General features: G+C 58.9%; 53 protein-coding genes, 1 tRNA gene and 1 other RNA gene (2 of these 55 only partly in view). 13 read left to right on the top strand and 42 right to left on the bottom strand.

Features of this window, described 5'->3' with window-relative positions; all coding sequences use genetic code 11:
- Window positions 1-275: the final stretch of a pirin family protein gene (locus HG264_RS01690; RefSeq protein ID WP_169406034.1), read on the top strand. 580 nt of this gene lie to the left of the window's left edge; the window shows 275 of its 855 coding nt (coding positions 581-855); its start codon lies beyond the left edge, outside the window; its stop codon occupies window positions 273-275.
- A 13-nt stretch (window positions 276-288) separates the two neighbouring features.
- Here HG264_RS01690 and recR read toward each other — a convergent pair whose 3' ends face one another.
- From recR to ffs, 5 genes are all read right to left on the bottom strand, one after another.
- The gene (gene recR, locus HG264_RS01685; protein ID WP_169406033.1) at window positions 289-888 is read right to left on the bottom strand and encodes a recombination mediator RecR; all 600 of its coding nucleotides are present in this window, start codon (window positions 886-888) and stop codon (window positions 289-291) included.
- Window positions 889-908: 20 nt separating this feature from the next.
- A complete protein-coding gene (locus HG264_RS01680) occupies window positions 909-1,235 on the bottom strand; it encodes a YbaB/EbfC family nucleoid-associated protein (protein WP_169406032.1) in 327 nt (108 codons plus the stop codon).
- Window positions 1,236-1,256: 21 nt separating this feature from the next.
- Window positions 1,257-3,275 carry a DNA polymerase III subunit gamma/tau gene (gene dnaX, locus HG264_RS01675; protein ID WP_169406031.1) on the bottom strand — a complete coding sequence of 673 codons (2,019 nt, stop codon included), beginning with the start codon at window positions 3,273-3,275 and terminating at the stop codon, window positions 1,257-1,259.
- A 128-nt stretch (window positions 3,276-3,403) separates the two neighbouring features.
- Window positions 3,404-5,365, bottom strand: a complete 1,962-nt coding sequence (locus HG264_RS01670; RefSeq protein ID WP_169406030.1) for an acyltransferase family protein — start codon at window positions 5,363-5,365, stop codon at window positions 3,404-3,406.
- 346 nt (window positions 5,366-5,711) lie between these two features.
- Window positions 5,712-5,808: signal recognition particle sRNA small type (gene ffs, locus HG264_RS01665), an RNA gene on the bottom strand.
- A 256-nt stretch (window positions 5,809-6,064) separates the two neighbouring features.
- Here ffs and HG264_RS01660 point away from each other — a divergent pair.
- Together HG264_RS01660 and HG264_RS01655 are read left to right on the top strand one after the other, a co-directional pair.
- On the top strand, window positions 6,065-7,120 hold the full coding sequence (locus HG264_RS01660) for a lysylphosphatidylglycerol synthase transmembrane domain-containing protein (RefSeq protein WP_169406029.1): 1,056 nt from the start codon (window positions 6,065-6,067) through the stop codon (window positions 7,118-7,120).
- Window positions 7,117-9,324, top strand: coding sequence for a glycosyltransferase (locus HG264_RS01655; RefSeq protein WP_169406028.1), 2,208 nt, complete (start codon window positions 7,117-7,119; stop codon window positions 9,322-9,324). The genes HG264_RS01660 and HG264_RS01655 overlap by 4 nt, the downstream gene beginning before the upstream one ends.
- 10 nt (window positions 9,325-9,334) lie before the next feature.
- On the opposite strand, the gene HG264_RS01650 is transcribed toward HG264_RS01655, so the two are convergent.
- Both HG264_RS01650 and HG264_RS01645 read right to left on the bottom strand, forming a co-directional pair.
- A complete protein-coding gene (locus HG264_RS01650) occupies window positions 9,335-9,502 on the bottom strand; it encodes a DUF1328 domain-containing protein (protein ID WP_169406027.1) in 168 nt (55 codons plus the stop codon).
- Window positions 9,503-9,567: 65 nt separating this feature from the next.
- Window positions 9,568-9,774 carry a hypothetical protein gene (locus HG264_RS01645; RefSeq protein WP_169406026.1) on the bottom strand — a complete coding sequence of 69 codons (207 nt, stop codon included), beginning with the start codon at window positions 9,772-9,774 and terminating at the stop codon, window positions 9,568-9,570.
- 438 nt (window positions 9,775-10,212) lie between these two features.
- Between HG264_RS01645 and algB the strand changes: the two genes are divergently transcribed.
- Both algB and HG264_RS01635 read left to right on the top strand, forming a co-directional pair.
- Entirely contained in the window at window positions 10,213-11,559 is a 1,347-nt protein-coding gene (gene algB, locus HG264_RS01640; RefSeq protein WP_169406025.1) for a sigma-54-dependent response regulator transcription factor AlgB, read from the top strand.
- On the top strand, window positions 11,556-13,328 hold the full coding sequence (locus tag HG264_RS01635; RefSeq protein ID WP_169406024.1) for an ATP-binding protein: 1,773 nt from the start codon (window positions 11,556-11,558) through the stop codon (window positions 13,326-13,328). Before algB ends, HG264_RS01635 begins: the two co-directional genes overlap by 4 nt.
- A 114-nt stretch (window positions 13,329-13,442) precedes the next feature.
- On the opposite strand, the gene HG264_RS01630 is transcribed toward HG264_RS01635, so the two are convergent.
- The gene (locus HG264_RS01630) at window positions 13,443-14,360 is read right to left on the bottom strand and encodes an AEC family transporter (RefSeq protein ID WP_169408974.1); all 918 of its coding nucleotides are present in this window, start codon (window positions 14,358-14,360) and stop codon (window positions 13,443-13,445) included.
- 8 nt (window positions 14,361-14,368) lie between these two features.
- The gene (locus HG264_RS01625; RefSeq protein WP_169406023.1) at window positions 14,369-15,022 is read right to left on the bottom strand and encodes a thiopurine S-methyltransferase; all 654 of its coding nucleotides are present in this window, start codon (window positions 15,020-15,022) and stop codon (window positions 14,369-14,371) included.
- 181 nt (window positions 15,023-15,203) lie between these two features.
- Here HG264_RS01625 and HG264_RS01620 point away from each other — a divergent pair, with 181 nt between their 5' ends.
- Window positions 15,204-16,949, top strand: a complete 1,746-nt coding sequence (locus HG264_RS01620; protein ID WP_169406022.1) for a potassium/proton antiporter — start codon at window positions 15,204-15,206, stop codon at window positions 16,947-16,949.
- A 1-nt stretch (window position 16,950) separates the two neighbouring features.
- Here HG264_RS01620 and HG264_RS01615 read toward each other — a convergent pair whose 3' ends face one another.
- From HG264_RS01615 to HG264_RS01595, 5 genes are all read right to left on the bottom strand, one after another.
- On the bottom strand, window positions 16,951-19,149 hold the full coding sequence (locus HG264_RS01615; RefSeq protein WP_169406021.1) for a xanthine dehydrogenase family protein molybdopterin-binding subunit: 2,199 nt from the start codon (window positions 19,147-19,149) through the stop codon (window positions 16,951-16,953).
- A complete protein-coding gene (locus HG264_RS01610) occupies window positions 19,146-20,132 on the bottom strand; it encodes a xanthine dehydrogenase family protein subunit M (protein ID WP_169406020.1) in 987 nt (328 codons plus the stop codon). Before HG264_RS01610 ends, HG264_RS01615 begins: the two co-directional genes overlap by 4 nt.
- The gene (locus HG264_RS01605) at window positions 20,129-20,653 is read right to left on the bottom strand and encodes a (2Fe-2S)-binding protein (protein ID WP_256663873.1); all 525 of its coding nucleotides are present in this window, start codon (window positions 20,651-20,653) and stop codon (window positions 20,129-20,131) included. Before HG264_RS01605 ends, HG264_RS01610 begins: the two co-directional genes overlap by 4 nt.
- Before the next feature lie 128 nt (window positions 20,654-20,781).
- The gene (locus tag HG264_RS01600; RefSeq protein WP_169406018.1) at window positions 20,782-21,447 is read right to left on the bottom strand and encodes a nucleotidyltransferase family protein; all 666 of its coding nucleotides are present in this window, start codon (window positions 21,445-21,447) and stop codon (window positions 20,782-20,784) included.
- On the bottom strand, window positions 21,440-22,396 hold the full coding sequence (locus tag HG264_RS01595) for an XdhC family protein (RefSeq protein ID WP_169406017.1): 957 nt from the start codon (window positions 22,394-22,396) through the stop codon (window positions 21,440-21,442). The genes HG264_RS01600 and HG264_RS01595 overlap by 8 nt, the downstream gene beginning before the upstream one ends.
- A gap of 268 nt (window positions 22,397-22,664) precedes the next feature.
- Between HG264_RS01595 and HG264_RS01590 the strand changes: the two genes are divergently transcribed.
- Together HG264_RS01590 and cueR are read left to right on the top strand one after the other, a co-directional pair.
- Window positions 22,665-25,049, top strand: coding sequence for a heavy metal translocating P-type ATPase (locus HG264_RS01590; RefSeq protein ID WP_169406016.1), 2,385 nt, complete (start codon window positions 22,665-22,667; stop codon window positions 25,047-25,049).
- Window positions 25,046-25,453 carry a Cu(I)-responsive transcriptional regulator gene (gene cueR / locus HG264_RS01585; protein ID WP_169406015.1) on the top strand — a complete coding sequence of 136 codons (408 nt, stop codon included), beginning with the start codon at window positions 25,046-25,048 and terminating at the stop codon, window positions 25,451-25,453. Before HG264_RS01590 ends, cueR begins: the two co-directional genes overlap by 4 nt.
- A gap of 280 nt (window positions 25,454-25,733) precedes the next feature.
- Here the strand turns inward: cueR and flgL are convergent, their stop codons facing one another.
- The 13 genes from flgL to HG264_RS01520 form a co-directional block, all read right to left on the bottom strand.
- Window positions 25,734-26,972, bottom strand: a complete 1,239-nt coding sequence (gene flgL / locus HG264_RS01580) for a flagellar hook-associated protein FlgL (protein WP_169406014.1) — start codon at window positions 26,970-26,972, stop codon at window positions 25,734-25,736.
- 13 nt (window positions 26,973-26,985) lie between these two features.
- Window positions 26,986-28,893: a flagellar hook-associated protein FlgK gene (gene flgK / locus HG264_RS01575; protein WP_169406013.1), complete on the bottom strand. Its 1,908-nt coding sequence runs from the start codon at window positions 28,891-28,893 to the stop codon at window positions 26,986-26,988.
- A 3-nt stretch (window positions 28,894-28,896) separates the two neighbouring features.
- Entirely contained in the window at window positions 28,897-29,991 is a 1,095-nt protein-coding gene (flgJ, locus tag HG264_RS01570; RefSeq protein WP_169406012.1) for a flagellar assembly peptidoglycan hydrolase FlgJ, read from the bottom strand.
- Between the two features lie 12 nt (window positions 29,992-30,003).
- On the bottom strand, window positions 30,004-31,107 hold the full coding sequence (locus HG264_RS01565) for a flagellar basal body P-ring protein FlgI (RefSeq protein WP_178102798.1): 1,104 nt from the start codon (window positions 31,105-31,107) through the stop codon (window positions 30,004-30,006).
- A gap of 7 nt (window positions 31,108-31,114) precedes the next feature.
- A complete protein-coding gene (gene flgH / locus HG264_RS01560; RefSeq protein WP_169406011.1) occupies window positions 31,115-31,792 on the bottom strand; it encodes a flagellar basal body L-ring protein FlgH in 678 nt (225 codons plus the stop codon).
- A 16-nt stretch (window positions 31,793-31,808) separates the two neighbouring features.
- Complete coding sequence (flgG, locus tag HG264_RS01555; protein WP_169406010.1) at window positions 31,809-32,594, bottom strand: flagellar basal-body rod protein FlgG; 786 nt, start codon at window positions 32,592-32,594, stop codon at window positions 31,809-31,811.
- A gap of 53 nt (window positions 32,595-32,647) precedes the next feature.
- Window positions 32,648-33,388: a flagellar basal-body rod protein FlgF gene (flgF, locus tag HG264_RS01550; protein ID WP_169406009.1), complete on the bottom strand. Its 741-nt coding sequence runs from the start codon at window positions 33,386-33,388 to the stop codon at window positions 32,648-32,650.
- Window positions 33,389-33,602: 214 nt separating this feature from the next.
- Entirely contained in the window at window positions 33,603-35,099 is a 1,497-nt protein-coding gene (locus tag HG264_RS01545; RefSeq protein ID WP_169406008.1) for a flagellar hook protein FlgE, read from the bottom strand.
- 32 nt (window positions 35,100-35,131) lie between these two features.
- Window positions 35,132-35,818 (bottom strand): flagellar hook assembly protein FlgD, encoded by a 687-nt coding sequence (gene flgD / locus HG264_RS01540; RefSeq protein WP_169406007.1) that lies wholly within the window; start codon window positions 35,816-35,818, stop codon window positions 35,132-35,134.
- A gap of 13 nt (window positions 35,819-35,831) precedes the next feature.
- Window positions 35,832-36,275, bottom strand: a complete 444-nt coding sequence (gene flgC / locus HG264_RS01535) for a flagellar basal body rod protein FlgC (RefSeq protein WP_169406006.1) — start codon at window positions 36,273-36,275, stop codon at window positions 35,832-35,834.
- A 2-nt stretch (window positions 36,276-36,277) separates the two neighbouring features.
- Window positions 36,278-36,682 (bottom strand): flagellar basal body rod protein FlgB, encoded by a 405-nt coding sequence (flgB, locus tag HG264_RS01530; protein WP_169406005.1) that lies wholly within the window; start codon window positions 36,680-36,682, stop codon window positions 36,278-36,280.
- 299 nt (window positions 36,683-36,981) lie between these two features.
- Window positions 36,982-37,809 carry a protein-glutamate O-methyltransferase CheR gene (locus HG264_RS01525; RefSeq protein ID WP_169406004.1) on the bottom strand — a complete coding sequence of 276 codons (828 nt, stop codon included), beginning with the start codon at window positions 37,807-37,809 and terminating at the stop codon, window positions 36,982-36,984.
- 33 nt (window positions 37,810-37,842) lie between these two features.
- A complete protein-coding gene (locus HG264_RS01520) occupies window positions 37,843-38,781 on the bottom strand; it encodes a chemotaxis protein CheV (protein ID WP_169406003.1) in 939 nt (312 codons plus the stop codon).
- 124 nt (window positions 38,782-38,905) lie between these two features.
- Between HG264_RS01520 and flgA the strand changes: the two genes are divergently transcribed.
- From flgA to HG264_RS01500, 4 genes are all read left to right on the top strand, one after another.
- A complete protein-coding gene (gene flgA / locus HG264_RS01515; RefSeq protein WP_256663737.1) occupies window positions 38,906-39,616 on the top strand; it encodes a flagellar basal body P-ring formation chaperone FlgA in 711 nt (236 codons plus the stop codon).
- Window positions 39,617-39,764: 148 nt separating this feature from the next.
- The gene (flgM, locus tag HG264_RS01510) at window positions 39,765-40,085 is read left to right on the top strand and encodes a flagellar biosynthesis anti-sigma factor FlgM (RefSeq protein WP_169406002.1); all 321 of its coding nucleotides are present in this window, start codon (window positions 39,765-39,767) and stop codon (window positions 40,083-40,085) included.
- Between the two features lie 26 nt (window positions 40,086-40,111).
- Entirely contained in the window at window positions 40,112-40,570 is a 459-nt protein-coding gene (locus HG264_RS01505) for a flagella synthesis protein FlgN (protein WP_169406001.1), read from the top strand.
- A 116-nt stretch (window positions 40,571-40,686) separates the two neighbouring features.
- Complete coding sequence (locus HG264_RS01500; protein ID WP_169406000.1) at window positions 40,687-41,433, top strand: flagellar brake protein; 747 nt, start codon at window positions 40,687-40,689, stop codon at window positions 41,431-41,433.
- Window positions 41,434-41,702: 269 nt separating this feature from the next.
- On the opposite strand, the gene HG264_RS01495 is transcribed toward HG264_RS01500, so the two are convergent.
- The 15 genes from HG264_RS01495 to HG264_RS01425 all read right to left on the bottom strand — a co-directional run bounded on the left by HG264_RS01495 (window position 41,703) and on the right by HG264_RS01425 (window position 56,203).
- A complete protein-coding gene (locus tag HG264_RS01495) occupies window positions 41,703-43,022 on the bottom strand; it encodes an MFS transporter (protein ID WP_169405999.1) in 1,320 nt (439 codons plus the stop codon).
- Between the two features lie 349 nt (window positions 43,023-43,371).
- Complete coding sequence (gene pcaD / locus HG264_RS01490; protein ID WP_169405998.1) at window positions 43,372-44,160, bottom strand: 3-oxoadipate enol-lactonase; 789 nt, start codon at window positions 44,158-44,160, stop codon at window positions 43,372-43,374.
- A 158-nt stretch (window positions 44,161-44,318) separates the two neighbouring features.
- A complete protein-coding gene (locus HG264_RS01485) occupies window positions 44,319-45,101 on the bottom strand; it encodes a CoA-transferase subunit beta (protein ID WP_169405997.1) in 783 nt (260 codons plus the stop codon).
- A complete protein-coding gene (locus HG264_RS01480) occupies window positions 45,101-45,973 on the bottom strand; it encodes a CoA transferase subunit A (protein WP_169405996.1) in 873 nt (290 codons plus the stop codon). The genes HG264_RS01485 and HG264_RS01480 overlap by 1 nt, the downstream gene beginning before the upstream one ends.
- 175 nt (window positions 45,974-46,148) lie before the next feature.
- Window positions 46,149-47,357: a benzoate/H(+) symporter BenE family transporter gene (locus HG264_RS01475; RefSeq protein ID WP_169405995.1), complete on the bottom strand. Its 1,209-nt coding sequence runs from the start codon at window positions 47,355-47,357 to the stop codon at window positions 46,149-46,151.
- 153 nt (window positions 47,358-47,510) lie between these two features.
- The gene (gene catA, locus HG264_RS01470) at window positions 47,511-48,443 is read right to left on the bottom strand and encodes a catechol 1,2-dioxygenase (RefSeq protein WP_169405994.1); all 933 of its coding nucleotides are present in this window, start codon (window positions 48,441-48,443) and stop codon (window positions 47,511-47,513) included.
- A gap of 29 nt (window positions 48,444-48,472) precedes the next feature.
- A complete protein-coding gene (gene catC / locus HG264_RS01465) occupies window positions 48,473-48,763 on the bottom strand; it encodes a muconolactone Delta-isomerase (protein ID WP_169405993.1) in 291 nt (96 codons plus the stop codon).
- 26 nt (window positions 48,764-48,789) lie between these two features.
- Entirely contained in the window at window positions 48,790-49,911 is a 1,122-nt protein-coding gene (locus tag HG264_RS01460; protein ID WP_169405992.1) for a muconate cycloisomerase family protein, read from the bottom strand.
- Between the two features lie 42 nt (window positions 49,912-49,953).
- The gene (locus HG264_RS01455) at window positions 49,954-50,733 is read right to left on the bottom strand and encodes a 1,6-dihydroxycyclohexa-2,4-diene-1-carboxylate dehydrogenase (RefSeq protein WP_169405991.1); all 780 of its coding nucleotides are present in this window, start codon (window positions 50,731-50,733) and stop codon (window positions 49,954-49,956) included.
- Between the two features lie 41 nt (window positions 50,734-50,774).
- The gene (benC, locus tag HG264_RS01450) at window positions 50,775-51,785 is read right to left on the bottom strand and encodes a benzoate 1,2-dioxygenase electron transfer component BenC (RefSeq protein WP_169405990.1); all 1,011 of its coding nucleotides are present in this window, start codon (window positions 51,783-51,785) and stop codon (window positions 50,775-50,777) included.
- A gap of 10 nt (window positions 51,786-51,795) precedes the next feature.
- Entirely contained in the window at window positions 51,796-52,284 is a 489-nt protein-coding gene (gene benB / locus HG264_RS01445) for a benzoate 1,2-dioxygenase small subunit (protein WP_169405989.1), read from the bottom strand.
- On the bottom strand, window positions 52,284-53,645 hold the full coding sequence (benA, locus tag HG264_RS01440) for a benzoate 1,2-dioxygenase large subunit (protein ID WP_169405988.1): 1,362 nt from the start codon (window positions 53,643-53,645) through the stop codon (window positions 52,284-52,286). Before benA ends, benB begins: the two co-directional genes overlap by 1 nt.
- Before the next feature lie 222 nt (window positions 53,646-53,867).
- Entirely contained in the window at window positions 53,868-54,818 is a 951-nt protein-coding gene (locus HG264_RS01435; RefSeq protein WP_169405987.1) for an AraC family transcriptional regulator, read from the bottom strand.
- A 299-nt stretch (window positions 54,819-55,117) separates the two neighbouring features.
- Window positions 55,118-55,963, bottom strand: a complete 846-nt coding sequence (locus tag HG264_RS01430) for an IclR family transcriptional regulator (protein WP_169405986.1) — start codon at window positions 55,961-55,963, stop codon at window positions 55,118-55,120.
- Between the two features lie 163 nt (window positions 55,964-56,126).
- A tRNA-Arg gene (locus tag HG264_RS01425) sits at window positions 56,127-56,203 on the bottom strand.
- A 313-nt stretch (window positions 56,204-56,516) separates the two neighbouring features.
- Here HG264_RS01425 and HG264_RS01420 point away from each other — a divergent pair.
- Window positions 56,517-56,723 carry the 5' portion of an Arc family DNA-binding protein gene (locus HG264_RS01420; protein ID WP_150300416.1) on the top strand. It continues 111 nt past the right edge of the window, so 207 of the gene's 318 nt are visible here — the first part of the coding sequence; it begins with the start codon at window positions 56,517-56,519; its stop codon lies beyond the right edge, outside the window.

Below are 56,723 nucleotides of genomic sequence, written 5' to 3'. Positions count from 1 at the left end.
GCGCGGCAATAGCCGATCATCTGAATGTGCTGCTATACGTTTACGAGGGTGACGTAGAGATTGGCGACGCATCATTGCAGGCCAGTCAACTCGGGCGATTGAGCCAGAACGGGCCCCTTTCAATCGAGTCGGGCGCAGCCGGCGCGCGATTGCTGATCCTGGCGGGCAAACCGCTTGGCGAGCCCATAGTGCAGTACGGGCCGTTCGTCATGAACAGCCGCGAGGAAATCGAACAGGCGCTGCGCGACTATCGGGACGGACGGCTCGCCGGCTGATTCGTGATATAGATCAGGCGACTGGTGTACGCCCCGCAAGCGCGTGCGCCAGCGTGCCGCCATCAATGAATTCCAGCTCGCCCCCTAACGGAATGCCGTGAGCCAGCCGTGAGACACGAATACCCCTGGGCTTCAGCATTCCCGCAATGTAATGAGCGGTCGCCTCGCCCTCTACGGTGGGGTTGGTGGCCAGTATCGCTTCGATCACTTCCCTGCCTTCCAGCGCCTCGAGCAGCGCTGGAATACCGATTTCCTCCGGCCCTTGCCCGTCTATCGGCGACAAGTGTCCCTTCAGAACGAAATAGCGGCCGTTGAAGCCGCCGGCCTGCTCGATAGCCCAGACGTCGGCCGGACTTTGCAAAATGCATAGCAGGCCGTCATCACGCCGCGGATCCGAACACAGCGAACAGATCTCCGTCTCGCTCAGCATGCGGCATCGCGAGCAATAACCCACCCCATCCATCGCTGCCTCCAGAGCATGGGCAAGATGGCGTGCGACGCTGCGGTCTCGCTCGAGCATGTTCAGCGCCATACGCTGGGCTGTTTTTGGACCGACGCCCGGCAATCCTCGCAGGGCATCGATCAACTGGCGAATCAGGGGACTGAAGCTCATCGAAATCCTTGCTGGTTACGTCAGAATGGCATTTTGAAACCGTCAGGCAAATTCATGCCCGAGGTCATGCCAGCCATCTTTTCCTTGCTCTGGGCTTCAAGCTTGCGCACGGCGTCGTTGAACGCCGCAGCAATCAGGTCCTCAAGCACTTCCTTGTCTTCAGTCAGCAGGCTGTCGTCGATGCTGACCCGACGCACATCATGGCGACCGTTCATCACCACCGAAACCAGTCCCGCCCCGGACTGACCGGTGACTTCAGCATTGGCCAGCTCTTCCTGCATCTTCTGCATTTTTTCCTGCATTTCCTGAGCCTGTTTCATCAGGCCTGCCATTCCACCTTTCATCATGATCGCGTCCTCATTAGTTTTCTAAGCATCAAGCGGGCGAATACTGTCATCGCATATCTGCGCCGCGAATTCACGTACCAGGCTCTGCACCAACGGATCGGTCTGAATGCTGGCCTCGGCCTCCTTCTGTCGCGCCACCTTACGCCGGGCTGCGGCTATTGCCGGCGTCTCCTGGCTGGGCGCCGCCACTTCTATCATTATCGCCACCGGCGTACCGACATGGTCTGATACCGCCTGCTCGATGCGGAGCCGATGATTTTCGTTGTATAGCGCGCTGTGCCCCGGGTCCAGATGCAGTGACCAAGCGTCTGGCTCGCAAGCTATCAGCTGGCAATGCGCAGCTATGCTCTGGGTCAGGCCGCTGAGTCGCAGCGATGTAAAGATGTCCAGCCATTGGGCGGCTACACCGGTTGCGGGCGGCAGATCGCTGACCTCATCAGGTTCGGCAGCGGCTTCGGTGGTTGCACCCGCCTCTTCTGCAACCTGCCAATCATTCAGATACTGACCGACGTCCAGTTGTTCCTCGTCATCGTAATCGTCCCGCTCCGCAGCATCGTCCGCTGGCGGAATATGCTGCCATTCAGCCGGCGCCTCTTCATAAGGCGGCTTGACCGGCGTACCGCTTTTCAGCGGCCGGCTGGCTACCGGCGATGCGGTCTGCTCTGTGGCAGGTGCGGGAGTGGCCGGGTGAGCGGTCGATGCCGAGACATCCGGCTGCGATGCTGCCGCAACGGCTTTTGCTTCGCGACTGGGCATAACCGGCGCGGGCGGTGTCTGCGCAGCTCCAGACGATTCAAGCGGCGCGGTGTCGATGGAAGCTGTCGGCGCATCGGTCTGAATGACAGCCTCGGTAGCGGCTGGCCTGCCCGTTTCGGGTTCAGCCCTGGCCTGGCTGAACCCCGGCAACTTTCCCGACGAGGGAGCAGCCTGTGGCGGCGCGGCCGCATCACTCAGCGTGCCGGGTTTGAAAGCCATCATGCGAAGCAAAGCCATCTCAAAGCCGCCCCGGGGATCGGGGGACAGGGGCAAATCTCTCCGGCCGTGCAATGCCAACTGATAGAACAGCTGAACATCCTCCGCGCTGATCTGTCCGGCAAGCTCAACGACCCGGTGCTGGTCGCCGAGACTGTTATCAATGGCTTCGGGTACGACCTGGGCTACAGCGAGACGCTGCAGCGTAGAAATCAGCTCGGCCAACACGCCGGCAAAATCGGCGCCCTGCTCCGCCAGCTCGGCCACCAGGGCCAGCGATGCCTTCGCATCACTTCGAGCCAGAGTTTCGAGCAGACCGAACACCTGGCTATGATCGATGGTACCCAGCATGTTGCGCACCTCGGCAACACGCAGCGCACCGTTGCCAAAGGCGATAGCCTGGTCGGTCAGGCTCAGGCCATCGCGCATCGAACCGTCAGCTGCGCGACCGAGCAGCCACAACGACTCCTCGTCAAAAGGAATATTTTCCTCCCCCAGAACGAAGCGAAGATGCTCGACGACTTTCTCGGGCAGCATATTCTTCAGGGAGAACTGCAGACAGCGCGAAAGGATGGTGACCGGCAGCTTTTGCGGATCGGTGGTAGCCAGGAGGAATTTGACGTGAGCAGGCGGCTCTTCCAGCGTTTTCAACAGGGCGTTGAAGCTGTGGCTGGACAGCATATGCACTTCGTCAATCAGATAGACCTTGTATCGACCGCGCGACGGAGCGTACTGGACATTGTCGAGCAGCTCGCGGGTGTCCTCGACCTTGGTGCGACTGGCTGCGTCCACTTCGATCAGGTCAACGAAGCGACCATCGTCGATTTCCTTACAGGCCGAGCAGACGCCACAGGGTTCTGAACTGACTCCCGATTCGCAATTAAGACACTTGGCGAGAATGCGTGCGACTGTGGTTTTACCGACACCACGGGTACCCGTAAAGAGATAGGCATGGTGCAGGCGATCATGGTCCAGAGCGTTGATCAGTGCCTGTAACACGTGGGTCTGGCCGACCATTTCGCGGAACAGGCGCGGACGCCATTTTCGGGCTAAAACCTGGTAACTCATCGGGTATCTGCAGTCCGCTCTGATCGTTGGGGCAATCCGGTACTTTAACCAAAGCCGACCGACAATGCGAGACGCGGCCGCCGCCTGGATCTCAACCAACGGCCGTCATTTGCCGATCCCGATGATGTTCATTTTCCAACGTAGCGTCTTTCCGGTATTTCGCTCGGCCTACCGCCGGTGGCCATGTCCGCGAACTCTGCGAACAGGCTGGATTGGCGGAAAGCGCGGGCGGCCATTTTCGCGCCATAGACGCTGATATGACCCGACTCATCCAGGCTGAAGGGAATATTGTCACGCGTCACATCAGACGGTACGCCGTCCACGTGGAACAAGGCGTCCCGGTCAAAGTACAGCACATTGGCAAACTGCGAAGCGAGCTCGGACAGCGCCTGATTGGCAGCCCTCGCCGACTCGTCCCGTTGCTTGTGAAAGCGTGAGATATCAAACGAAGTATCGAACAACAGGCTGCGTTGATACATGTTCTTGACGTTGACATCAAAGTTGGTCGGCGCCGGCATAAGGATCACCAGCTCGGATTTTTCCGCTGCCATGGCAATGGCATCAAATACGCCCTGCATCTGCTGCTTGGCGTGGACCGCGCCCCACTGACCGGCGAAGACCACGAAATCATAGTCCGCCAGATTATCCACCAGATATTTCCGGTTGTAGAGGCACTGCTGATAACCACGCCCGGTATAGGGGCCGGTATATTCTCCGGTCAGGCTCGGGTAACACCAGTCGGTCGAGACCGAATCGATTTTCATCGATATGTGCTGGCCAATATCATCCCAGAAAGGATCGTAATGTCCCGCAAAGGAATCACCGAACAGCAGACCGTTCACGCGGGCTGATCGATCCCCCAGTTCACAGCCCAACCCGGCTTTACCTACCTCCAATTCGGGGAAGGTTTCGACGCTGTGAAAGCACCATCCACTCTGTTTCCAGGGCATTACCAGATCTGCTGTAGTGCGCCTGAACTCCTCGCTCATCCGGTCAGGAAATCCGTTCGCGACAAAGGTAATGGAAGCCAGAGCGCAAGCAGCGGCCACCGGCGCGCCGATTATTGCACGGGGCTTCAATGCCGGGGCGTAGCGTGGTTTCTTGCCCGCCATCCCCTCGATAAAGGTGAAGGACAGCCAGCCGGCGACCACAGAGGCTCCGACCGCGAATAGCACCCAGCGCATGTCGTGCTCAAGGCCGAAATAATACAACCATACCGCTATCGGCCAGTGCCATAGATACAGAGAGTAGGAAGTCTTGCCGAGAAACTGCGCCACAGGGTTGCCGGTGATCAGTGATTCGCTCTGGGAAGATGCGATTACCAGCACCGCTCCGAACACCGGCAGTGCGGCCAACCATCCCGGCCACTGAGTGCTGCCGCTGAAGCTTATTGCGCATACAACGATGATGCCCAACCCGGCGACTTCCATCGTTTTGCCGGTACGCCTGCCCACCGTCAGGGGATACAGATAGATCAGACTGCCTGCGAGCATTTCCCACATGCGCGTGGGTAGCAGGAAGAACGCGGAGGTCGGCCATTTCCCGGAGGCGTATACCGATAATGCGAAGGAAAACAGGGCCAGCGCCCACAGAAACCATCGGGTATTGGAAGCTGAAACCACTTGGCGCAGCGCGACGATGAGTACCGGATAAATGAGATAGAACTGCCATTCAACGGAAAGCGACCAGGTGTGCAGCAACCACTGATCGTGCGAGGCCTGCTCGAAATAGCCGGCCTGCTTCCAGAACAGGATATTGGATATAAAAGCCAGGCTCCCGAGTACTTCCTTGCCCAGCGCCTCGTAATCACGAGGTAATAGCAGGAACCAGCCTACGATAAGCAAAAACAGACAGACGAAGGCTAGCGCTGGGACAATGCGACGACAACGATCGAGATAAAAGCGCGGGATGGTAAAAGTGTTCTTTTCCATCCGGGAATAAATGATGCCGGTCATCAGAAAACCGGAAATGACGAAAAATACGTCGACCCCGATGAACCCGCCTCCCATGCCAAGCAAGCCGAAATGAAACAGCACTACCAGTACGACTGCTACGGCCCGAAGACCGTTTATATCTCTTCTGAATTCCACAGCTATCTCCCGCCACTTAACCAAAGGCGACCATCTCAAACAGGTGATTTATTCGAGAGTGCAAGAGCAACTATGGTGGAGAGATAGTCATCTTCTTCGTCCTTTAAGGGGGTGTCCCCGCCTGGAATCAACAAAACGTTACAAAGTATTGACCCGTCCCGTAAGCCATCGGTTCAGACGATAAGGCTGAGAGGTTAGCTTGATGGTTTCTTAAGAAGCAATGTCAAAGACGCTTAGGTTCTAAGCCTGTGAAACAGGTCGGTCGCGAAGTGACAACCAGGTACCAAATGACCATCGGAGAAAAACAAAGGAGAGGAAGAAGATCGGAGAAGGCTATGGGTGGCGGCCCTGCCAGCCACACCCCGGCACACGATATAACCGCTGTGGCTGCTCCCTTCCGGGCCTGACCAGGTTCACGGCGAATCATTGCGAGGGGACCGACAGGACCACCATAGCGTGCCCGTGCTTGACGGGCCGCGCTATTGTAACGGGTTGGCCGGAACTTACAACCCGCAGTCTCCACCGATACCACGGAACCTCTGCTAATCAGGCCCCTCAAACTCGTTCTCGCTCATCGCTTCGCCAGACAGGCCGAGCTGGGAGGTCTCGCGGGAGCCTCTGCCCGCGTTATCATGGCCCAGAGAACCCAATACACCGAAGCCGGTAGAATCAAGCCCGGCGAATGACTACAGGATCTTAATGCCCGACCCACGCCAAGCGCGCGACAACCTGCCGGATACTTCAGCCAAACGTCTGGTGGGGCTAAGCCTGCTTTTTATATGCCTGAGTGGCCTGGGCATCTGGGCTATCTATCTTCAGGTCCCGGATACCAGCCTGACCTTTGATTTCAGGCTGGTCAGTTGGCAGACGTTGCTTGCGGTGGCTGGCCTGCTCGGCACTTACTATCTGTCCGATGCGCTCCGCCTGTATTACACCCTGAAGGCACTGGATCAACAAATCGCGCTGAAAGAGGTGTTCCGATTGGTTTTCGTGAATATCTTCTTCTCGAATATAACGCCAATGGCAACTGGCGGGGGCGTGGCGCAGATCTGGTATCTGCGCCGGCACGGGGTCCGCCTGGGCACCGCCACCGCAGCCACGACCATACGGACCATCCTGGCGGTGATCTTCATTTTCGGGCTGACGCCAATCTTCCTGCTGACGCTCGACCACCTGAATAATCAGACCATCATCAGCCGGGTGGGTGGCCTGTTGGCGGTGATGATCATCGCTTATCTGAGCTTCTTCGCCATTCTGTTATTGCGGACGCGGCTGCTGATTCTTCCGATCAGCGCCGTACTGCGCCGAGCACATAGCCTCGGCCTGCTCAAGGAAGCACGACATCGCCATTGGCAGTACAAGGTACGCAGGGAAATGCTGCGCTTCTCGCACTCCTTCAGCGTTTATATGCGCGGCTCCAAACGCAACGTGTTGCTTTCCATCCTCTCCACTTTCGTTTTTCTACTCAGTCTCTTCAGCTTCCCTGCCCTGCTGATCTTTGCACTGGGTTACGATGTCGACTATCTGGTTACCATCGGCCTGTTAGTGGTAACCACCTTCGTCATGTACTTTGCGCCCACTCCAGGGGCGTCCGGCATATCGGAAGGGCTCTTTGGCAGCTTTTTCAGCACTATCCTGGGGGCCAACCACCTGGTACTGGTCACTATCGGTTGGCGGGTGCTTACGATTTATCTGGGTATGGTTGTAGGGCTATTGGTCATGCAACGGGAACTCAGCCGCAAAGGGCTTTCATGAAGCGCCGCAATATTCGACTCAAGGCCCTGTTTTACGTAAACGTTCTGACACTTCTGATATTGGTCAGCTACAAAATCTATCTGGCGCTGTACAAGCCCGACGTCGAAGCGGTTCATACCGAGCAATTGCTGGACATAGACGCGCGGCTGCAGGACCGCGACCGCTTTAGCTTCGCCGTGGTCGGCAACATGAATAATTCGGTGGGAATTTTCGAGCGGACATTCATACCCGAGCTGAATCAGTCAGGACTGGACTTCATGGTGTCTGCCGGAAACGCTGTCAGCAGCGGCGGCGAAGACAAGTACCGTTCCCTGCATGGCACACTCGAGAAACTCGAGATGCCTTTTCTGCTGACCTTCGGCGCCAATGAATATTCCAACTTCGGAAGCTTCCGCTTCTACGAAGATTTCGGGCCGCACCTGTATTCCGTGCGTGCCGCCAACACCCGACTCATCTTCCTCGACAGCACGGGCAAGACCCCCTACCGCTGGCAGCTGCATTGGCTTGGTGACCTGCTCGAACAGAGCGATGCCATGCATACCCTGGTGTTTACCGGCCACCCCCTGCTGCCGATAGAACGAAACCGGTTTTTCGTGCGTGACGACGATTACCTACAACCCGATGCGTTCCGCGCGGAGTTGTTGGAGCTGTTCCGCCGATATGAGGTTGATGTCGTGTTCTCGGCCAACCTGCCCGTGTTTTCCGAGCAGGTCCGCGATGGGACGCGCTTCATAACAACCGGGGGTGCCGGCGGACTCATACTCAATGACTCCGATAGCTTCCACCACTACGTTGAAGTAACGGTAACACCCGAATCAGTCGAGACCCGGCTCGTACCGCTGGTCACCGGCCAGCACCCTTTCTGGGCCACTATCGAAAGCCTGTGGTTCTTCTTTTATTCACTGTTTTACGTCGGCTTTGTCAATTTCCTGCTGCTCGTATCGCTATTGAGCCTGATCGCCATCCGCTTGTACCTGCTGCTCTTTACGGAGCGCAATTACTACCGGGATTTCGATATCAACCCGGCGCCCTGGCTCGACAAGCCCCTGCGCGTAGCCATGTTCACCAATAACTACCTTCCGTTCATTGGTGGCGTGCCTATTTCCATCGAGCGGCTACGCCTGGGTCTTCGGGACCTCGGCAACAAGGTATTGCTGGTTGCTCCGCGCTACCGCGACCAGCCTGATGATGAGCAGGACACACTGCGATTGCCCTCGCTGCTGGCCTTTGGCAAACCGGGCGACTTCAGGCTGGCCAATATCTTCCTGCCCCGCGTGCGCCGTCACTTACAGGCATTCAGGCCGGACATCATCCATGTGCACCATCCTATATGGGTCGGCTCGCTTGGTTTGTACCTGGGCAAGCGACTGGGAGTTCCGGTGGTGTACACCTACCACACCCGCCTCGAGCACTACGCACACTTCGTCCCGTTGCCTGGCGGCCTGTTCCGCAATTTCATCTCGCATGCATTGATCAAACGTTTCGCCAACAAGTGCGATGGGATTATCGTGCCGACCTACTCGGCGGAAGAATACTTGAGGATGATAGGCGTCAAGACACCTACCTATGTCCAGCCGACCGGCATCGAGTATCAGCGTTTTCTACAAACGGCACCGGAGAATGTCCGCGAGCTGCGTAAACAATTCGGAATCACAGACGAGGTCGTACTGGTGACGGTGTCGCGCCTGTCCAACGAGAAGAATCTGGATTTCATGATGGATGCTGCCGCAGCACTCAAACGAACCAGTAAACGCGCATTCCGGCTGCTGATTATTGGCGACGGACATCAGCGCGCTCGTCTCCAGCAACGCATCGACGACCTTGACCTGAGCGGGGCCGTGACCCTGTTAGGCAGCGTAGCCCCCGCTCAGATGCCGCTTTATTACCGTCTTGGCGACCTGTTCGTTTTTACGTCCAAGTCTGAAACGCAAGGCATGGTATTGCTCGAGGCGATGGCGGCGGGATTGGCCGTGGTAGCTGTGCGCTCCAGCGGCACCGATGATGTCATCAGAGAGGGCTTCAATGGCTACAAGACCGCTGGCAGTCAGTCCGCATGGGTTGCCAGGGTGGATGAGCTGATACAGGACGAAACGCTGCGCAGTCGTCTGGGTATTAACGCCCGGGATTTTGCCCAGGACTATTCCGTAGAGCGTTTCGCCCGGGAAGTTAAAAGCATTTACGCCGAAATTCTGGCCCGCACCTGATCCGTCAGAGTCACGGCCGACGCGGACGAACGCTGGCTACAAAGGCGAGGACAAACATCGCCAGAAACACCACAAAAAGTATCTTGGCGATACCGGTTGCAGTCCCTGCTATGCCGCCAAAACCCAGCACAGCGGCAACAATGGCAATTACCATGAAGGCGACAGCCCAACTTAGCATTCTTGCTCCTTGCGTCGACGCGGCGATCCAGCGCGCCTGCTCGATTGGTGAGATGAGCCTGACAGCTAGAATACCCAACGCGGTCCGGTCGTCTGCTCCGGCATCTCGCTGGTGGCTGATGCCGGCCGCGAATAGACAATCTGTTGAGAAAGCGTCGAAGCCTGCGGCTGCTGTGTGCTCGCACTGGTTTCGGCTCCCAACATCACCAACAGAGCAGCGCTGGCAAAAAGACCTTTGCCCAGCAGTAAAATCCCCCAATCACGCTGTTTCATTCTCATTCTCCTCCTGCCTGGTCAGGTAACCAGTCCTGACCTGGGCAAATGCCTGGTATCTGCGAACCACTCGCTGGCTCCAATCGCTCTATCGCGGGCTCATCGCCCTGAAAGCGGTGCTCCTGTGGATTCTCAATCCGATACAACAAGCGGGTTCCTTCACGCCCCATCTGATGTAACATCCTTCGTCTGTCGGCGAATCGAATCCTTGTGTGCTGCGCCTGGAAACGAGCCGGACGACGTTTTTAGGATGAACTTATAGTTATATTGGCAATATGCATGCCATCTTTTGATCTGTTTTAACTACAATGAAATCAATGGCTTAGGTGGGTATATACACAAGGCCAGCATGCAGCATGCATGATCCCCATCGAGTCGCCGTGCAGATTGCATGATCGCTCTATGCTCGCCATTAGATAGCCGGCCCGAACAGGAACAATGGAGACGATGGAACAGAAAAGCGGACGTATTCTTCTTGTAGATGACGAGGCAGCAATCCTTCGCACCTTCCGGTACTGCCTGGAAGACGAGGGTTACCAGGTCATCACCGCCAGCAGCGCGGCGCAGGCTGAAGCAGTGATCCAGCAACAGGTGTTCGACCTTTGTTTCCTCGATTTGCGACTCGGTGAAGATAATGGGCTGGATGTCCTGGCTCATATGCGTATACAGGCGCCCTGGATGCGCGTGGTGATCGTTACCGCGCATTCAGCTGTCGATTCAGCTGTTAACGCAATGCATGCCGGCGCGACTGATTATCTGGTCAAACCATGCAGCCCTGATCAGCTACGTCTGGCCGCCGCCAAGCAGCTTGAAGTGCGCCAGCTGGCTGCGCGTCTGGAAGCACTCGAAGGCGAAGTGCGCAAACGTAGCGACAGCGTCACCTCACGCTGTCCCGCGATGATGGGGATCATCGAAACCGCCCGCCAGGTGGCTACCACGGACGCCAACATCCTCATCCTTGGTGAATCCGGAACCGGTAAGGGCGAGCTTGCCAGAGCGATACACGGTTGGAGCAAGCGCGCCGAGAAGGCTTTCGTCACGATCAACTGCCCGTCCCTGACCGGCGACTTGATGGAAAGCGAACTGTTCGGTCATACCCGTGGGGCATTTACCGGTGCCAACGAAAGCACGCTAGGCCGCGTCAGCCAGGCTGACGGCGGCACCCTGTTCCTCGATGAGGTGGGTGATTTCCCGCTGGCCATTCAACCGAAGTTGCTACGCTTTATCCAGGACAAGGAATATGAGCGCATCGGTGATCCGGTTACCCGGCATGCCAACGTACGGATTCTCGCTGCCACCAATCTTGACCTGTCGGAGATGGTGCAAAACGGTCAGTTCCGCGAGGACCTTTACTACCGGCTCAATGTGATCACCATCACCCTGCTGCCGCTACGCGAGCGTCCCGAGGATATTCTGGATCTGGCAGACAGATTCCTCGCGCACTTCGTTAACGAATATGCCCGCCCTGCGAAGAATTTCAGCGAGCAGGCCAGGCAGGCGCTCCTTGCCTATAAGTGGCCGGGAAATATCCGTGAACTACGTAACGTCATCGAACGGGCGACCATCATCTGCGGTGAAGACCTGGTGCAACTGAGCCACCTCGGATTAGCGGAGCCGGCTGCCAGCAGCGCACCGCGTATCGGCGCCGACATGAGCCTGGTTGAACTGGAGCGAGCGCATATCGCTGCGGTACTGGCCAACAGCTCGACGCTTGAGCAGGCCGCGAAAACACTCGGCATCGACGCCTCTACGCTCTACCGCAAGCGTAAGCAACTGGATCTATGAATCTGCGTAGCCGCCTTTTCCTGAGTACCAGTGCACTGCTGACGGTTGCTCTGCTGGGCCTGCTTCTGGGTATTTTCGGTGTTCTGCAGCTGACCAAGGCCCAGACGCAGGCAATGACCCGCAATATCGGATTCATCCATGCAACGATGAACATGCATGAGCAGGTCGGTAATCAGACCGTGCTGATGGTGTCCGACGACGCCGAGCCCGAAGCAATCAGGGCCGCAGACGAAGCTTTCCGGCAATCACTCGAGCTGGCACGTCAAAGCGCGATGGATGAAGCCGACAAGATTGAAGTCGAGGAGATCGCCCACAGCTACGAATACTTCAGCGAACTCATGGACCGCCCCGTTGGTGCCAGGCAAGCCCTGCTGAGCACTGACGAATTTAGCCAGGCGCTGGCTACGCTTCGACAACGCATCAACCGCGTACAGGCGCACTATCTATCGGATGTAGAGCGCGCTGAAACCCGCTCCAGGGACCGCGCCTGGCTGATGGCCTCGCTGCTGGGGCTAATCGGTCTTGCGGTGCTGCTGATCGGTTTCATTACCGCGCACAGCATCGCACACCGATTCGGCCGGCCGATTGAAGCGCTTGCCGAAGCGGCTGACCAGATCGGTCGTGGCGATTTCAAGGTGATCCTGCCGATCTCCCCTATTGCCGAACTTTCCGCCCTGAGCCGCCGCTTCGGCAGCATGGCCGAGGCCCTGCGCGAGTTCAAGCACAGCGATTTCGAGGCGCTGCAGTCCGAGCAGCGACGCTTGCGCGCGGTACTCGACAGTATCAACGACGGGCTGTTGATCATTGGCCGTGACGGCCGGGTGGAACATTTCAATCCGGTTGCCCAGCGTCAGCTTGACTGGGACAGCGAGCACATCGGCTTAAGCCCGGGCGCTGCGTTAAACAAGCCCGAGCTCGACGAACAACTCAATCAGGTCCTCAACGCCGGGCTGCTTGACCATGCAATTGAAGACCTGTGCATTGAAGCCAACGGTGAGACGCGCCTGCTGGCCTACAGTCTGGCTGCATTCGGCCAGCAGCACGGGCAGATTCAGGGTGCGGTAATGGTGATGCGCGACGTGACTGAACAACGCGCCTTTGAGCGGGTACGCAGTGAATTCGTCCTGCGAGCATCCCACGAACTGCGGACCCCGGTTACCGGCATGCACATGGCGTTTTCGCTGCTGCAGGAACAGCTCCGGGAGGTCGGGCCGCGCCAACAGGAGCTGGTGCAAACCGTTGACCAGGAGATGCGCCGGCTGGTCAAGCTGATCAACGATCTGCTGAATTTCTCGCGCTATCAGAATGGCGTGCAGAAGATCGAGCTACACCCCTGTGACGTTGCCGAACTGCTTGAACACACCCGCCAACGTAACGCGGCTCAGGTGGAGGAGTATAACGTGGAGCTTGAGGTGGATATCCCCGAGCCGCTGCCCCACGTACCCATGGATCGCCTGCAGATCGAACGCGTGCTGGACAACCTGATTGGCAATGCGCTCAGACACAGCAAGACCTGTGGCTGCATCACCCTGCAGGCGTGGCGACAGGGCGAGCGGGTCATCATCAGCGTCAAGGACGACGGCGAAGGCATTCCCTATAGCCAGCAGGCCCGCGTGTTCGAACCCTTCGTGCAGGTTGGCCGCAAGAAAGGCGGCGCCGGGCTGGGATTGGCATTGTGCAAGGAAATCGTGCAGCTGCACGGCGGCCACATCGGCGTGCATTCACGACCCGAACAAGGCGCCCAGTTCTACCTGGCTCTGCCGCTCTGAGCGCCACGGCGCGCGGCGGCGTCCAGCAGCCAGGCCTACCGACACGCCAGCCACGCTGGCGTGTCGGCGCGCACTCCGTCGAGCCCGGTGACTGTTCGACCGCTTCAGGAAAACTCACAGCAGCCAGGACACCATAAACGGGATATACACCAAGGCGAACAGAGTGCTCAGCAGAGCAGTGCCTGCAACCTGCTGCGGCGCGATGTCGAGAAGATTGGCAATGACTACGGTATTGGCTGCAATGGGCGTAAAGGATATGAGCAGCACTGCCTGGTACGCAGCCATATCGTAGATGTGCAGGAATTGGCTATCGACCCACCAGAAACACAGCGCCAGCGCAGGCCAGGCGATGAACTTGCCGAAGAACGCCAATGCGGTGAAACGAACATTCCCCGCCAGGCCCTGAAAACTGAGAATACTCATGCCGATAATCATCATGCCGAACACGCTGTATGCACCGCGCAGATTGTCGAACAGGGGCACGAAGGTCAGCGGAATCTCGACCTGACTCAGGTTAAGCAGCACAGCCAGGAAAAACGCGTACAGCGAGGGCAGCCTAGACACCTTGATCAGGCAGTCGCGCACGCCAAACCGTCCACGTGCTGCGAGATAAAAGCCCACCGAACTTTCGTAAAGCGTCGTACCCAGCATACAAACGATATACAGGGCCAAGCCCTGTTCGCCGAACAGCAGCAACGCCGCAGGCACGCCAAAATACCCGGTGTTGCCGGTACCGACTGAAAGCGGGATCAGGCTGGCGCTGCCATCGGTCAGTACCCGTCGCGCGATAACCAGATGACCAATGCCGATGATGGAACAGAAACCCAGCACCAGAAACGGCAGCAGCACTACCTCGAGGCTCAAAGGCGCGCTCATCACACCGGAAAACACCACTGACGGCGTAACGATATACAACATGATGCCCGCGATATGCCTGCCGCTTGCCTGGAGATAGCGGCCAGCAATCCAGCCCAAAGCGACCGTCACATACAGCGGCAGCAGCGTATAAAACAACCCCACAACCGCAGCCAGCACGATCGTCAGCCCTGGCTGATCAGATAGACACGCTCGTTCAAGCAGGTCATGCCCTGCTGCTTGAATACCTGGTGCGCTTCGAGCACGGGTTGGTCCTCCAGCAAACGGATCTCGCAACCGTCAAACAATCTGCGGACTTCATTATCGGTTACCGCAAAGGGTGGACCGGCGCGCTCATGCTGGGGGTAATCCAGCGTTACCAGCAGCATCTTCCAGCCTGCAGGCAGAATGCGCCGCATATGCTCGACGTAGTCGGCGCGCATGGGCTCTGGCAGAGCGATCAGCGCTGCCCGGTCATATACGCCTGCGACCGCTGCGACCTGTTCTTCACGCAGAGCAAAGTAATCACCACAATAGAACCGGTACGGCTGCACCTGTGCCGCGCTGAACGGACCGGACGCCTGCCATTGCAGCGTGATGCCCGCTTCTCCAGCAAAGGCCTCGAGTGCCGTGCGCGCAAGCTCGACGCCAATAACGTGGTGCCCCTGACGGGCAAGCCAGATCATGTCCAGACTCTTGCCGCACAAGGGCACCAGCACCTCGGCGCCCGAAGGCAGCTCAAGCGAAGACCACCAGCGGCTCAGCAGCGGATTGATGTCCGCCTTGTGAAATCCCGTCTCGCCCCGTTCCCAACGTTCCTGCCAGAAATCCGCGTCCATCACGCCTCCCCTCGTTCCCATAGCCGCGATTCACTTACACCGATGCGCTCGCAGCATTCTTAAATACCGATTGCAATGCCATGACTATACAGCAGATTTTTTTTGCGCTCTGACGTCGTAACGGCCCGGCAACGGGGTATAGTGGCTCGCGCAACTCACGACAGTGACGGACCTGCCCCAGATGGACTACATCAACACCCTTTTCATAGTCGGCGCGGTGTTAATCGGCGCGAGCATCCTTGCCAGTTCACTGTCTTCCCGCCTGGGAATCCCCCTGCTGCTGATCTTCCTGGTCATCGGCATGCTCGCCGGCGTCGATGGCCCAGGCGGAATCGTCTTTGACAATATAGACACTGCCTATCTGATCGGCAGCCTGGCGCTGGCAATTATCCTCCTCGATGGCGGTATGCGGACCCGGGTAGAGAATTTTCGCGTGGCGCTATGGCCTGCTGTCTCCCTGGCCAGCCTTGGCGTTCTGATCAGTGCGGTGCTGACGGGTTTACTGACAACCTGGTTACTCGAACTGCACTGGCTACAGGGCTTGTTGTTGGGGGCGATCGTTGGCTCGACAGATGCCGCTGCGGTGTTCTCACTGCTGCAGGGCAAGGGTCTCAACCTGAAACAGCGAGTCGGTGCGACGCTGGAAATCGAGTCAGGTTCCAACGACCCGATGGCGATATTCCTGACCATCACCCTGATCGAAATGCTGCGTACAGGCCAGGACAGCTTCGACTGGTCCTTCGCCCTGCTGTTGATCAAGCAATTCGGCATAGGCGGCCTGTGCGGCGTCATAGGCGGAGCCGTGCTGGCCTGGCTGGTCAACAAGGTGAATTTGGCGACGGGTCTTTATCCGCTGTTGATTACCAGTGGTGCCATTCTGGTATTTGGCGTGACCAACCATATCGGCGGCAGCGGCTTCCTGGCCATTTTTCTCGCGGGAGTGGTAATCGGCAACCGGCGAGTACGAAACCTGCAGAACATCCTGCACGTGCAGGACGGCATGGCATGGCTCAGCCAGATCGGGATGTTCTTGATGCTCGGCCTGCTGGTCACGCCGAGCGAAATGCTCCCCGTGGCCTGGCCAGCCATGTTTATCGCCATGTTCCTGATCCTGGTGGCACGGCCGATTGCCGTCCTCGTGTGTCTTATCCCCTTCGTATTTTCCTGGCGTGAGCGGCTGTTCATCAGCTGGGTGGGGCTGCGCGGCGCGGTACCGATCATCCTGGCGATATTTCCCTTGATGGCGGGGCTGGAACAGGCGCAGCTGTTATTCAATCTGGCGTTTGTGGTGGTGCTGGTGTCACTGTTGCTGCAGGGGTCCACGCTGCCGATAGCAGCGCGGCTCTGCCGGGTAGAGATCCCGCCAGAGCCCGCGCCACTGCAACGCACCAGCCTGGATATCGCGGTCAACAACAACTACGAGCTTCTGATCTATCAGTTGGACAACGCCAACTGGTGCGTCGGGATTCCACTTCGGGCGTTGAAGATGCCTGACAACACGCGCATCGCCGCGCTGTTTCGCGGCAAGCACTTGTTACACCCAACCGGCAGTACCCGCCTGGCGTTGAATGACGTCTTGTGTGTGATCGGCAGGCCGCGGGATCTGCCTACCCTGTCCAAGTTGTTCAGCCAGACCCGGACGCCCAGCTATCTGGAGAACCGGCAGTTCTTCGGGGACTTCATTCTGGAGGGCGACGCCCGACTTGACGACGTGGGCGCTTTCTATGGTTTCAGGGTTGACCCGGACATCGCCGAGATGACCCTGTCCGCGTTTTTCAGCAAACAACAGGGTGGCCACCCTGTTGTGGGCGACACCGTTGAGTGGCAGGACCACACCTGGGTGGTCGCTGCTGTAGAGCAGGACAGGGTCCTGAAGATTGGCCTCAAGCTGCGCGACGGCCCGGGCAGGCCGCCGCTGGGGTTCTAGTCTAGAGCAACTTATCGAGGGTGATGGGCAACTCCCTCACCCGCTTGCCAGTGGCGTGGAAAATGGCGTTCGCCACCGCCGCCGCCACGCCAACTATGCCGATTTCGCCGACGCCCTTGGAGCCGAGCTGATTGACCACGTCGTCATGCTCCTCGACGAACAACACGTCGATCTCGCCAATGTCAGCGTTTACCGGAATGTGGTATTCCGACAGATTGTGATTCATGAAGCGGCCCAGGTTGTGATCCATCTGTGTCTCTTCATGCAAGGCCATGCCGATACCCCAGATCACGCCGCCCACGATCTGGTTGCCGGCCGTTTTGGGATTGATCACTCGTCCCGCAGCGATGGCGCTGACGGCCCGGCTGATCTTGACGGTCCCCAGTGCCTCGTCAACCTTCACCTCGATGAAAACAGCCGAATGGGTGGCGGTGGCGTAGTTGTCGCGCTCCTCACCGGGCTCGACATTCGCTTCGGCCTCCTGCTCACCCACGGCAGAGATGATTGCCTGGAGCTCAATGCTCTGCTGCGGATCGGCCTTCAACGTCATGTTCCCGTCGACGAATTCCACATCCTCGAGCCGCGCACCGGCGAATGCCGAGGCAGGCATCTGCTGCACGGCATCCAGCAGTTTCTGTTTGAGGCCGGCGCATGCTTGCTGCACCGCACTGCCGACCGATGACACCGTGGCCGAGCCGCCTTCAAGCGGAGCGGTCGACAGGCTGGAGTCACCCAGCTGAAAATCCACCCGCTCCATGGGCAAGCCCAGTGCCGAAGCCGCGATCTGGGTCATGACCGTGTAGGTACCGGTACCGATATCGGCAGTGGCGCTGCTGACCACCAACTTGCCGTCCGCGCACAAACGCGCCTTGGCGCTGGCGGGCATCTGCAGGGCTTCCCATACACCGGTCGCCATACCCCAGCCAATCAACTGGTTGCCCTCGCGCATGCTGCGCGGTTCGGGCGAGCGCTGCGACCAGCCAAAACGCTCGGCGCCCTGCTCATAGCATTCACGCAGCGCCTTGCTCGAGTAGGGTTTGTCCTGGTTCTGGTTGCGCTCGCTGTAATTGATCAGTCGTAACTGCAGCGGATCGACGCCGGCCGCGTAGGCCAGTTCATCCATCGCGCATTCCAGCGCATAGACACCAATTGCCGCACCCGGGGCGCGCATATCCAACGGCGTGTACACATCAAGCGGCACCAGCTGATAACCCAGCTTTACGTTAGGGCAGTCATATAACATGCCTGTCCACTCGACCTCGTGTTCGGTGAAATCCTCGAAGGTAGAGGTCTGCCCGATCGCATGATGAGTCAGTGCCTGCAGCCGGCCACTGCGGTCCGCACCGACACTGAGTCGCTGAACGGTGCGTGGCCGGTAACCGAAGGTGAACATCTGCTGGCGCTTGAGCGCAACACGTACGGAACGTTTCAGTTTCAGCGCCGCCATTGCCGCCAGCACCAGTTGATATTGCGGGCGCAAGCCAGAGCCGAAGGCGCCGCCGGTGAAGGGCGACAGCACCCGGATCTTGCCCTCCATGCCGAACACGCCCTCCAGATAACGCATGCAATTCTGAACGCCCTGGGTCTTGTCGTGTATCTCCAGCTGTCCGCCGGACAGGTAGTGAACGGTGGACGCATGCGGCTCCATAGGATTGTGATGCTCCACCGGCGTGCTGTATTCCAGATCCAGCCTGATATCCGCCTCGCCTAATGCCCGAGCCGCATCGCCGCGGGCCGGCGGCAGGTCAACATCCGGCTCATGCGCGGTATCCAATCGTGATCGCAGATCGGTGTGGTGCGGTTCAGAGGCATATTCAATTTCAACGAGACTGCCGGCATACCGCGCCAGCTCGAGATTATCCGCCACCACCAGCGCCACCGGTTGGCCGCTGTACAGGATGCGGTCGTTATAGAGCGGGCGAAAGGGTGAGCCATCGCCCGCGTCATCGTCCTCATAGGGTTCGTCGTAGCTGGCTACTGGCGGGCGATTCTCATGGGTCAGTACCAGCGCCACTCCGGGCACCGCTTCGGCGGCGCTCGCATCGATGCGAATTATCCGGCCTTTGGCGATGCTGCTGTTGACCACACTGCCATACAGCAAGCCCGCCTCGGGAAACTCGGCGGCATAGCGCGCCTGGCCGGTGACCTTCTTCGGACCATCGACCCGGTCCAGCGGCTGCCCTACGGGTGAATGATTCATGCTGCTGTCCCCCTTGCTGCTTCGGCCAGGGCGCGTTTGATCGCCCGACGTGCCAGTTCGATCTTGAAACTGTTGTGTTCAAAACCGCTAGCACCCTGTAACAGCAGGTGCGCGGCCCTGTCGAAGGCGGGTGGCTCGGCCGCCTCGCCGATCAGCGACGCTTCAGCTGCCTGGTCACGCCAGGGTTTATGCGCCACGCCGCCCAGGGCGATTCGTGCCGAGCGAATTACTCCGCCGTCTATTTCCAGGGCGGCTGCGACCGACACCAGCGCGAAGGCATAGGAAGCGCGATCACGCAATTTGAGATACGCGCTGTGTTCAGCGTAACCGGCCGCTGGCAACTCAATAGCAGTGATCAACTCACCCTCCGCAAGTGTGTTGTCACGCTCTGGTTCGTCACCGGGAAGCCGGTGAAAGTCGCGGAAGTCCACACGGCGCTCACCCTGCGGGCCCGTGACATGGACCACTGCGTCAAGCGCCGCCAACGCCACGCACATGTCTGAAGGGTGCACCGCAATGCACTGTTCGCTGTGGCCAAGAATCGCGTGAATTCTGTTTAACCCGGTTCGCGCCGGACAGCCGCTACCCGGCTCGCGCTTATTGCAGGGCACTGTGCTGTCATAGAAGTAGTAACAACGGGTGCGCTGCAGCAGATTGCCGCCGGTGCTGGCCATATTGCGCAGCTGCGGCGAGGCACCTGCCAGTATCGCCTGCGACAACAGCGGGTAGCGCCGTTCAATCAGCGCATGCCAGGCCAGATCAGCATTGCTGACCAGCGCACCGATCCGCACACCGCCGTCAGCCGTTTCCTCGATGGAATTCATAGGCAGACCGGTGATATCGATCAGCTGTTTGGGTCGCTCGACGTTTTCCTTCATCAGATCCAGCAAGTTGGTCCCGCCAGCTATATAGCGGCTTTGCGGACCGAACAGACTGATGGCTTCGTCGATGCGGGTGGGGCGTGCATAGCTGAACGGATTCATGGCTTTACCTCCCGCACACCGTCGTGCCCGTCTGCTGACCCACCCGCCTCGAATACGCCGACCCGTTTGCGCGTTTCCGGCATGGCCGCCTCGATCGCCGCGAGAATATTGGGGTAGGCACCGCAGCGGCACAGGTTGCCGCTCATCTGCTCACGGATATCATCGGTGCTCTGCGCCCTGCCCTCCGCGACCATTCCGATCGCCGAGCATATCTGCCCTGGTGTGCAGTACCCGCACTGGAACGCATCGTGGGTGACAAAGGCGGACTGCATCGGATGCAAACCCTCTTCGCCAGCCAGGCCTTCGACTGTTGTCAGCTCGGCGCCGTCATGCATGATCGCCAGGGTCAGGCAGGCGTTGATGCGCTTGCCATTGAGCAGCACCGTGCAGGCGCCACACTGACCATGGTCACAGCCTTTCTTGGTACCGGTCAGGTCAAGCTGTTCGCGCAGCAAATCCAGCAGGGTGGTCCAGGGATACACATCCAGCGTCCGGCTTTCGCCGTTCAGCTTGATGGTCATGGAACAGACGGCAGTCGCATCCGTGTTCGCAGAGGGGTCAGTCATGGCAGCCTCACAGCAAGATTGTTGGAGTCCGCTATCCGTGCGTTTCGCAAAGCCCGGCAACGTGCCGGGTCGAGTTCGTTTTTTCAGGGTTTCAGTGCAGTACGACCGCGCGATGAAGCGGATCGTTCAGGTGCAGTCGTAGCGCCGCTGCATTGGAGCAGGTCTTCTGGCCGGTCGATATCCAGCAACACACCGGGGTCGTCCACCTGCAGCTCAACGACATCGCGCTGTGTGAACAGCTGCTGCGCGCCCCGATCACCCTTCAGGGCGCGCAACGCATCCCGATGAAGGCTGCCGATACCGCGTGGGTGGCCGCGCTGGCCTCGGTGCACCGGAACGACCAGGGTTTCCGGGCGAATCGCCTCGGTAACACGCTGCGCCGTATCGGGCCTGACATAGGGCATATCACCGAGCGCCACCAGCCAGCCACGGCGCGCCGGATACTGGCTCACCGCCTGCGCCAGGCTATGGCCCAACCCTTCGCTACGAACGGTAAGAATTTCTGCACTGAAGTGCATGGCGACCCGATCAAGCCATGCGAGCAATTCGAGATTGTCTTGACGCACGACGATGACAAGCTGCTCGGCAGCGGCCTGCAGTGCTACAAGGGTGGATTCGAGTACAAGCCGGGAATTCGCTGCGCGCTCACAATGCGCCAGCAGCTTGTCGGCATCCTGCTCCTGACGAAAGCGGCTCCCCTGCCCTGCGGCGAGCACCAGGGTGCATACGCCCGGACGGGAGTTAGACATGAAACCGCTCGCCTACACCGTTGCGGATGGCCACGATTTCAGCCATTAACGACAACGCGATTTCCGCTGGCGTGCGGCTGCCAATGGCCAGGCCAATAGGCCCGTGCAGGCGCGCCACCGCCGATTCGGCGAGGCCGAGCGACACCAGCCGCGTCCTGCGTTTGTCGTTATTGACCCGCGAACCGAGCGCGCCCACGTAAAAGGCGTCGGATTCCAGCGCCTTGAGCAGTGCCAGATCGTCGAGCACCGGATCGTGGGTCAAGGCAACAACGGCGGTATGCGCATCCGGCTCGATTGCCACTACCGCATCATCCGGCATACCGGCGACGAAACGGGTGCCCAGCGCAGGCCAGTCATACTGATACCCTTCACGCGGATCACAGACCAGCACCTCGAAACCCAGCCCGGCCGCAAGCTCTGCGGCGTAGCGCGATAGCTGGCCGGCTCCGATCAACAACAGCCGCCAGGCCGGCCCAAACGGCGCACGCAGCCTTTCGCCGTTGAACTGAAGCGATTCATGCTGACCCGCCGGAAACAATGTAACCGCGCCGCTCGCCAGTTCTACCTCACGCACCACACGTTGATGGCCAGCGCAGCGCTGAAGCAACGCGTCCAGCCAGCCCGCGTCGGTCAGCGGCTCACGCAGCAGGCGCAAGGTGCCGCCGCAGGGTAATCCGAAGCGCGCGGATTCTTCCTTGCTGACGCCGTAACTGATGATTCGGCAATGCTGCTGTGGGTCATGCTGTGGTGGATTGGCCAGCAGATCATCTTCGATACAGCCGCCGGACACTGAGCCCTCGACCCTGCCATCGTCACGCAGTGCCAATAGCGAACCGACCGGGCGCGGCGCACTGCCCCAGGTTTCGATCACCGTATAAAGCACCACACCGTGTCCGCCGCTGAGCCACTCTCGGGCTCGACACAGGACGCCAAGATCTACCGTATCCATCCTGCTCCAGAATTGAATGTGTCGTTGAGGCTGGGGTGTCAGTTCGCTTCAGAGCTTAATCCCCCCTCGCCCCCCTTTTTCAAAGGGGGGAACTGGACCGAGTTTTGTCTGAGAGACTGGATCTAGCGCTCATCTGTTCCCGCCATGCCGCTGCGAACACAGGCTTCTCGTTTGTGACCGGCCGGCGGCGGTGTAAGTTCGTATGCCGGCTTGACCTTGACATGATGTCAAGCGCCATGCTCTGGTGACTGGCAACGAGGAATCGCATATGAGCACTGTCACCCTTCACATAAACGGCATGAATTGCGCCAGCTGCGTGCGTCGCATCGAGCAGGTGCTGGACAAGGCCACGGGCATCAGTTCGGCCGAGGTCAACCTGGCATCGGAGACCGCGCGCCTTGAGGTTGAGGACCCGAAGCAGCTTGGGCCCGCCTGTGAGGCACTCGACAAGGCCGGCTATGGTGTGACAACCGAGCAACGCCAACTCAGCATTGCCGAGATGACCTGCGCCAGCTGCGTCAGTCGTGTAGAAAAAGCGCTACTCGGCGTTCCCGGCGTGCTGGGTGCGCAAGTCAACCTGGCCAGTGAGCAGGCGCGAGTCACACTTTTGCCCAGTACGGATGATGCGGCCGTGCTGGCCGCGCTGGACAAGGCCGGTTATCCCGGCAAGTGGCTGGATGAACAGCGCACCGGGGATTCCGAAGATCAATCAACGAAGCTGCGTCACCAGCGCTGGCATCTGATCGCCGCAGCGCTGCTCAGCGCTCCCCTTGCGCTGGGCATGGTGCCGGAGCTGTTCGGGCGGCATGACCTGATGGTGCCGCCCATGATTCAGCTTGTGCTGGCGTCCATCGTACAGTTTGGCTTTGGCGCGCGTTTCTATCGCGGCGCCTGGCACGCCCTGCGCAATTTCACCGGGAACATGGATCTGCTTGTGGCCATGGGTACGTCCGCCGGCTGGGCACTGAGTACATGGCATATCATCAGCACCCCCGCCGGGCAGATGCCTGTTCTGTATTACGAAGCATCAGCGGTGATCGTCACCTTTGTACTGCTTGGAAAATATCTTGAGAGCCGCGCCAAGGGGCAGACACTTGAAGCCATCCGCGCGCTCACCGCGCTGCGTCCGGATACCGCGCGTCTGCGCACCGCTGAAGGGGACCGCATGGTACCCCTTGATCAGATCAAACCCGCCGACCTGATCGTGGTGCAACCGGGCGAACGCATCCCGGTGGACGGAAAGGTGCGCGAAGGCGGCAGCCACGTTGATGAATCCATGCTCACCGGCGAGAGCCTGCCGGTCAGTCGCCAGCCCGGCGAGCTGGTCTCCACCGGTGCGATGAATCTTGACGGTTTGCTGGTGCTGGAAACCACCGCTGTCGGTGGCGACACCATGCTGTCGCGCATCGTCCGTCTGGTGGAAAGCGCACAGGCTTCCAAGGCACCTATCCAGCGACTGGTGGACCGCGTCAGCGCCGTGTTCGTCCCTATCGTGATGGTCATCGCGCTACTGGCATGGGGCATCGGCAGCTTCTGGTTCGGCGCGGAACAGGCGCTACTCAATGCCATCGCGGTACTGGTAATCGCCTGCCCCTGCGCCCTTGGGCTGGCGACCCCGACTGCGATCATGGTCGGCACCGGCATCGCCGCGCGCCACGGCATCCTGATTCGTGACGCCCAGGCGCTGGAACTGGCGCATCGGGTGGATACCGTTGTGTTCGACAAGACCGGCACACTCACCGAAGGCAAACCGGAGCTCAAGGCATTCGAGACCGGCGATACGCCCTACACACAGTCGTTGGCCTGGGCCGCATCAATCCAGAAGCACGCTGAGCATCCGCTGGCTACGGCGCTACTCAATCACGCCTCCGATCGGGACGTGAAAGCAGAACCCGCCGAGGATTTCCGCGTGCATGCAGGCCGCGGTGCCAGTGGCATGGTCGAGGGGCACAAGGCCTGGCTCGGCAACGCCTTGCTGATGCGCGAACAGGGAATCGATTTGTCCGACTGGGAGCAGACGATCAAGCAGCACGAAGCCGAGGGGCACACTATCTCCTGGCTCGGTATCGATGACGGTCAGCCAAGAGTGGTCGCGCTCATGGCCTTTGCCGACACACTGAAGGCCACCTCCCGGACCACCGTCGATCAACTTACCCGCTCCGGCATTGAAAGCTGGCTGATCAGCGGAGACAGCCAGGCAGCCGCCGGAGCTGTGGGCCGCGAACTGGGTATCAGCCACGTCGAGGCGCAGGTGTTACCTGCAGACAAAGCCAAACATGTGGAAGCACTGCGCGCCAAGGGTCGCATCGTCGCCATGATTGGCGACGGCATCAATGACGCGCCCGCGCTCGCCGCAGCGGACGTTGGCATGGCCATGTCGACTGGCACCGATGTAGCCATGCACAGCGCAGGGATCACGCTGATGCGCGGCGAACCGCAACTGGTACCCGCGGCGCTGGATATCTCCCGCCATACCTGGCGCAAGATCCGCCAGAACCTGTTCTGGGCCTTTGTGTATAACAGCGTCGGTATTCCACTCGCCGCAATTGGCCTGCTGAACCCGATGCTGGCCGGCGCCATGATGGCCGCCAGCAGCGTCAGCGTGGTCGCCAACGCGCTGCTGCTCAAACGCTGGAAACCGGAGATTGTATGAATATCAGTGAAGCGGCCAAGGCCAGCGGATTAACGCCAAGGATGATTCGGCACTACGAAAGCATCGGCCTGCTGCCGTCCGCCGAACGCAGCGCGGCAGGCTATCGACGCTACGACCAGCGGGACCTGCACGTGCTGCGGTTTATCCACCGGGCCCGCACCCTGGGTTTCAGCATCGCAGAAATCAGCCAGCTGCTCGCTCTATGGCAGAACCGTCAACGCAGCAGCGCCGAAGTTAAAGCTTTGGTGAAGGACCATTTGCTGGAGCTGGAAGAAAAAATTGCAGGATTGCAGGCCATGCATGACTCGTTAGCCCATCTGGCAGACTGCTGCCGAGGCGATTCGCGGCCCGACTGCCCGATCCTGGATAATCTGGCCAAGGATGAATGTGATACGAAACACTGAAGGTAATCACAGAAGACTGCGTCCGCCCGACACTCGCCGCGTCACCCTGGGGGTGTAGCGCGCCTGCGCTACGCCAAGGCCTACCGCACGCTTATGTTGATCACTAAGCCGGCCTAAACCCGCGGCGAGTGTGAACCTGTCGGCGCGTCCGAACGCGGCCCGAGCCGCACGCCAACCCCAGGAAGCCCATCCAGCGGCGCATTGTCGGCGCCACCCTGGGCGTATAGCGCGCCCGCGCTACGCCATGCCCTGCGCCACTCCAATCTGCCATGGAAAACTACTAGCGCAGCAGATTAAACAAGCTCATCCCGCTGATCTTGACGAAGCTCTGCTGCGCCGCCTGCAACACCACCGATTCCAGGCTCAGCCGACTCAGCGCTTCGGCATAGTCAAGATCCTCGATACCAGACTTGACCGTGGTGTTGATCAACTCGGCTTCAGCATGTTCATTCTGGGTGGACTCGATAACATTCATCCGCGCCCCGATCGAGGTTTGTACGCCGAGGACCTTATTCATGGCGTTGTCGAGGTTTTGCAGGCCGACTGACAGGACTTCGCTACGCTTCGCTTTATCTTCAGCGCTATCACCGCCGGATTCCAGGTTTTCTCGGAGGAGAGAGATGGTATCCAATACGTTGCGTTTATCTTTGCGCGTGATGGTGATTTCTTGACCTGATTCAAGGGTCCCTTCGAAAGTTAGCGAGATACCTTTGAAGGAAGCGGTCAAGCCGTTTTCGCCGGACGAATACGTCACGTCTTCAGGCTTAACGAGAAGCTCTCCAGTACTATCGGATACACTAAGCTCCAGTCCATCTTCACTGTCGCCCACAACTAACTTGAAAGTCGCAGGAAGCGAAGCTTGCCCAAACGTACCTTTGTCATCAACGGCCACAGAGCTGATCTTTATGGGAAACCCGGAATCACCGGCTGAGATTGTCGCAGAGAGCCTATCCGCATTCTCTATGTCGACAAACAGCTCTTTGCCATTATCATTGATCGCTACCGATTTGGACCCGGCAATCTGGACAAAACGCTGCCCTTCATCGCCCTTGTAGCTATAACTGCCATCGGCCTCTTTTACGAAAGGCGGCTCATCACTCTTGTACCCGCCAAACAAATATTCGCCCCGAGCATTCTTCGAATTCATCAGCCCGAATAATTCATCCTCACGTTCGGCCAGCTCCTGCGCCAGCGCTTCCCGCCCGCCTTTATCAAGCGCGCCGTTACCCGCTTCAAAAGTAATCTCACGCACCCGCTGCAGGATATTGTTGACCGAATTCAGCGTCGCCTCTTCCTGCATCAGGCTGTTATTGGCTGCGGTCAGGTTACCCTTGTACTGCTCCAGCTTGCCGGCCTGCTGATCCAGCTGCAGCAGACGCACGCTGCCGACCGGGTCATCCGCAGGGGTCATGATGCGCTTGCCGGAGCTGATCTGCTCCTGCGTGCGCGTCACGTTGCTGTAGTTGTTCTGCATGCCCTGCACGCCGTTATTGAACGCCTGTATTGTCGAAATACGCATGGCCGTTTCCCTGTCAGCGGATGCTGCTGATCAATGTATCGAATATCGAGCGCGCAATCTGAATAACCTGCGCCGAGGCGTTGTAATACTGCTCGAACTTCATCAGGTTGGCTGCTTCTTCATCCAGATTCACCGCCGACACCGAGTCGCGATTATTCGTCGCCTGCTTGAGTACGGCACCGCTGGCTTCGCTCTCGGCGCGCGCCTGGGCGGTCTGGGTGCCAACGTGTTGAATCAGGGTGCCGTAACCGTCAGCGAGGGAGAATCCCTTCTTGTTTGTATCGCTCTTGCCCATCACTGCATCGGTTTGCAGATTGGAAAGTTGCAAGGCGTTTCGGTTATCCGATGTGCCGGTATTGAAACTGATTTCGAACGTATCGCCTTCAGCGGGCTGGCCAGCGAGTTTTAGAGTAAATCCGTAGCCACTTACAGTCAGCGCAATTTCCCCGGTGTCCGAAACCGTAACGGCTTCACCGCCCAAGGTATATCCGGTTGAAGTACGCTCCAACGTCAACGGCAGCGCGCCCTTCAATGCGGTAGCATCCAGCGATTGCCCCCTTTCAAGAATAAGCTCTGCGCTGCCGGTACCCCGGTTATTTAGATCCTTCTGCACCGAGACGGGCGCAGCAAATGCCAGCTCCTGGGGATTCTTCATCTGCACGCCGATCGTGTTCGCACCCGACCGGGTCGGCATCACCAGAAAGCGGTCGCCATTCTGCAAACCGCTATCTTCAAGCGAAAAACCGTCGTATTGGGCTGGATTCGTGCCGACAGGCTCAACGAGCTTTCCGTCGGACACGCGCCGAACAGTCAGCTTGCCCTCGTCATACCTTACTTCGTAGTCGGAGGTGGTGAGCCTGGAAGTATCGTCTATCGATACCCTGAGCGAGCCCTGGCTATCGCCGATAGCTACGCTGCGGTCTGTCTTCAGCTGATCGCTGTTTATATCCGCAAACAGGTTCGAACCCGCCTCCCCATTCAGATTCAACCCCTGCGCCAGCTGCTGGTTGAACTCGCTAGCCATCGACAGCGCCAGCCGGCCCACCGAATTCATGGCGTTGTCCAGCTCACCGCGATAGCGCAGTATCCCTCCGAGCTCTCCCCCACTGACCAGTCCGGTAATGTTCTGACTCGTGCTGCCACTTTTCAGGTGTATCTCGACGCGGTTAGGGTCGGTTCGGCCGGGTTCGATTGTCAGCGCGGACGCATCATTGCCCACCACCAACGGCTGGCCAGTACCCACAAACAGGTTAACGGTGTTGTCGTCCTGCGGCACCACGGTCACGCCTATGTACTCGCTCAGCTGACGGATCGCTTCGTCCCTTGCGTCCAGCAGATCATTGGGCTGGGCACCCTGTGCCGAGGCCTTGGCGATGGAGTTGTTATAGGACGCGATGTTGCTTGCAAGACGGCTCACCTGATCAGTCACCGTGCCCATCTGCTGGCCAATAAATTCGTTCTGTGCGGTCAGGCGTTGGTGCACGGTATTGAATTTACCAGCCAGGCCTTCCGCTTCGGCCAGAAACAACTGCCGCGCAGGCACGCTGGCCGGATCTTCAATGGCAGTCTGAAGCGCACCGAAATAGCTTTGCATGGCCGGATTGATACCGGTCGCACTGCCGGCAAGCAGGCCGTTCAGCTCTTCGATCTGGGTCTGGAATGCCATCACTTCGGCGTTCATCGAGGTACTGGTGCGAACCTGATTGGTCAGAAACTGGTTATGAATACGCTGCACATCAACAATGCTGGTGCCGTTGCCGATATACCCCGCACCGGTAAAACTCGGGTCCCGCGCAGCCTGTACCGCGCTCTGGCGCGTGTAACCGGGTGTGTTGATGTTGCTGATATTCTGCCCAGTGATGGACAGATTGGTTTGCGAACTCTTGAGCCCGCTAAGGCCGATATTGAACAGGTCTGCCATGACTTATGCCTTGTCCTGGTTAAGCGCGTCGGTCGCAGAGCTTGCCAACCTGTCGTCGTTCAAGAGTTTCTGCGCGATCTGCGACACCTTGCGCGCGTACTGGGGATCGGTGGCGTAGCCTGCCCGTTGCAGTTCACGGAAGAACTGGTCTGGATCAGCCGTGTTTTTCAGCGCTTCCTTGTAGCGCCCGTTACTTTCCAGAAAGCTGACGTAATCATCGAAGCTCTGCTCATAGGAGTCGTAACTGCGGAAGCTGGCACGCTCCTGCCCCTTGACCCCGTCACGGTACTCGGACGTCATCACGCTGGCGGATTCGCCCTGCCAGACGCCATGGGTCTTGATACCGAACAGGTTATGGCTGCTGCTGCCATCACCCTGACGGATGACCGACTTGCCCCAGCCCGTTTCCAGTGCCGCCTGGGCGACCAGATAATGCGGATCAACGCCGAGTCTGGCCGCGGCCTTTTCAGCCATTGGCAGCATCGCTGCGGTGAATTCCGCCGGGTTGTTGAAACGTGCAGGTGCAGGACTCGCTGCCGCCTGTGCTGTCAGCGCATGCATGCTGCCCGGCCCAGTTTTCACTGCCCGCAAAGCGCGCATTGGCTGCCATTCATTTGACGGTTCGGTTTTGGAGGCTGCGTCTGACGGCGCTATATTCGCCGGTGCCGCTTCGCCAGCAACGGCGCGGTAACTGGAAATTCCCAGCCGACGACGCGCCAGCAACGCGGACTGATCGGATCCCTGCACGGCGGCGTCGCCGGCCGAAGCGTTCTGGACCGGCGACGGGGATTTGTTCGGCGACAGCTGACGCATCATTACATCAGCCAGGCCAACACCCTGCTTTTCAGACAGGTGCATGGTCATCTGGTTGTCGTACATGTCCTGGTAGAACTTGGTCTGCGGCGTGTTCAGCGGATTGCCCTCGGCAAACGCCGCGTTCGCATCACGCATGCTTTTGACCATCATGTTCATGAACAGCGACTCGAACTGCTTCGCCACGCGCTGCAGGTTCTCCGGGCTGTTGGCCTTGCTGCCCGCCTTGAGCTGGCTCATGGCGTTCAGGTCGGTGTAGCTCATGTTGCTGCTGTTCATGTTCATGGACGTGTTACCTCAGATAACCACAAGGTCTGCGTTCAGCGCACCGGCCTGCTTCAGCGCTTCAAGAATGGCCATCAGATCGCCCGGCGCCGCGCCCACCTGATTCACCGCCCGCACGATCTCGTCCAGGGATACACCCGGGTTGAAGACGAACATGCGGCTGTCGCCCTCTTCGATGTCAATCTGCGAGCTCGGCGTGATAACAGTCTGACCGCCATTGAAGGGTGCATTGGGCTGGCTTACCTGCGGGTTCTCGGTGATGGTCACCGTCAGACCACCGTGGGTCACCGCAGCGGGCTGCACACGCACATCCTGACCGATAACAATGGTCCCGGTGCGCGAGTTGATGATGATCTTGGCGGTCGCGTTACCCTGTTCAACCTGCAGATTCTCGACCATGGACAGATAATCGACGCGCTGATTCGGATCAAGAGGCGCGCGCACCCTGATTGATCCGCCGTTCAGAGCCTGAGCGACGCCCGGGCCGAAGGTCTCATTGATACGATCCACCACGCGCTTGGCGGTAGTAAAGTCGGGACGGTTCAGGTTGAAGGTCAGGTGATCACCCGAGGCAAAAGGGCTGGCGACAGCGCGCTCGACGGTCGCACCGCCGGGGATACGCCCGACGCTGGGCACATTCACCGTAATCCGCGAACCATCCCGGCCTTCCGCGCCGAAACCGCCTACCACCAGGTTGCCCTGGGCGACGGCATACACCTGCCCGTCCGCACCCTTGAGCGGAGTCATCAGCAGGCTGCCGCCGCGCAGGCTCTTGGAGTTACCAATCGACGACACCGTGATGTCGATGGTCTGCCCCGGCTGCGCAAAGGCTGGCAGATCAGCATGAATCGCCACCGCAGCAACGTTCTTGGTCTGGATCCGAGTGCCCGGTGGGACCGTAATACCGAACTCGGTCAGCATGTTGTTGAAGGTCTGCACGGTAAAGGGTGTCTGGCTGGTCTGGTCACCCGAACCATCCAGGCCCACCACCAGGCCATAACCGATCAGCTGGTTGTTACGCACGCCGGCAATGCTGGCGATGTCCTTGATCCGCTCGGCATGCGCAAGCGGGCTCATCAGCAGTACGCACAGGCACAACATCAAAGTACGCATCATCGGATTCCTAGAAGGGCCACAGTGGACTGAGGAAGAACTGACTCAACCAGCCCGGCTGGCTCGCATTGGCAAAGGCGCCGGTGCCCGAGTAGGTAATGCGCGCATCGGCTACCCGGGTCGAGGGCACGGTATTGTCGGGGCCGACGTCATCGCTGCGCACCAGGCCGGAGATGCGAATCAACTCGTCGCCATTGTTCAGGGTGATCCATTTCTCCCCGCGTACCTGCATCAGGCCGTTGGGCAGCACGTCGCTGATGGTGACGGTGATGGAGCCGGTCAGGCTGTTGGACTGGTTGGCCTTGGCGTCGCCATCGGCGGAGCGGCTGCCACCCATGCTCACACCGAGGTCGAGCCCTTTGGCGCCCACCACGTTGCCGAGCAGCGTCGGATTGAGGATCTCGGTGGAGCTGTTCTTGCTGACCTCGCTGTCGGCGCTTTTGCGCGCGGCAGTTCGTTCCTGAAGCGTGATGGTGATGATGTCCCCGACGCGATGCGCCTTGCGATCGCCATACAGGCTGACCTCAAACCCCGACTGATAAATGGCGCCGTTATTCAATGCCTGGGGCATCGGCGTGCGCGGCATGACCGGCGCATAGGCCGGATCGTCCGGCTTGGGCGGTACCTGAACGCAGGCAGCCAGGCTCGATATGGCTACCAGCAACAACGCAGAACGCAGGGCATTCATCAGTCGATTACTCCGGTTACAGATTCTGGCTGACGTACTGCAGCATCTGGTCAGCAGTGGAGATCACCTTGGAGTTCATTTCGTAGGCGCGCTGGGTCGTGATCATATTGACCAATTCCTCGACGACGCTGACGTTGGAATTCTCCAGGGTGTTCTGCAGCACAGTGCCCAGGCCGTTTTCGCCCGGGTTACCTGCCAGGGGCGCACCGCTGGCGGCGGTTTCCATATACAGGTTGCTGCCGATGGCCTGCAGGCCGGCGGGGTTGATGAAGTCGGCGGTCTGCAGATTGCCGATCTCCTGAACGCCCGGATCGCCAAATACAGTGATGCTGACGGTGCCGTCTTCGCCCACAGTGAATGACTGCACGTTCTCGGGCAGCTGGATACCCGGCTCCAGGGGGTAACCGTTGGACGTCACTACCCGCCCCTCGGCATCCAGGTGAAAGCTGCCGTCACGGGTGTAACCCATATTGCCGTCCGGCATCAGGATCTGGAAAAAACCCTTGCCGTTGATCGCCAGGTCGAGCGGCTGCTCGGTAGTCTGCAGTGAACCCTGGGTGAAGATCTTCTGCGTGCCGACGACTTTCACACCGGTACCGGTCTGCAGGCCCGACGGCAGCTGCGTATCCTGGGTGCTTTGTGCTCCGGGCTGACGCTTGACCTGGTACAAGAGATCCTCGAACTCCGGGCGGTCACGTTTGAAGCCGGTGGTGCCGACGTTGGCGAGGTTGTTGGAAATGGTGGTAAGCATGGTGTCCTGAGCCGCTAGCCCGGTCTTGCTTGCCCAAAGTGCTGAATGCATGGTGTTCTCCTTGCGTGCCCGTTATCTGGCACTGCTTTACCGTCAAAAGAGCCTTAGCTGATCTGCAAAATCTTGTTGGTGGACTGTGCGTTTTCTTCGGTGGTACGCATCATCTTGATGTGCAGCTCGAACTGCCGCGCGAGTGACAGCATGGAGGTCATCTCCTCCACCGCGTTCACGTTGCTTCCCTCAAGAAAGCCTGTGGTGATCTTGATTGCGCCGTCAGCCGGCTGCTCAAGCTGGCCCTCGACGCGCATCAGGCCGTCGTCGCCCTTGCGCATCAGGTCGCCGGGCGGATTGACCAACTTGATGCGGTCGATTTCTGCCAGTACGTTGGGCGCTTCACCCTGGGCGCGTACGGTGATGGTGCCGTCGGTGCCGATCTCGATTTTGTCGGAGGGCGGCAGCGCAATCGGACCGCCATTGCCCAGCACGGGCATGCCGCTTGAAGTGCGAAGAATGCCGAAGGTGTCAATATTCAGGCTGCCGGCGCGGGTATAGGCTTCACCGCCGTCGGGCGCCTGAACCGCGATCCAGCCGTCGCCTTCAATGGCGATGTCCAGCTCCCGGCCGGTTTCCATCAAGGGCCCGCCGGACAGGTCAGTGCCGGCTCGTTCGGTCATGGCATACACGCGGGTCGGATGGGTTTCGCCAAACACCTGCATCGACCGGGCCTGCTCGAAATCCCTCTGAAAGCCGGGCGTGCTGACGTTTGCCAGATTATTGGCATGCGCGCCCTGCGCCAGCATGTTCTGGCTGGCACCGGTCATGGAGATGAATAAGGATTTGTCCATGCTTAACTCCCGTTTCGACCACTGCGACAAGGAATTGCCGCTTTAATGTCTCTATGGAGTATCAAGCACAGTTCGTGCCAGAGTTGAACAGGACTAAATGAGCTTATTAATCAACAGGTTAATGGTTGTCAAAAGGCAGAACGGCAATAATTGGCACGTCATTGCCAACTATTGCCGCGGTATCGCTGATACCCGGGCGGGCCAGCGGTGGGAATTAACGCAGGTTGATGATCGTCTGGGTCACCGCATCTTCGGTCTGAATGGTTTTAGAGTTCGCCTGATAGTTGCGCTGGGCGACGATCAGATTGATCAACTGCTCCGACAGATCAACGTTGGACTGCTCCAGCGCCCCGGACTGAACTCGACCCAGCGTACCCGCACCCGGCTTGCCGATGACCGGCTCACCGGAATCGGAGGATTGCGCCCACGCCGTCTTGCCAAGCGGGGTTAGCCCTTGCTGATTTGCGAAGGTAGCCAATGCCAGCTGTCCTTGCACCTTCGTCTGTCCGTTCGTGTACCGCGCTACCAGCAAACCCTCATCGTTGATTTCCAAACCAGCCAGATCACCGGTGGTGTAGCCATCCTGGGAGACCGCGGTGACTGCGAAGCTGGCTGCGTATTGGGTAGAGCCCTCCAAGTCGAGATTGAAGGTTACGTTCGAGTTAGCTCCGGTGGGCTGACCGTTCTTGTCCAGCGGATTCCAGCCAGTAACCTGGATCGGCTGCTCGGTCTGGAGCTTGCCGGATGCATCGAACTGCAGCCGCATAGGCCCGGCGTCACCATTCACACCTACTGGTTGGCCACCGATCCGCACATGCATATCCCAGTTGTTGCCACTGGTCTTGACGAAATACTTGGTCATGACGTGCGGGTTACCCTGGCTGTCGTAAACGTTTACCGAGGTAGAGCTGTTGTAGGTGGCGGAGTTAGCCGGGTCGAAGGTATTGGTTGCAGCTGTTCTGCCCGCGACCTCGGCAGCAGCAACTTGATCCGCAGTGGGTGCCGGCAGGTTGGCAATGTGTTGATCATAAGCAGTTTGGCGAGCGCTCTCGGCAGCTGCCAGCTCCTGTTCGGTAGGCGGATCTGACAAGACGACCCCATCGTAGGCAGCTTGCCCCGCATTTTCTGCGGCGGTGATTTGTTCAGGTGTCGGCGCCAACGCAGCGGTACGGGCGGCCTCGAAAGCCTGCTCCCATATCGGCTGACGTACGCTTGTCGAATTCAGGTTGAGCGTGGAGGCCACATTCAAAGTCGCCCGCGGATTAGCCGCCTTGGTATCCACTCTTAAATCCGTCTGTACACCTTCATTGATGGTGCCGGTCGCTTCGTTGACGCCAAAGCCCTGCAACCGCTCACCAAAGTTATTGACGATATTGCCCTGGCTGTCAGTGCCAAAGTAACCGGCACGGGTATAACTCAGCGCACCGTTGTTGCTGGTGACAAAGAAGCCGTTGCCGTTGATGGCCAGGTCCAGACTGTTCTCGGTGAAGTTGACTGCACCCTGGTTGAACAGCTGCGCGACATCACCAGTAGCGACACCACTACCGACTGCATTGCTGCCCGTGCCTAAAACTGAGGCTGCATAGACATCTGCGAACTCGGCACGTGAACCCTTGAACCCCACCGTGCCGGCGTTGGCGATGTTGTTACCGGTGATATTCAGCTCGGATGCCGCCGCCCGGATACCACTCAAACCTGTATTGAAAGACATGCTGTACTCCTTGTCCGGTTTGTCGGACGACGTTATTTGCTGATAGTCAGAACTTCAGAAAGACCGATACTGCCGAGTCCGGCCAGATTGAGAACCATCTCGCCACCCTTGCCCATGCCAAGCGACACGCTGTCGACATTGGCTGGCAGCAGGGTTGCGAGCTGTTTGTTCTCACCATTTATGGAGGCCTGAGCTTCGAATTTGTATTTGCCGGCCGGCAAGGTTTCGCCGCTGCCGTTCTTGCCGTCCCATTTGAAGTCCAGCATGCCGGCTTCTTTCGCGCCCATGTTCACTGTTGAAACCAAGCTGCCTTTTTCGTCATAGACGTTGACCGAAACGTTGTCGCTGCGCTGCGTCAGCGCCAGTTGCCCCTCGACACCTTCCTGCGTATCGACCATGGCGTTCATGGTCGGCACGATGACACTGCGTCCGACCAGCGACGACGCTTGCAAGGCCTGGGAAGACTGATAGCCGCTGAGCAGCGAATCCATGGAGGTATTCATGTTCTCAATACCTTCGACGGTACTGAACTGCGCCAGCTGCGCGATGAACTCGCCGTTGTCCTGGGGCGACAGCGGATCCTGGTTATTCATCTGCGCGACCAGCAGGTTCATGAACTCGTTCTTGCCGAGCTCGTCACCTTTGGCGAAACGCGACTGGTCGACCTTGTACTGATCCAGCAGGCTGTCGCCAACGGCGAGATTGTTACTGACACTCATGGTCTACAACTCCTTACTGGCCCAGCGTCAGCACGCGCTGCAGCATGGTTTTGGCGGTGTTCATGATTTCAACGTTGGTCTGATAGGAGCGCGAGGCGGACATCATGTTGGCCATCTCTTCAACCACGTTCACGTTGGGATAAAACACGTACCCTTCCTCGTCAGCCATCGGGTGGTCAGGCTGATAGCGAGGCTGAAGCGCTGCGTCCGATTCGACGATACCGCGCACCTCTACCCCGCTGCCCGCCTCATGCTCAGGTGCAAACAGCGACCCGCCACCGATGTTTTGTTGCTGACTGAATACGGTGGCGAAGACCGGATTCCGCGCGCGGTAGGTTTCGTCGACGCTGCTTGAAACCGTTTCGGCGTTGGCGATGTTGCTGGCGACGGTGTTGAGCCGCAGTGACTGGGCGCTCATGCCGGAACCGGCGATGTTGAAAACCTGGCTAAGGGACATGATCAATCTCCGCGCAGGGCTGTCATCAGCCCCTTGAACTTGCTGTTGAGGAAGGTGAAGCTGGCCTGGAATTCGATAGCGTTCTCGGCGTATCTGGCCTGCTCGACCTGGGTATCAACCGTATTGCCATCGATGGACGGCTGCGCGGCGATGCGGTAACGCAGCCCCGCGGCCTGGTCGATAAACCCTTCCGCCGCCAGATGCTGCGAGTGAGTCTGGATTGCCTTGAAAGGTTTGCTTGCTCCGGTTTTCTCAGCTTCGAGAACGGCCGCAAAATCCACATCCCGCGCCTTGTAGCCGGGGGTATCGGCGTTGGCAATATTGTTGGCAAGCACGGCAGCGCGATCGGCCCTGAAGCCCAGCGCCTTTTCGTGCAACCCCAGTGCTCGGTCGAAACTCAAGCTCATCCCAGCCTCCTCACTCTTCAATCCTGACCGCGGCCAAATTGCCGCCGCTTTGGTGTCATCAGGATCTAAAGCAATTGGCATGCCATAAATGCATTGCTTTATTTTTCAAGGAGATAAGGCGATCAGGAAGCGGCCGGTGGCAACGGTTTACCGGCACCGCCGTCTGCCAGGCGGCAAAAAGTGCGTCGAATGATTAGGCACAACAGGAAAGAGTTAAGAGGTTAGCGAAGCGAAACTGAATCGCAACCTGTAGCGAATTGAGGGCCGAGCGCGACGCTCTTGAGGTCTCGCGATGAGGCTTACTTGGCCTGGTACACAATCCCCGGATTGCACTGCACCATCTGATACAGCTCAGGGAGGCCGTTCAGCGCCTCCGATGCACCCAGCATCAGATAACCGCCGGGCTTCAGGGTCGCATGGATGCGCCTGAGGATGTCCTTCTTGCGTTCGGCGGAAAAATAGATAAGCACGTTCCGGCAAAATACGATGTCGAACTTGCCCAGGATCGCATAGCTCTCCAGCAAATTCAGCGCGCGAAATTCGACGCGGCTGCGGATGGGAGCCTTGACTCGCCATTTTCCCGGTGACGACTGGTCGAAATAACGAACCAATCGGTCCTGGGCCAAACCCCTGCCAATAGAAAGGCTGTCGTACTCCGCGTTTCTGGCTGCCGTCAAAATCCCGCCGGAGAGATCAGTCGCAACGATACTTGCACCGGAGCGCAGCTGACCGGGATCGCTGCGCTCGAACTCGTCAATCGCCATGCTCAGCGAATAGGGCTCCTGCCCTGAAGAGCACGCAGCGGACCAGATACGCAAACGCTGACCGGGGTTGGACTTGATGAAATCCGGTATCAGTCGGTTCTTGAGCACCTCGAAGGGATAACCATCACGAAACCAGAGGGTTTCGTTAGTCGTCATCGCGTCGATGACCGATTCCTTCAGTCCTCCACGGGGTTGGCTCTGGATACGCTGGACCAGCTCACCCAGGTGATTGATACCCTGCTGCTCCATCAGTCGGTTGAGCCGGCTGGCGACCAGGTACTGTTTGTTATCGCCCAGAACGATACCGCATGATTTCTCGAGGAAATCACGAAACTGATGGAAATGCTGCTGTTCAGATGTCAAACGATCCGCCCCGCTGTATAAAAGGCGCCTCCGTCAAACTGGCCCCCCACGCGGCGCGTGCAGCCTGTCGATGACCCGACGGGCAAGCTCGTCTGGTTTGAATTTTGCGAGAAAATCATCCGCGCCTACCTTTTTTACCATCGCCTGGTTGAATACACCGGACAAGGATGTGTGCAAAATAACGTGCAAGCCATGGAGTCGCGGATCGTTCCGCACCTCTGCGGTGAGGGTATACCCGTCCATCTCGGGCATTTCAATATCCGAGATCATCATCAGCAAGCTCTGCGACACGTCTTCGCCGGAATCAGCCAGCGCTTTCAGCCAGTTCAGCGCCTGGCGTCCGTCATTAAGGGCGACGATCTCCACCCCTACTTCCTGCAGACAACGAGACACCTGCTTTCGTGCCACTGATGAATCATCAACGATCAATACCTTGCGTGAAACCGCCGCAGCCTGAGCCTGCTCATCAATCACGCCAGCGCTGACATTCTCCTGCAATGGCACCACTTCGGCCAGAATCCGCTCCACATCAATGATCTCGACCAGGCGATCATCGACCCGCGTCACTGCGGTCAGGTAATGATCACGACCACTGCCCCGGGGCGGTGGATGAATTTCGGACCAGTTCAGATTGACGATGCGTTCGACGCCGCTGACCAGGAAGCCCTGAACCCGGTAATTATATTCGGTGATGATCACGAAAGTATTGGCCAGGTCAGCCAGACCCGGCCCGCCGATGGCCTTGCGCAAATCAATGATCGGCAAGGTACCGCCACGGATATGTGCGACTCCGCGTACCACTGAATTCAGTCGTGGAAGTACCGTCAGCTTCGGGCACTGCAGAATTTCTTTGACCTTGAACACGTTGATGCCGTAAAGCTGGCCGCCGGCCAGACGGAACAGCAGCAATTCGAGGCGATTCTCGCCAACCAGCTGGGTGCGCTGATTGACCGAGTCCATTACGCCAGCCATGGGTGACTCCTCACTATATAGGGGACGGCTTGTATAGGGTGCGGCTTACCGAAGCGCGGCACATTTCTTGCTGCAAGGATGCAAAGCGACATAAACCCGGCGCCATCTCTTTAAGGTTTCCTGTATGCGTTTCAGTACTCACTGCGCCGCGCTGACCATGCTGTTCTCTGCGAGCCTGTCTGCCAGCCCGCTTATAAATCAGCTTATCGGCGCGACTACGGCTTTTCTTGAGGGCGAAATTCAAACGCATCTGCAGCAGAGCACTCGACAGGCTCGCTACAGTATCGAGGTCAATCGCCTGGATCCGCGTTTACGACTCGCCGTCTGCCCGGACGAGGCACTGAAAGCCAGTCTGGAAAGCCCTGCCGTGCCGGTGGGCCGCGTCACGGTGCGCCTTTCCTGCGAGAGCGACGTGCGATGGCGATTGTTCGTACCTGCGCAGGTCAGTCTGTTTGAGGATGTTCTGGTCGCCGTGCGTCCGATGGGCCGGCAGGAGGTAATCGGTGCCGGTGATGTCGCCTTGGTCGAACGCGATACAGGCTTGCTCAATGGCGCTTATCTGACCGATCCGCAACAGGCGGTGGGCATGCGTCTGCGCAGGCCAGTCGCCGCCGATACCGTTGTCAGTCCAGCGCAACTGGAGCAGGATGAAATCGTCAAACGCGGAGACAAGGTCGTGATCAGCGCCGCCAATACGCAGATATCGGTGAAGATGCCCGGAGAAGCGCTGGAAGGCGGCACGGTGGGCGCACAAATCCGCGTCAGGAACACGCGCTCCGGCCGTACGGTCAGCGCAAGGGTTGTCGCCCCGGGTCAGGTGTCGGTGGCAATGTGATACGCCTGACGAACTTGGCTATACTGCGTATTCGACACGCTGGGCGCTAAATGCGAACCAGTCCACATAGTTTGCTCACCAGTACTAAAGGTTTAGCTGCCTCGGCCGTTACAGCTATTAGCAAAGCATTCAGTCTGAGGATAAAACCATGGTTATCAACTTCAACACCGCCAACGGAGCCAACAGCGCCGGGCGCACAGCCCAGGCCGACGCGGCTGCAGGCAAACGCGACGTGGCGGTGGAAAACAACGTAACTGACAAGCCGGGCGTGGATAAATCCGCTCCGGGGGAGTCGTCAGTCAAGCTGAGCGATCAGGCTCAGCAAATGAAATCAATCGAAGCACGGCTAAAGGACTTGCCGGAAGTGGACAGCGAACGGGTAGCGCAGCTCAAACAAGCAATAGCTGATGGCAGTTACAAGCCGGACAGCGGCCGCATTGCCGATAAACTGTTGGGTCTGGAAGACTGAGACGCCCCGGGTCTGTGGAGAAACAGATGACACTCAAGCAGCTATTTGATCAAGCCGCCAGTGACTGCGAACAGTTCATAGAGCTGCTCGACAGGGAGCAGGAGGCATTGATACAGAACGACATGGTCACGCTTGAGTCGCTACTGAACAGCAAGGCTCCACTTGTGTCTGCGCTGAACGGGCATGACCAGCAGATCAATGATCAGGCACGTCAGCTGGGCAAGACACCCGAACAGGACATGGAAGCGTTTCTGGAGTCGCTCGGTCAGAACGAGTTGTTCGAAAGCTACCAGTCCCTCAGGCAATACCTGACCCGTTGCCGCGACGCCAATTTGCGCAACGCGCGATTGGTACGCCATAGCCAGCACGCCAACAGTCACCTGCTTGACCTGATACGCAATCAGGGCGAATCAAGCCAGGCCGTTTACGACCGCCAGGGCCTCGCCAAGCGAAGCCATTCGCAGCGGCCAATAATCAAAGCCTAGGGTCCGTCCACGGCGAGATCCGGCTAGCCAACAACAAGGCGCATAAGGATTGGGTGGCTCATAGCCAGCATGCTATACAATGCTTCCCTTGCCATGCCTATTGTCGAGATTTTTCAGTGTCCAGCTTACTAGCGCCAGAAACCGGTCCGCAGCCGCCCAGGGAAGTCCGCTCGCCCATCGAGATCAATGCGCTGTTGAAGACGCTGCTGCATTCCCGCGACCAGCTGATCGTCAGTTTTCCCGAACGTAGCCAGAAATTTCAGAGCTTCATCGTCGCTATCGACCCGGCGGGCAAGCAGCTCTGGATCGACGAACTGGTCCCGAAAGAAGGCGACCGGTACATCACCGAAGGCGAGTCATTCCGGATTGATGCCTGGCATGAAGGCGTGCACATGCGCTGGCATTGCGTCGCCGCGCAGCGGGTCATTCTGGAAGGCGCGCCGGCATACTGCGCGGCCCTTCCTGAACAGCTCATCTACCATCAGAAACGTGGCGCATTTCGAGCCGTCGTCCAACGGCCACTGGAAACAGGCGTGACGCTGCACAGCGAAACGTTTCGGCTGAGCGGACACCTGTTCGACGTATCCGCAACCGGGTGCAAGGCGCTCTTTGCTTCAGATCAGGCGCACGCGCTCCGTCCTGGCGCCATTATCGAGGCCTGCCAGCTGGATCTGCCTGAGATAGGAACACTGGATCTGGCGGTCGAAGTACGCCACGTGTCCTATGACGAAAAGCGCGACGAGTCCCATGTCGGCCTGAGATTCAGACAGCCCAGCCCTCAGGCTCAGCGGCAGGTGGACCGCTTCGTCAACTACCTGCAGCGCGAGGCGCGCCGACTGGAAAAGCGCGACGACCTGTTCTGATATTAACCGGAGACACCCCGGACCCAGCCCAAGCCGCTGCGCAGTGCCTGGAGATGTAGCGCGCCTGCGCTACACCAATGTCTGCAACACCCCGAACCTCTTCGACCCGTTAGAAGAAGCCGACTACAAATACACCCTGTCGGCGAGCAGGCGTTCACCAACCCCAGGGAGCGCGCCTGCGCTACGCCAGTGTTCTAAGACAGCACCAGCCCCCTTCGACGCGCCCGAAACGCTGCCTAGCAGAGCATGAACGGTGCGTTCTGATCAGCTCAACCGGGACGATGATCTTCCTGGTCCGCATCGAGATCCGCTGCGCTTGGATAACCATCCGCATCATCGCGCATTTGATCGTCAACTATCTGTTCATCGACGCGCGGATCCAGTGCAGCGGATAGCGGTGAACTGGCGAGGTTACCCGCCGCAGGCATGTAATGGCTCGGTTCGGCCTGCAGGTGTTCGCCGGTAACCCGGCTCGGACGCACATTGATAACCAGGAACATGCTGGATATCGCCATGAATACATACAGCATGCCAGGCCCGCCGACCTTCATCAGCGCCGAGCTGGCCAAGGGGCCGGCGCTGGCACCAAGCCCGAAGGTCACCAGCAACATCGCCGAAAGCAATACCCGCTCTTCGGGTTCGACGTGGTCGTTGGCCAGCGCCACCGCAAGCGGATAAAGCGTAAAGGCGAGGATGCCAAATAGCCCGGCCAGCACCAGCAGTGCATATCCGGGTACTACTGCCAGTCCCATCACCAGCGTAACCCCGGTGAGAATAATGGCGTTCAGCTGAATCAGCTGGCTACGATCAAGACGATCAGACATCCAGCCCACCGGCCACTGCGCCAACAACCCCGAGCCGATCGCTACAGCCATGAACACACCGACTTCAGAAGTCCCCAGCCCCATACCCGAAGCGTATACCGGCGCCATGCCGTAGAACGACCCCAGCAAAAGTCCCGACACCGCTATCGTCCCCAGCGCCAGGGGAACGCGTCTGACGAAGAAACCTATACGTAGCGGTGCGGGATGCAGCGGCGCCGGGTGCAGGCTTTTCGTCACCGCCACCGGTACCAGACAGAGCGAAAAGCACATGGCGACGAACAGGATATGGCGGATATTCAGCTCCGGCATCAGAGTAAATACAAACTGACCGAGCATCAGACCCAGGAAGGTCACCACCATATAGCCTGCAAAAACTGTCCCGCGCTGATGGGATTCAGCCTGCTCATTGAGCCAGCTTTCCAGAACCATGTACTGGCACATCATCGCCATGCCCACCAGAATGCGTAGTAACAGCCACAGCTGCACGCTTTCCGACAGGGCATGGCCCAACACCGAGGCGGTGACCACGCCGGCGCTGGCTACGAACGCGCGTATGTGCCCTACCCGCGCAATCAATCTATGGCCGACCGATGCACCTCCGACCAGCCCCACGTAATAACAGGTCATCAGTGCACCGATCCAGATCTCGCTCACCCCGCGCGCAGACAGGCTCAGACCGATATAGGTACTCAGCAGGCCGCTGCCCAGCAGCATCAATAACGTGGCGAAATAGAGCGACGAGAAGGCGGTAAGGGCTTTGGGCATTGAAACTCCACGTACAGTCTGGTTATCAAGTGGGTTGGCTCAGCTTAAAGATAGCCTAACGTCCGGGAGCGCCGGACAATCGAGCCGTTCCCAATAGCCATAACGGGTTTGGTTGACACTGAGGTTGCAGCGCGGGGCCCCTGACTAGTGGGCACCGACACTGACGCAGCGCGGAAACGGCGCAGCTTACTGACAGTCCTGCCGCGAAGAAAGCTCGCCGTGACGTCGGCGCGAATTTTCTGACGAAATCCGCAAGCCACACCTCGTACTGATATCCCGTCCCGATAAGTGGAGTGTAGCAGCGGCCGGTGCCCTGCCGGCCGCGTTGCTGAGGGGAATGACCAGCCGGCTATTTTCTGATGAAGGCCAGCACCGCCTCGGTAAAGGTGTCTCCAGCCTGAACATTGGAAAGGTGCGCAGCCTCGAACTCGACCAGCTCAGCATCCGCGATCGAAGCCTGCATAGCCCGGCCGTGTTCAGTTGTGGTGACCTCGTCAGCGCTGCCGGTGATGATCAGGGTTGGTGCCGTGATCGATTCGAGTTGGCCGCGGAAGTCTGCGTCCCTGACCGCGGCACAGTTAGCGGCATAACCCTCGGGCGACGTGGTCTCCAGCATGCGGGTGATACGTTCCACCGTCTGCGGGTTGGCTGCGGCGTAATCAGGAGTGAACCAGCGTGCCACAGAGCCGTCGCGCAGCTCGCGCATGGCCTGCTCCCTGCCCTTCAGGACCGTCTCGATACGGCCGTTCCAGACCTCATCATTGGCGATCTTGGCGGCGGTATTGCACAGGACCAGCTTGTCGATGCGCTGGCCGGCGTTGATACCAAGCCATTGCCCGATCAGGCCACCCATCGACAGACCGCAGAATGATGCGCGTTCGATGTGTAACGCATCCAGCAATGCGAGCACGTCCTGCCCAAGCTGCTCGATGCTGTAAAACCCCTCACTCACCTCGGACCTGCCGTGACCGCGGGTGTCATAACGCAACACCTGCAACTCATTGATAAAGGCGGGCATCTGCGTATCCCACATGGCGAGCTCGGTGCCGAGGGAATTACTCAGTACCAGGACCGGCGCACCGGCTGGCCCCTCAAGCTGATAATGCAGCGTGCCGTTGGCAGTTTCTATAAAGGGCATAGATGGCTCCATTTACAAAGTTAAAAGGTGCGTGTTCAGAGCTTATCAGGCGCCATGGACAGGCAGCTCGAACGCAAGACGCCCCGGATGCCAATAAGACAGTCCGGGGCGACCAATCTCTCGATCAAATCACATCGAGTGCGCAGCGGCTGAGCGGCTCATTCTTCGCCGCCTGCCTGCCCGTGGGCGGCCGCCGTACGCGCTTCCAGCGCACGTAGCGCTTCGAGTTCTTCAGGCCTTGGCGCTTCGGTCTCACGCACAGTGTCGGCGAAACGGATTTCCCAGCCGGTGTTCTCGATCACCTGCTCCCGTGCGATACCCGGATGCAGCGAGGTGACGACGAATTCGCGGGTGCCCTCCTCCGGCTCCATGATGCACAGGTCGGTGATGATGCCTACCGGCCCGGCACCAGGCAGGCCCAGCTGCTGTCGATGCTCGCCGCCTTCACCGTGGCCGACCGAAGTGATGAATGACAACTTGTCGACAAAGGTGCGATGCGACTGTTTGAGGATGATCAGCACTTCCTTCGCGCTGCCGGCAATTTCCGGTGCGCCACCGGCACCCGGCAGACGCACTTTGGGCTGATTGTAGTCACCGATTACCGTGGTGTTGATATTGCCGAAGCGATCCACTTGGGCTGCGCCAAGAAAGCCGACGTCGATGCGCCCGCCCTGCAGCCAGTAACGGAAAATCTCGCCGGTAGGCACAACGGTGTCGGCGGTCTCAGCCAGCTCACCGTCACCGATCGAAAGCGGCAAGACACTGGGCTTGCAGCCAATCGGGCCGGACTCATAGATCAGTACTACATCAGGCGAGGTGGTCAGCCGCGCCAGGTTGGCTGCCTTGGATGGCAGGCCGATCCCGACGAAACACACAGCACCATTCTTCAGGCGCCGGGAAGCAGCCACGGTCATCATTTCATTGGTGGTGTAGGCAGTCATTATTTGCCCTCCTGCGGTGCGGCAAGCCTGGTCTGGCTGAGTTTCTCAACAAAAGCACCGAAATCAGCGGTGCCGCGGATATATTCATCAATCCAGGCGGAAAAGGTTTCACGGTCGCGGGCGATCGGATCCCAGCTTTGGTAGAAACGGTTGTCGCGCTCGGTATAGCCCAGCGCATAGGAAGGGTGCGCCCCGCCCGGCACGTGGCAGACGGCGGTCAACGCCCACTGCGGCAGCACGCAGGCATTCATTGGTGCTTCCAGGTCGTCGACGATTTCCTCGACCGTGACGATGCAGCGTTTGGCTGCCAGCGCGGCTTCTTTCTGCACACCAAGGATGCCCCAGAGCAGCACATTGCCCTTGCGGTCAGCCTTCTGCGCATGAATCACCGTAACGTCAGGGCGTACCGAAGGCACTGCAGCGAGTTTCTCGCCGGTAAACGGACAGGTGACGCTCTTGATCAGCGGATTGACCTTGGGCAGGTCCGAGCCGGCGTAGGCGCGCAGCACGGCGAAGGGTAGACCGGATGCGCCGGCAATGTAGGCATTGGCCAGATCAGCATGGCTGTGTTCTTCGATTTCCAACGGCTTGGGCCAACCCTTCTCCACCGCATCGCGCAGACGGTGCAGCGATCCGACACCCGGATTGCCGCCCCAGGAGAAAACCAGCTTCTTCGCGCAGCCGGCACCGATCAACAGGTCATATACCAGATCGGGTGTCATGCGGATGAGGGTCAGATCCTGTTTGTTCTGACGAATGATCTCATGCGACGCAGCGGTCGGAATGAGATGAGTGAAGCCTTCGAGGGCGATGCTGTCGCCATCGTTGACGAAGCGGTCAATCGCTTCGGCAAGGGAAATGATCTTGGACATCGGTATAGCTCTCGATTGAATGAGGGGAGCCACCGGCGGGGGTGGCGTGAGTCCTACCTTATGCGGACGCAACGCCGCAAACAATCCGATTATCGGATTCCTGTTCGATTATCGAACCATATGGCGCGATACCTGCAAACAAGCACCCCTGTCGGGGTGGAACCCGGCGCTTAGATCAGCGAGCTGGTTCTTCCTCCATAACTTGCTGCTCCGGTGTGGGTCGGCGCAGGGTCAGCAGCAGATGCGCCGCTACCCCGAAGATCAGGCCCCAGAACGCAGCGGACAGCCCGAGGAAGGACATGCCGGACGCGGTTACCAGAAAGGTAATCAATGCCGCCTCCCGGTCACTGGGTATCGCCATTGCACTGGTGAGCGCGCCGGCTATGGCGGCAAACAGGGCGAGACCGGCAAGCGCAGCAATCAGCTCAGCGGGAAATGCGGTGAATAGCGAGACCAGCGTGGCACCAAACAGCCCGAGTAGCAGATAGGTAAGCCCGCCAACCACACCGGCTACGTAGCGCCGCCCCGGGTCCGGGTGCGCTTCCGGCCCGGTGCAGATAGCGGCAGTAATCGCCGCCAGCGTCAGGCCGTGGCAGCCAAACGGGGCCAGCAGTAACGAGCCCACTGCACTGCTGCTGATAATCGGGCTCGCAGGGGTCGAATATCCCGAGGCACGCATGACCGCAATACCGGGTACGAACTGCCCGGTCAGCGCGACCATTACCAGCGGCAACGCAATATTCAGCGCAGCCGACAGACTGAACTCAGGGGTGATCCAGACCGGTATGGCTAGCCCAACGACCAACGCGTCCTGGCGCATATCACCGCTGGCCAGCGCGATCAGGCAACCCACCACCAATACGGCCATCACCGCGTAGCGTGGCATTAACCGTTTGCCCAGCAGATAGGTGACGAACATTGCCAGCACCAGAATCGGCTGCGACTCCAGCGATACGAATAGTCCGGTCCCGAAACGGAACAGGATTCCCGCAAGCATCCCGGCGGCAATCGCAGCGGGCAGTTTGCGGATGATCCGGTCGAAAGCGCCGGTCACCCCAACGATAAAAATGATCACAGAGGCGAGAATATAGGCGCCCACCGCTTCATTGAGACTGACTTCAGGCAGTAACGAGACCAGAAGCGCAGAGCCCGGTGCCGACCAGGCAATGATCACGGGGACCCTGTATCGCAGGCTCAAGCCAATACCGAGCACGGCGCTGCCGATGGATATTGCCCAGACCCAGGATGACAGCACGGCGTGCGGCATACCGGCGCTTTCGGCAGCCTGGAAGACGATAACCAGTGGGCCCGCATAAGAGATAACGGTGGCGATAAATCCGGCCACTGCAGCGGACGGAGAAAAATCCTTAACCAGGGTTTTCATGGCATCTCGTCACAGGATAGAGGAAGGGGTTGGCGCAGATCCTGACCAGGCTCCGGCCAGCACCTGCGAAGGGTATCGCAGGGCTGGCCGGAGAAAGACGCCGGTCTTGTGAACCGGCGTCAGAACAAAGAGCGGGACGAAACCCGCCTCACGTCAGGCTTCCTGCAAAGCACGCGGACGTCCGCTGCGCTGCTCCGCATCCGCGGCCGGCGCAGGCTGGAGCTGGAAGTCGAAATCGATCGTCGCGAAACGGCCTTCAACACCCCGCTCGCGCGCTGCGGCATCATCTTCGGTGAACTGGATATCGGCGATCAGACCTTCACGGGTAGCGTAGGCAAAGTCATCCCACAGGTGCTCATCGCCAGCGAAGTTGAACTGAGTGGTCAGGTGACGATAACCCGGCGCCGAGATGAAGAAGTGCACGTGCGCAGGACGCTGGCCGTGACGCCCCAGCTGATCCAGTACTTCCTGAGTCGGACCCTCAGGCGAGCAGCCATACCCGGACGGAACGATGCTGCGTGCGCGGTAGTAGCCTTCGGCATCGGTGATGATCCGGCGACGCAGGTTGTATTCCGGCTGGCTCTTGTCGAAGTAGGAATAGTTGCCCTGCTCGTTGGCGTGCCACAGATCGACCGTTGCGCCGACAACGGGCTGGCCGTCGAGATCAACTACGCGGCCGGAAAGGAACAGCGGCGTGCCCTGCTCTTCGCCGTCATACATGACCGCCTCGCCTTCACAGATCGGTGCGCCAGCCACATACAACGGCCCTTCGATGGTGCGGGGGGTGCCGCCGGTCTGACCGACCTGTTCGTCCTTGGCGTCCTGCAGCAGATCAAGGAAATGCTCGAGCCCCAGGCCTGCGACAACCAGACCGGCTTCGCCGCTGGCGCCCAGACGATTGACGTAATCAACGGCGGTCCAGAATTCGTCCTGGGTTACGTCCAGGTCTTCGATGATCCGGGCGGTATCCTGCAGGATGCGATGCACCAGCGCCTTGACCCGCGGGCTGCCCTGCTCGTTACCGAAGCCGCTGGCTTCTTCGAAAAACTTCTGGATTTCAGTGTTCTGTGTGATGGTCACGGACATGGTATCTACCTCTCTTGTTCTAATGGAAATCAGCGGTCATCGTCACGGATGGATGAGGGGTGACGGCATAACGCGTCGACCTCGATATCCATGTAGGGGTAAAGCGGCAAGCTCATCAGCGTGTTGTGCAGTTCATCGACGCTGGCAACGTCAAACACGCTGTAGTTGGCATAAAAGCCGGCGATGCGCCACAGGTGACGCCACTTGCCTTCGCGCATCAGTCCCTGGGCCAGGGCCTTTTCTTCAGCCTTGATCTTCGCGGCCTGCGCCGGGTCCATATCGACCGGCAGGTTGACGGTCATCTTTACGTGAAACAGCATATTCAGTTCCTCTGAGGGGTAATGGATTAGCGGCGACGGAAGAACGCCAGGCGGTCTTCGTCCAGAGTCAGGCCGAGCCCCGGATTGCGCGGCACTTCGAGTTGGAAGTCGCGATACACGGGCGCCTCGACGACAATTTCTTCCGTCAACAACAGCGGGCCGAACAGTTCGGTGTGCCAGGTCAGCTTGTTCAGCGTGACGAATGCATGCGCGGAAGCCATGGTGCCCACCGAACCTTCCAGCATGGTTCCGCCATACAGCGAAATACCGGCAGCTTCGGCGATCTGCGCCGTGCGCAACACGGCGCGCGGGCCGCCATTCTTGGCGATTTTCAAGGCAAAGATGCTGGCGGCGCCGTCGGCAGCCAGACTGAAGGCGTCCGCGACGCTCTCGATGGATTCATCGGCCATGATGGGTGCGGGGCTGCGCTGATTGAGGCGGATCTGCCCACCGCGGTTGATCCGGGAAATCGGCTGCTCGATCAGATCAATGCCGTTGTCGCCCAGCACCTGGCAAGCGCGGATCGCCACGGACTCGTCCCAGTACTGATTGACGTCGACGCGTACGCTGGCACGGTCGCCCAGCGCCTGCTTGATGGCGATGACATGGCGCAGGTCCTGGTTCACCTCGTTGGCACCGATCTTCAGCTTGAAAATGCGGTGGCGGCGAATATCGAGCATCTGCTCGGCTTCGGCGATGTCCTTTGCCGTATCGCCGCTGGCCAGTGTCCAGGCGACCTCCAGGCCATCCCGTACGCGCCCGCCCAGCAGTTCACTGACCGGCAACCCCAGCCGCTTGCCCTGGGCATCAAGCAACGCGCTTTCGATGCCGGACTTGGCGAAGGTGTTACCAGTGATGGATTTGTCCAGACGCAGCATGGCGGCATTGATATTGGCGGCGTCCTGCCCGACCAGCAGCGGCGCGAAATGGCTATCAATGTTCTGCTTGATGCTTTCCGGGCTCTCGTTGCCATAGGCCAAGCCGCCAATCGTGGTGGATTCACCCAGACCTTCAATGCCATCCGAACAGCGCAGGCGAACGATCACCAGCGTCTGGTTCTGCATGGTGTGCATCGCCAGCTTGTGCGGACGGATGGTCGGCAGATCGACGATGACCGTCTCGATGTTCTCGATCAGTACTTGAGTCATAGCATTCCAGTTCTCTTACGTGGGTTCGGGCGATGTAGCGGATCAACCAAGATCACCGCCTGCCACGGGTAGCGTCACACCGGTGATGTACGTTGCCTCCTCAGAGGCCAGAAAGAGGATCGCGCCGACCTGCTCGTCGATCGTGCCGTAGCGTTTCATCAGGCTGCTGTCCACGGTCTGATCGACGATCTGCTGATACCAAATCTTTTCCTGTTCGCTCTGCTCGGCGGTGTTACGTGGTATGCGACGCGGCGGTGCTTCGGTCCCGCCTGGCGCGGTAGCGTTCACCCGCACGCCGCGGCCAGCCGTTTCCAGCGCAAGACAGGCAGTCAGGGCGTTCACGCCACCCTTGGCCGCGCCATAGGGCACCCTGTTTACACCGCGGGTCGCCACGGACGAGACGTTGACAATGGCTCCGCCACCCTGCTCCAGCATCTGTGGCAAGGCGGCGTGGCAGCACCACAGCGTCGGGAATAATGAACGCCGCACTTCGGCTTCTATCTCATGTTCCTGATAGTGCTCGAAGGGCTTGGCCCAGATGGTGCCGCCGACGTTATTGATCAGGATATCCAGACGACCGAAGCGCTCGACGGCGGCCTTCATCACTTCATTGCAGCCAGCAAACTGTTCGAGGTCAGCCGTCAGCGTCAGCACTTCGGCTCCCTGCGCGCCAAGCTCGATGGCCAGCTCGTGTACCAGTTCGGAACGGTCAACCAGCACCAGCTGGCCACCTTCCGCAGCCATGCGCTCGGCGACGCGCCGGCCGATTCCCTGCGCCGCGCCGGTGATGACGGCAACCTTGTTGCAGAAACGTTGAGTCATGTCAGCAGTCCTGTACGTTGATGGGCTGGCGCCTGAAGAGATCAGGCGCTCGCTGCGAATTTTTCGAAGAAGAAATTCACCGGCTCCAGGCCCTGCTCACGCAGGTACTGGCTTACCGATTCAACCATCGCCGGCGGCCCACACAAGTAAACGTCCACTTCCCCATCATTCAGATGCTTCGGTTCGATATGCTGGGTGACGTACCCTTTGAGCGGGTGCGCGGTATCCGGGCTGGACACGCACGTGCTGTAGGTGAAATTGGGGATGCGCTCGGCAAAGTCGTCGAGCTTTTCCATTTCCACCAGGTCGTGATCCTGCGACACCCCATAGATCAGATGCAGGGGATGCTCGCTTCCCTGCGCAGCAATCTTGTCGAGCATCGCAGTGAAGGGTGCGAGACCGGTTCCACCGGCCAGCAACAACAGCGGACGCTTGATGTCGCGCAGATAGAAGCTGCCCAGCGGGCCCGCCAGGTTCAGCGTATCGCCGGCCTTGGCCATGCCCGTCAGGAAGCTGCTCATCAATCCGCCCGGCACGTTGCGGATCAAAAAGCTGACCTCGCCTTCGCGCGGCATGGAACTGAAGGAATAGGCGCGGGTCTGATCGCTGCCAGGCACCTGCAGATTCACATACTGACCCGGCAGGAACGCCAGGCGATGCAGGGCCTCACCCTTGAGCGACAACGCTATGGTGCTTTCGGATAACTGACGAATATCGCTGATCTCGGCCTCGATGCTGACCTGAGTGGTCTTGCACACCTCGCTTGACGCCGGAACGCTGATGACGCAATCGCTCTCGGCAACCATCTGGCAGGTCAGCACATAGCCCTGCTCAGCTTCGTCCTCACTCAGCGCGTCCTCGATGTATTCCTCTCCGAGGTCGTAGCGGCCGGATTCAGCCTTGCATTTGCAGGCTCCGCAGGCACCATCGCGGCAGTCCAGCGGCACGTTGATGCCCTGACGGTAGGCTGCGTCGGCAACGGTTTCGCCGGGGTTGGTATCGATGAAGCGGGTCACGCCGTCTTCAAAGTTCAGTGCAATCATGTGGGTCATGGCAGAGGCCTCAAAGATGGTAAACGTCGATCATCTGGCGGATGTAATCGTTCTTCAGCACGACCTTCTTGGCCTTGATCAGCGGCTGCTCGCCACGCACGTCAAGGGTGTAGAAGCTGGTGCCGTAGAAATGATCGACGGTCTTGTAGCGAAAACTCAGGGTGTGCCAGTTGAAGCGCAGCTTGCACATTCCATCAGCCTGCTCGAGCAACTCGAGGTTATTGATGTTGTGCGAGGTGCGGGTGTCCGGCATCGTGGCGCTGGAGCGGTCGGTACGTATGCGGAACACGCGGTCTTCCAACCCGCTGCGGTTGCCGTACCAGATCAGCGAAATCTCGGTCTGGGGATCCTCGGTCAACCGGTCCTGATCGTCCCACGCGGGCATCCAGAAAGTGGCGTCAGCCGCGTACAGTTCCAGCCAGTTATCCCAGTCCTTGTCATCCAGATACCGCGCTTCGCGGTACAGGAAGTCACGTGCGGTTTCGTAGGAGATGGTCATCACGCGCCCTCCACATGGATCAGTTGGCCCTGTTCTTTCTCGGCAGCCCGCTTGATCGATTCCTGCCAGAACTTGTGCTGGAGCACGAACAGTCCTTCATCTTCACTGCGCGCGCCGCTCATGATCGGCTCAAGACCGATTTCCGCCGCGCCTTCATCCGCGCCGTCGATCCAGTGCTTGGCACCACGGGACATGTCGTTCCATTCCGCTGCAGCACCCTTGTAACCTTCCTGGCACGCGCGGAATTCTTCCAGATCGTCCGGAGTCGCCATACCACTGACGTTGAAGAAATCCTCGTACTGGCGGATGCGACGCGAGCGCGCTTCTGCGCTTTCGCCACGGGGAGCAATGCAATAGATGGTGACTTCGGTCTTGTCGACCGACAGCGGACGGGCGACCCGCAATTGCGAGCCGAACTGGTCCATCAGGTACAGGTTCGGGTACAGACACAGGTTGCGGGAGTGTTCGATCATCCAGTCAGTACGCGCCTGGCCGAATTCCTCGATCATTTCCTCGCGGCGGCTGTAGAGCGGACGGTCTTCCGGGTTATCCCAACGGGTCCAGAGCAGCAAGTGGCCATTCTCGAAGGAATAGAAACCACCACCCTTCTTGCCCCAGCCGCCGGCGCTCATGGCGCGGACGTCATCGCCTGCTTCACGGAGCTTGCGCTGGTTCTGGGTGGCGGCGTAGTTCCAGTGCACGGCGCTGACGTGATAGCCGTCGGCACCGTTTTCCGCCTGCAACTTCCAGTTGCCTTCGTAGACATAGGTGGACGCACCGCGCAGCACTTCGAGACCGTCCGGCGATTGGTCGACGACCATGTCGATAATCTTTCTCGATTCACCGAGGAATTCGTCCAGCGGTGCAACGTCTTCGCGCAGGCTGCCAAACAGGAATCCGCGATAGGACTCAAACCGTGCAACCTTGGTCAGGTCATGTGAGCCGTCACATTTGAAGCTGTCCGGGTAACCCGCTTCCTTGGGATCCTTGACCTTGAGCAGCTTGCCGGAGTTGTTGAATGTCCAGCCGTGGAACGGACAGGTGTAAGTGGACTTGTTGCCGCTCTTGTAACGACAGAGCATCGCACCACGGTGACTGCAGGCGTTGATGAAGGCGTTCAGCTCGCCTTCCTTGTTGCGCGCGATGAAAATCGGCTGGCGACCCATATAGGTCGTGTAGTAGTCATTCTTCTCCGGAATCTGGCTCTCATGCGCGAGATACAGCCAGTTGCCTTCGAAGATGTGCTTCATCTCCAGTTCGAACAGACGAGGGTTGGTGAAGATCTCACGCTTACAGCGAAAAGTGCCCTTTTCTTGATCGTCTTCCAGCAGGTTATCGAGGTATTCGGGTCGCAAGGTCATGGCCAAGGCTCCACATTATTGTTTCAACAAGATGAAGACTATGTGGCAGCAGGGTCGGGCAATATCCGCTTTCTGCACTGACGCTATCCGTTTCCTGCAACAAGCGGGATACGGATGAACGGGGACCTAATCGGAATGTCGGACACGAAAAAGCGTCTCTCTGTCGCGTGCATGGACAGAGAGAACATGTATGAATATCAGTAGGTTACGATGCGAACAGGCTTAACGACGCCGCAGCGTTTCTGAAGGAAGCTCGCCGAAAGCGCCTTTGTAATTCTCGGAAAAACGTCCCAGGTGCATGAACCCGTAGTCGAGCGCAACCTCGGTAACGTTGCGCACCTTGACCGCCGGATCGCACAGACACTGTCTGACGCGCTCAAGCTTGCGAGCACGAATATAGTTCTTCGGAGTGGTCCCGGCGTTCCGGTCAAACAACGCATATAACGACCGCGGACTGATGCGTACCGCCTGTGCCAGCTGGTCGATGCTGATGTCCTGCTTGAGGTTTTCGTCGATGTACTGGGCAACCCGCTCGAATGACGGACAGCTTTCGCTCAGCTCTTCACGGCTGACGTTGTTACTCAGCAACCCAAGCAGCTTGGACGCGACGATGCGCGTGTACTGTTCACGAACCATAGGCATGCTCTGATCGCCCTCGGCTTCGTGACAGATCATCGTCAGCAGATTGATGAAGCCGTCCAGCTGATTCATATTGTGCCGCGCAGCGAAACGTATCCCTTCCGCCGGCCGCCGCCAGTTGTTTTCAGTGCAAGCCTTGTCCAGAAACGCCGCGGGCACCTTGATGATGAATTTCTCGCAGTCGTCCGAGTAAGTCAGATCCACCGGATCATCAGGGTTGATAAGCAACAACTCGCCAGGTCTGAACTGGTGCTGTTCGCTTTTGCCCCGCCACAGACAATTGCCTTGCAGCAGAATCTGCAGGTGGAATACGGTTTCAAGCGCAGGCGAAGTAACGTGCACCCCGGCCCCATAACCGATCCGACAGAGATCGAGATTGCCGAATTCACGGTGACTTAGGGCCGCGCTGGGCTGTCCGCGCTTAGGTAGCTGGATACTATGCAAACCGACGTGCTGGTTGACATAGTCTGATACGCAATACGGATCAGCGTTAGCAAAAACGCGACTCGTTTCACCAAGCAGGCGACTTTCCATAATAAGGGTGCTCTTGTATGTGAAGGCGCTCGACTCGATATCTGGCGAGTCGTCAATTGCTGTCCATGGCAATGCAGGCGATCCATCGCATACAGCCCCCGCGACAAAGCGTCTGATTGGGGCCAGGTGGGCTGCGGAACATGCTTAGAGTGTTCAGCCAGCCCGAACCGATATCAAATAGTGTGCCTTATCCACCTAGTCGTGCATTCAACCAAGGTCGCATATGGCCGATAATCGAACACAATCGCCCGATAACGAACCAGAGAAGTCCGCCTGGCTGATTCACATCAATGACATGATCAAACCGGACTGAACAGCTGAGTGCTCAGCTCCTGGCTGGCTGCCAGCATGACCGGAAGGATCCTTCGCTCGAGATCCGTCGCTGGCACCCTCCCCGCATGGGTGCTGACATTCATGGCTGCCACGACGTGGCCAGCCGAATCAAAAACCGGTACAGCGATCGAGCGCAAACCCTGCTCAAGCTCCTGGTCGACCAGACACCAGCCCTGGCGACGCACCTGTTGCAGACATTCCCACAGCGCTTCCGGCGTAGACAGAGTACGACTGGTTCTGGGCTGCAGTTCGGCATTCGACAGGTGATCAGTCAACTCGACGTCGTCGAGCGCAGCCAACAATACGCGTCCCATGGAGGTGCAATAAGCGGGCAGACGACTGCCTACACTGAGATCCACCGATATCAGTCGCTGCGGGATGGCCGAACGTGCGATGTACAGCACTTGATCGCCCTCAAGCGTAGCGAGGTTACAGGCTTCATGCAGCTGCTCGCTAAGACGGTCCAGATACGGTTGCGCAGAGACCGCGAGCGGGGTCGAGGACAAATAGGCATGGCCCAGAGTAAGAACTTTCGGCAGCAACGAATAGGTCCGCCCGTCCGTCGTGGCAAAGCCAAGCTGCATAAGCGTGTAAAGACAGCGGCGCACCGCCGCCCTGGGAATCTCGGTGCGATGGCTAATCTGCGCGATGGTCAGGTGTCGCTTGCGCTCCTGAAACGCATTGATTACAGCCAGCCCACGCGCCAGGGAGGTCATGAAATTCGGATCACCACTTAACGAAGCGATGCGCTTGGCGGGGGACACATAGGCAGGAGGGGCCAGGACAGGCCTGGACGGCGGTGAGTCGGACATGGTCAAACCTGGCGATCTTGGAGGACAGGCGATTATCGGATAGCTGTGCGTTAATCGCAAACCTGCTGCCGTCTCAAGCGGAGAGCAATAAGAATGCGTCGCGAAACGACTTCACAGTCACGCTGCCGAATAAGAATGGTTCACAAACAGAATTTTTTTGATATGGTGCGCGAGCCGGGATTCGAACCCGGGACCTACCGCTTAGGAGGCGGTCGCTCTATCCAGCTGAGCTACAAGCGCATTCGCAGGGGAGAAAATCGACGGGCATATTAACTGATCAAGCGCAAGCTTGGCCACTTTCCAAAACAAGTTGAGTGCCAGTTTCCGCAGCAGCGTCTGTAACCCGTCACATCCTGAAGACATTTTTTTGTCGCAAAGCTGGGAAAATTAAAAAAAACCGGTATAAAGGAGCATTGAGTCCGAATCTGTTGTCTGCATCACATTGGGGGTTCCGCTCCTCCTGAAAAAAAGCCGGCGATTACCCTGACGGAGAATCACGCAGCTCCAGATGCCGCCATCGACCATATCTAGACAAAGCGATTATTCTTGCCTTATGAAAACTGCAATCCAACATTACACCAGCAGGACCGCAGACAAGTTCGTTGTACGTTTGCCGCAAGGCATGCGGGACCGTATAGCTGAGGTCGCGAAGCAGCATCACCGCAGCATGAATTCGGAAATTATCGCGCGTCTCGAGCACAGCTTGCTGGATCTGCCTACGCTTCCGGAACAGCCGTCACGGCAGGCACTGAACGATCAA

Source organism: Pseudomonas sp. gcc21 (assembly GCF_012844345.1).
Taxonomy (GTDB): Bacteria; Pseudomonadota; Gammaproteobacteria; order Pseudomonadales; family Pseudomonadaceae; genus Halopseudomonas.
This window is presented reverse-complemented; position numbering and strand designations above follow the sequence as displayed.

What these genes read in the sequence shown, in the direction of transcription:
- recR (WP_169406033.1), bottom strand. Translation starts at nt 888, where the DNA reads ATGAGCTTCAGTCCCCTGATTCGCCAGTTGATCGATGCCCTGCGAGGA.
- HG264_RS01680 (WP_169406032.1), bottom strand. Translation starts at nt 1,235, where the DNA reads ATGATGAAAGGTGGAATGGCAGGCCTGATGAAACAGGCTCAGGAAATG.
- dnaX (WP_169406031.1), bottom strand. Translation starts at nt 3,275, where the DNA reads ATGAGTTACCAGGTTTTAGCCCGAAAATGGCGTCCGCGCCTGTTCCGC.
- HG264_RS01660 (WP_169406029.1), top strand. Translation starts at nt 6,065, where the DNA reads ATGCCCGACCCACGCCAAGCGCGCGACAACCTGCCGGATACTTCAGCC.
- HG264_RS01655 (WP_169406028.1), top strand. Translation starts at nt 7,117, where the DNA reads ATGAAGCGCCGCAATATTCGACTCAAGGCCCTGTTTTACGTAAACGTT.
- HG264_RS01650 (WP_169406027.1), bottom strand. Translation starts at nt 9,502, where the DNA reads ATGCTAAGTTGGGCTGTCGCCTTCATGGTAATTGCCATTGTTGCCGCT.
- HG264_RS01645 (WP_169406026.1), bottom strand. Translation starts at nt 9,774, where the DNA reads ATGAAACAGCGTGATTGGGGGATTTTACTGCTGGGCAAAGGTCTTTTT.
- algB (WP_169406025.1), top strand. Translation starts at nt 10,213, where the DNA reads ATGGAGACGATGGAACAGAAAAGCGGACGTATTCTTCTTGTAGATGAC.
- HG264_RS01635 (WP_169406024.1), top strand. Translation starts at nt 11,556, where the DNA reads ATGAATCTGCGTAGCCGCCTTTTCCTGAGTACCAGTGCACTGCTGACG.
- HG264_RS01625 (WP_169406023.1), bottom strand. Translation starts at nt 15,022, where the DNA reads ATGGACGCGGATTTCTGGCAGGAACGTTGGGAACGGGGCGAGACGGGA.
- HG264_RS01620 (WP_169406022.1), top strand. Translation starts at nt 15,204, where the DNA reads ATGGACTACATCAACACCCTTTTCATAGTCGGCGCGGTGTTAATCGGC.
- HG264_RS01615 (WP_169406021.1), bottom strand. Translation starts at nt 19,149, where the DNA reads ATGAATCATTCACCCGTAGGGCAGCCGCTGGACCGGGTCGATGGTCCG.
- HG264_RS01610 (WP_169406020.1), bottom strand. Translation starts at nt 20,132, where the DNA reads ATGAATCCGTTCAGCTATGCACGCCCCACCCGCATCGACGAAGCCATC.
- HG264_RS01605 (WP_256663873.1), bottom strand. Translation starts at nt 20,653, where the DNA reads ATGACCATCAAGCTGAACGGCGAAAGCCGGACGCTGGATGTGTATCCC.
- HG264_RS01600 (WP_169406018.1), bottom strand. Translation starts at nt 21,447, where the DNA reads ATGTCTAACTCCCGTCCGGGCGTATGCACCCTGGTGCTCGCCGCAGGG.
- HG264_RS01595 (WP_169406017.1), bottom strand. Translation starts at nt 22,396, where the DNA reads ATGGATACGGTAGATCTTGGCGTCCTGTGTCGAGCCCGAGAGTGGCTC.
- HG264_RS01590 (WP_169406016.1), top strand. Translation starts at nt 22,665, where the DNA reads ATGAGCACTGTCACCCTTCACATAAACGGCATGAATTGCGCCAGCTGC.
- cueR (WP_169406015.1), top strand. Translation starts at nt 25,046, where the DNA reads ATGAATATCAGTGAAGCGGCCAAGGCCAGCGGATTAACGCCAAGGATG.
- flgL (WP_169406014.1), bottom strand. Translation starts at nt 26,972, where the DNA reads ATGCGTATTTCGACAATACAGGCGTTCAATAACGGCGTGCAGGGCATG.
- flgK (WP_169406013.1), bottom strand. Translation starts at nt 28,893, where the DNA reads ATGGCAGACCTGTTCAATATCGGCCTTAGCGGGCTCAAGAGTTCGCAA.
- flgJ (WP_169406012.1), bottom strand. Translation starts at nt 29,991, where the DNA reads ATGAACATGAACAGCAGCAACATGAGCTACACCGACCTGAACGCCATG.
- HG264_RS01565 (WP_178102798.1), bottom strand. Translation starts at nt 31,107, where the DNA reads ATGATGCGTACTTTGATGTTGTGCCTGTGCGTACTGCTGATGAGCCCG.
- flgH (WP_169406011.1), bottom strand. Translation starts at nt 31,792, where the DNA reads ATGAATGCCCTGCGTTCTGCGTTGTTGCTGGTAGCCATATCGAGCCTG.
- flgG (WP_169406010.1), bottom strand. Translation starts at nt 32,594, where the DNA reads ATGCATTCAGCACTTTGGGCAAGCAAGACCGGGCTAGCGGCTCAGGAC.
- flgF (WP_169406009.1), bottom strand. Translation starts at nt 33,388, where the DNA reads ATGGACAAATCCTTATTCATCTCCATGACCGGTGCCAGCCAGAACATG.
- HG264_RS01545 (WP_169406008.1), bottom strand. Translation starts at nt 35,099, where the DNA reads ATGTCTTTCAATACAGGTTTGAGTGGTATCCGGGCGGCGGCATCCGAG.
- flgD (WP_169406007.1), bottom strand. Translation starts at nt 35,818, where the DNA reads ATGAGTGTCAGTAACAATCTCGCCGTTGGCGACAGCCTGCTGGATCAG.
- flgC (WP_169406006.1), bottom strand. Translation starts at nt 36,275, where the DNA reads ATGTCCCTTAGCCAGGTTTTCAACATCGCCGGTTCCGGCATGAGCGCC.
- flgB (WP_169406005.1), bottom strand. Translation starts at nt 36,682, where the DNA reads ATGAGCTTGAGTTTCGACCGAGCACTGGGGTTGCACGAAAAGGCGCTG.
- HG264_RS01520 (WP_169406003.1), bottom strand. Translation starts at nt 38,781, where the DNA reads ATGGCTGGCGTAATGGACTCGGTCAATCAGCGCACCCAGCTGGTTGGC.
- flgA (WP_256663737.1), top strand. Translation starts at nt 38,906, where the DNA reads ATGCGTTTCAGTACTCACTGCGCCGCGCTGACCATGCTGTTCTCTGCG.
- flgM (WP_169406002.1), top strand. Translation starts at nt 39,765, where the DNA reads ATGGTTATCAACTTCAACACCGCCAACGGAGCCAACAGCGCCGGGCGC.
- HG264_RS01505 (WP_169406001.1), top strand. Translation starts at nt 40,112, where the DNA reads ATGACACTCAAGCAGCTATTTGATCAAGCCGCCAGTGACTGCGAACAG.
- HG264_RS01495 (WP_169405999.1), bottom strand. Translation starts at nt 43,022, where the DNA reads ATGCCCAAAGCCCTTACCGCCTTCTCGTCGCTCTATTTCGCCACGTTA.
- pcaD (WP_169405998.1), bottom strand. Translation starts at nt 44,160, where the DNA reads ATGCCCTTTATAGAAACTGCCAACGGCACGCTGCATTATCAGCTTGAG.
- HG264_RS01485 (WP_169405997.1), bottom strand. Translation starts at nt 45,101, where the DNA reads ATGACTGCCTACACCACCAATGAAATGATGACCGTGGCTGCTTCCCGG.
- HG264_RS01480 (WP_169405996.1), bottom strand. Translation starts at nt 45,973, where the DNA reads ATGTCCAAGATCATTTCCCTTGCCGAAGCGATTGACCGCTTCGTCAAC.
- HG264_RS01475 (WP_169405995.1), bottom strand. Translation starts at nt 47,357, where the DNA reads ATGAAAACCCTGGTTAAGGATTTTTCTCCGTCCGCTGCAGTGGCCGGA.
- catA (WP_169405994.1), bottom strand. Translation starts at nt 48,443, where the DNA reads ATGTCCGTGACCATCACACAGAACACTGAAATCCAGAAGTTTTTCGAA.
- catC (WP_169405993.1), bottom strand. Translation starts at nt 48,763, where the DNA reads ATGCTGTTTCACGTAAAGATGACCGTCAACCTGCCGGTCGATATGGAC.
- HG264_RS01460 (WP_169405992.1), bottom strand. Translation starts at nt 49,911, where the DNA reads ATGACTCAAGTACTGATCGAGAACATCGAGACGGTCATCGTCGATCTG.
- HG264_RS01455 (WP_169405991.1), bottom strand. Translation starts at nt 50,733, where the DNA reads ATGACTCAACGTTTCTGCAACAAGGTTGCCGTCATCACCGGCGCGGCG.
- benC (WP_169405990.1), bottom strand. Translation starts at nt 51,785, where the DNA reads ATGACCCACATGATTGCACTGAACTTTGAAGACGGCGTGACCCGCTTC.
- benB (WP_169405989.1), bottom strand. Translation starts at nt 52,284, where the DNA reads ATGACCATCTCCTACGAAACCGCACGTGACTTCCTGTACCGCGAAGCG.
- benA (WP_169405988.1), bottom strand. Translation starts at nt 53,645, where the DNA reads ATGACCTTGCGACCCGAATACCTCGATAACCTGCTGGAAGACGATCAA.
- HG264_RS01435 (WP_169405987.1), bottom strand. Translation starts at nt 54,818, where the DNA reads ATGGAAAGTCGCCTGCTTGGTGAAACGAGTCGCGTTTTTGCTAACGCT.
- HG264_RS01430 (WP_169405986.1), bottom strand. Translation starts at nt 55,963, where the DNA reads ATGTCCGACTCACCGCCGTCCAGGCCTGTCCTGGCCCCTCCTGCCTAT.